This window comes from Haemophilus parainfluenzae (genome assembly GCF_003252725.1).
GTDB lineage: Bacteria > Pseudomonadota > Gammaproteobacteria > Enterobacterales > Pasteurellaceae > Haemophilus_D > Haemophilus_D parainfluenzae_L.
In genome coordinates this window covers 288,358-346,028 of record NZ_QEPO01000002.1, presented here as the reverse complement: position 1 = coordinate 346,028, position 57,671 = coordinate 288,358, and the positions used below count along the sequence as shown (strand labels likewise).

Sequence of the window (57,671 nt, the reverse complement as noted above, 5' to 3'; positions counted from 1 at the left end):
GGTTACCATGCCAATACGGGGATCTTTTACTTCCCGTTGCAAAATGATGGCGATTTCTTTTTGTAATTCTTGTGCAACACGATCGCTACGTTTAAATTCTCTTGCCATAATATTTCCCTTACTAAGTAAATATTACCTACATTGATTAGGTTACAAATTATTTCTCTGATTTGGTTTTATTTCGGCGAAGAAAAAAACCTATCCCCACGCCAATGAGTAGTGCGATAACATTCATTATGACATCCATCACTACAACAACTAGACTCCAGTCTGCACCATGTTCTTCATAGGATGACTGGGCATGATAAATGCTTGCAATCCAAAAACAAAGTTTTACAGCGATTGGGATAATTAAAAATTTCCATTTCTTCTGCCCAAACCCATAAGCAACCAAAATAGCATTGATAGCCGCCCAACCAAACATTGATTCCATTTTTAGCTCCAATGACAAAAGCGGTCAAAAATACGTTGAATTTTGACCGCTCTTTTTATCGATTAGATTGAACGTTTAATTTCAACAACTTCAAATACTTCGATTTGGTCGCCGACTTTTACATCATTGTAGTTTTTAACGCCGATACCACATTCCATACCATTACGGACTTCAGCTACGTCATCTTTAAAGCGACGGAGAGATTCCAATTCACCTTCAAAGATTACCACATTATCACGTAATACACGGATTGGATTGTTACGTTTTACTACACCTTCGGTCACCATACAACCTGCGATTGCACCAAATTTCGGATGTTTGAACACATCACGTACTTCAGCCAAGCCGATGATTTCTTGTTTGAATTCAGGTTGTAGCATACCGCTCATTGCAGCTTTCACATCATTTAATAGTTCATAAATGATAGAATAATAACGAAGGTCAATATTTTCTGCTTCGATAATACGGCGAGCAGAAGCGTCCGCACGTACGTTAAAGCCGACCATAATCGCATTAGAAGCCGCAGCTAAGGTTGCATCAGTTTCAGAAATACCACCTACACCAGAACCGACAACTTTCACTTTCACTTCATCAGTAGAAAGATCTTGTAACGATTGAATAATCGCTTCCACAGAACCCTGTACGTCTGCTTTCACGATGATGTTCAGTTCAGCCACATCACCTTCAGTCATATTACTAAACATATTTTCAAGTTTAGCTTTTTGCTGACGAGCAAGTTTCACTTCACGGAACTTACCTTGACGGTGTAATGCTACTTCACGTGCTTTTTTCTCATCACGCACTACGGTTGCTTCATCACCTGCTGCTGGTACGCCAGAAAGACCTAACACCTCAACAGGAATAGATGGACCAGCTTCATCGATTTCTTTACCGTTTTCATCGCGCATTGCACGAACACGGCCATATTCAAAACCACAAAGTACGATATCACCTTTACGTAATGTACCAGATTGAACAAGAATGGTTGCAACTGGACCACGACCTTTATCAAGGTAAGATTCAATCACAACACCGCTTGCCATACCGTCTTTTACAGCCGTTAATTCAAGTACTTCTGATTGAAGTAAGATAGCATCTAATAAATCATCGATACCCATACCTTTCTTCGCAGAAACCGGCACGAATTGTACATCACCACCGAATTTCTCAGAAATCACTTCGTGTTGAAGTAATTCTTGCTCTACGCGATCTGGGTTTGCTTCTGGCTTATCAATTTTGTTCACCGCAACTACTAAAGGCGCACCCGCTGCTTTCGCGTGTTGAATCGCTTCAATGGTTTGAGGCATCACACCATCATCTGCAGCAACGACAAGAACGACGATATCCGTTGCTTTCGCACCACGTGCACGCATTGAGGTAAATGCGGCGTGTCCCGGGGTATCTAAGAAGGTGATCATTTTGCCGTCATCCATTTCTACATGGTACGCACCGATGTGCTGAGTAATACCACCCGCCTCACCTGCTGCGACTTTCGCTTTACGAATGTAGTCAAGTAATGAGGTTTTACCATGGTCAACGTGACCCATAATCGTTACAACCGGTGCACGAGTCACTTTTTCTGCATTAACATCGCGATCGCCTAATACTTCTTCTTCGAGCTCATTTTCATTGCGAAGAATCACTTTGTGACCTAATTCTTCTGCCACTAATTGTGCCGTCTCTTGGTCAAGTACTTGGTTAATGGTTACCATTTCGCCCATTTTCATCATTGCTTTGATGATTTCAGTCGCTTTGGTTGCCATTTTATTTGCTAATTCTGCAACAGTAATGGTTTCGCCAATAACAACATCTTGTTTTACAACTTGAACAGGTTTTGTGAAGGCTTGTTGTAATGCGGCACCTTTTTTACCATTTTTACCTTTACCGAATTTACCGTCTTTTTGATTTTTACGATTCGATTCGCGCTCATTTTTATTGCCGCTCTTCACGTCATCACGTTCTTTTTTCGCTTTAGCGACTTTATTTTTGCCACGACCACGATTTTCGTTACGACGTTCTTCTTCGTCTTCTGCTTCTAAAGCATAACGAGAGCTTAAATTATAATCCGTGTAATCTTCTGATGAACTATCATTACTTGAAGAGTCAGACTCAGCATAACGTTTAGCTTCTTCAGCTGCTTTACGCGCTTGCTCTTCTGCTTTTTGGCGAGCAAGTTCTTCCGCTTTACGACGAAGTTCTGCTTCTTCTGCTTTACGTTTTTCTTTTTCAGGATCAACAGATTTAGGTTTATTTTCAACCGCACTTGGTGCTGGTTTCGCAACTTTTTCTGCTTCAGCCTTAGCTTTTTCGGCTTTCGCTTTTTCAGCAGCTAAACGTGCTTTTTCTTCTGCTGCTTTCTTTTCAGCTGCTTCAGCTTCTTGCTGGGCTTTTAATTTTGCTGCTTCTTCCGCTTTTTTAGCAGCATCTGTTGGTACAGTACGTTTTTTACGTACTTCAACTTGTACCGCTTTTGCTTTACCGCCAGCAGTAGCACTGCTTACAGTTGTTTTTGTTCTGCGTTGAATACTTAGTTTTTTCGGAGCATTTGCATCCGCATTTTTTACATCTTCAGTCATTATTAAACTCCTTACTCTTCGCTAAACCAGCAAATATTACGAGCAGCCATAATGAAATCAGCGGCTTGCTCTGCGGTTAATTCTTCGATATCAGCTAAATCATCTACACCTTGCTCCGCAAGTTCTTCAAGTGTAGTAATTTGTTTTTCAGCTAATTTAAAGGCAATGTGACGATTCATGCCTTCAAGATTTAATAAGCGATCTTCGATATTCGCTTTTTTCAAGGCTTCTTCTTCTGCCGCAGCGGCTGCAGTAATCGCATCTTTTGCACGGCCTTGTAACTCTTCGATAAGATCTTCATCTTCTAAACCATCAATTGCAGTCAGTTCACTCACAGGAACATAAGCCACTTCTTCTAATGAAGTAAAACCTTCATCCACTAAGATTTGAGCAAACTCTTCATCAAGACCTAATTTATCCATAAATAAATTCAATACCTTAATATCTTCCGCTTGATGTTTTTCATTTAATTGTTCAGTGGTCATTACGTTTAATGTCCAACCGGTTAATTGTGTCGCTAAACGTACATTTTGACCGTTACGACCAATTGCTTGTGCTAGGTTATCAGCATTAACTGCGATATCCATTGAGTGGTTATCTTCATCCACAATGATTGATGTCACATCAGCTGGCGCCATCGCATTGATTACATACTGTGCTGGATTATCATCCCAAAGTACGATATCCACACGTTCCCCACCTAATTCATTGGTAATCGCTTGAACGCGTGCACCACGCATACCCACACATGCACCAACTGGGTCAATACGTTTATCGTTAGATTTCACCGCAATTTTCGCGCGAGAACCAGGATCACGAGCTGCACCACGGATTTCAAGCATTTCTTCGCCGATTTCTGGTACTTCAATACGGAATAACTCGATTAACATTTCAGGTTTTGCACGAGTCACAAATAATTGTGCGGTTTTGCTTTCTGGATTCACTTTATAAAGCACACCACGTACACGATCGCCTGGACGGAAATTTTCACGTGGAAGCATATCTTCACGCATAATCACGGCTTCAGCTTTATTTCCTAAATCTAAAATAATGCTTTCACGATTTACTTTTTTCACTGTACCAGTAACAATCTTACCTTCTTCAGAACGGAATTGCTCAACCACTTTTGCACGCTCTGCTTCACGGATTTTAGTGCTGATTACTTGGCGAGCGGTTTGCATTGCAATGCGGTCAAATGCGATAGACTCAATTTGGTCTTCAACATAATCACCAAGTTGAATATTAGGATCTTCAAATTGTGCCGCTTCTAATGTCATTTCTTTTGTTGGCACTTTAACTTCATCCACAACCAACCAGCGACGGAATGTATCAAACTCCCCTGTTTTGGTGTTGATAGACACACGAATATCGGTTTCATAGTCATATTTTTTCTTCGTTGAAAGCGCAATTGCACTCTCTAACGCTTCAAAAATCTTTTCACGTGGTAATAACTTCTCGTTAGATACTGCTTCAGCAGCTAACAAAATCTCTTTACTCATTTTCCTTTTTCTCCTTTAAAATTTTGCGATTACATTGGCTTTTTGAATGTTGCCAAAAATAAGAACTTGTTCCTGACCATCAACAATAAGTGTCAACATGTCATTTTCAATTTTTTCCAATTTACCTTGCCATTTACGACGATCTAAAACGGGAATACGTAAATGTACGGCGATATCCTCGCCTACATAACGTTGGAATTGTTCAAGCGTAAATAATGGACGATCGAGACCTGGTGATGATACTTCTAGGTTATATTTATCCGCAATTGGATCTTCCACATCTAAAATCGCGCTCACTTGACGACTTACATCAGCACAATCATCAACGCCTACGCCACCGTCTTTATCAATGAATAAACGCACGGTCATAAAACGACCTGCACGTTGGCATTCAATCCCCCAAAGTTCGCAGCCTAAGTCTTCTACTGCACCTTGAAGCATCTCTTGCAATTTTTGTTCTAATGTTGCCAATTTTTGCTCCTAATCTTAAAATTCAGACATAAAAAAAGGGTTAGGTTCGTCAATGAACCTAAGCCCAGTTTCTAAATTTCTCGTACAAAAAAACCCCAAATTTGGGGTTCTTTTTACTGAACTTGTTATTGGTTGCGGGGGCCGGATTTGAACCGACGGCCTTCGGGTTATGAGCCCGACGAGCTACCAAGCTGCTCCACCCCGCGTCCGAAATATGGGGTGTATTATAGTGATCTAAATCAAAAGATCAAGCGATTTCTACTAATTTTCTTGAAAACCTAAGATTTTTGACCGCACTTTGCTTTATCTAAAGTGATAGTTAGAATCCAAAGCCAGTACCAAGGCCTACACCAACGCCTACACCATTACTGCCGCCACCGGCGCCAACACCAACAGAACAAGCGCTTACCAAAGCACTTAATACAGCCACTAAAAATAATTTTTTCATAGATTTTCCTTTGTTAAATGTTCAAATAACCGATAAACGGCCAATAAGTCCGTTCGTGCAATCGGTTTGAACGGAAGTAAAAGATAATAAAGCCAACGAAATCTTCTCACATATGACAACATATCAACCCAATAAGTTGTCGGACAGTGAGATTTATAATAATCAAATAATTCATTAAGCTTTTCATCATCTAAGCCTTTCACACGACATAAACTGTCTAAAAATGCTAGCATATCACGTGTAATCAACCAATGTTCATTATGGCTTTTTGAATGAGATTCAAAGTCCATAAAACTAATTTTACCATCTTTCCATGCGATATCTCGTATAGCTGGACGACCGTGAATAATGCCTTGTTGATGAAGATTAATCAATATTTCTATCGCTGAATGCAAAATATGTGATTTTTCTGCCCAAGACAATGTTTCATCATTCAGCCAGATGTTTAATGTTGGCCCTGCATCTTCCAATACTAAATAATCATCACCGAAACCGCATAATTTAGGTACTGGTGCACCAATATTATTTAAATGCTGTAGTATTTCACACTCTTCTTTAAAATGTTGTTTTGGATGTGGTTTTAATAATAACCATATCCCTTTTAATTGCTCAGGCTGTTTTAACCAATAATATTTTCCTAAATATTCAAAGCGGAAAACGCGTTCTCCACGATGTTCTTCAAGAAGCTTTTGCACATGGTCTTTAAGTGACAAAGTCATAATCTCTACTTAAATTTTTATTGTGTATTGAAAAGATAAGCGATACATTCTACAAAATTTTTATTCTTTTTCAATCAAGGAGAAAAATATGCATTTTTTGAAAAAAGTGCTTACCATACTGACCTTAGGTTTCTGTACGCTATCTGTACAAGCCTCTCCCTTCAGTATCAGCGAGCAACAAATTAACCAATATTTAAGTGAAAAAGGCACGATTAATGACAAACTCGGTATTCCAGGATTATTTTCTGTGGATTACGCACTGAAAGATTTAGTAACTCAAATCGGGCAAACTGAAAGTAATCGTGTTGAAATGAGTGGTTTGGCTGATACGCTTATTCGTTTATCCGGTAAAACCTATCCGGCTAAATTGCATTTAACCTTTGATGCCGTTCCAGAATATAACGCACAGGAAGGTGCACTCTATTTAAAAAATCTGCGAATTTTACGCTGGTCTGGCGAACCTAATAGTGTGATGGATCAACTCCAAGATGTTATGCCGCTATTAAGCGATGGTGTAGCAGCCTTATTAAGTCGTATGCCAGTTTACACCTTGGATGAAAGTGACATGAAACAAATGCTGATTAAGAAATTTGCCAAAGAAATTAAAGTTGAGAAAGGTCGATTAGAACTAATTGGTGGAGTGTTTTAAAAATAAGGGCGTATTAAACGCCCTTTTTTATAACTCAATGATAGCTCGTAAACCTTGAATTTGCCCGTTAGATTCAATGTTTTCTAATCGGAAACGATAGTGATGCAATTCCGCTATTCTTGCCACAATAGACAATCCAAGCCCACTTCCCTTTTCATTTTGTCCTGCAGGACGATAAAAACGCTGCCCTAATTTTGCTAATTCTTCTGGCGCAACACCACCGCCATTATCTTCAATAAGAATTTTACGAGACTGTAAAATTACTCGAACCTGAGTGCCTTGAGGACAATATTTAATCGCATTATCCAACAAGTTTCTCAACATTTGCGCAAGTAATAATGGCTGCCCTTGCTTAACTGTAGGATCTCCCTGATGCTCAAACTGCAATTCGATTTGGCGTTGCTGTGCAGTGAAATATAACTCACCGATAAGTGAAGTTATAATTTCTGACCAATGAATAGGCTCCTGATGATTTAATTCTTTAAGATTATCTAATCGAGAAAGCATAAGAAGCTGTTCAATTAATTGGGTTGCTCGGTCGATACCTTGGGTTAAATGCGCTAAGGCCATTTCACGAGTTTGTGCATCATCGCCTGCCAACTGTGCGACTTCCGTTTGAATGCGCAATGCGGCCAATGGGCTACGTAATTCATGTGCTGCATCAGAAACAAAACGGCGCTCCCGTTCCAACTGCTCACTGGTACGTGTGAAAAATTGATTTAAGTTTTGGACTAACGGTAGAATCTCTGTTGGCACATCATTGGTTTCTAATAATGATACATCACCTGGTCGTCGAGCTTGTACGTTTCGACTCAATCGATTAATTGGTTTTAATGCACGATAAATCACAATAAAAGCGACCAATAATAGTATTGGTAATCCAGCAAACCAAATCCCTGTTTGGCTGAAGACCATTTTATTGACCAACTCTTCGCGGTATTCCAATTCTTGTCCCACCGCAATGACAAGTTCACCGTTACCGACAGGTTGCCAATAAATCAGCCATTCGTCGTCATCATCTAAAATATGTTCTTTACTAAAACCCGTCTTATTTTGAAAAATAAATTTGTCGCCATTATCGCCATCGGTTAATAGCCTTTCGCCTTTGTTAGAAAATATAGCAAAGGCTAAAGCATCATTATCATAATGACGTTTCTGTGGTTTAAATCCACCACGTGGAAAGTTAGCATTTTCATCTAATAAGACATTTTTCAAATCAGACGTCGCTAAACGCTCAGCAAAAAGCACTTGTTGTGCATTAAACACATCTTTAGCTTCTTTTTTGACGACCGTCCATGCGACAACCGTGGCAATGCACCACACGCAAAGTGCGGTCACAATTAAACCGATTAAGAGACGAAAACTCAGTCGTTTATTTTTCATTAACTTGTCCTAAAGCATAGCCTACGCCATGTACAGTACGAATAAATTGTTTACCTAGTTTTTGACGTAAATTATAAATATGTACGTCCAATGCACCGCTACTTAATTCTTCATCCCAATTTGATAGTTTTTCTTCAATGGTCGCACGTGAAAGCACTCGTTCTTTATTCAGCATAAAAAGCTCGAGTAATTTATATTCACGTCCAGTTAATGTAATTTCATCCTCATTCAACCAAGCCTTACGCTGAGCAGGATCGAGTTTGACACTGCCATGCTCAATCTGAGGTTTAACTTGCCCATAACGACGACGAATTAATGCCTGCAATCGCACCACCACTTCAGCCAAGGCAAAGGGTTTGCAAAGATAATCATCGGCACCTTGTTGAATGCCTTTAATGCGTTCATCCAATGTATCACGCGCAGTTAAAATCAATACAGGCACATCTTGATTATTTGAACGCCATTGTTTTAATACATCCAAACCATCCAGTTTAGGCAGGGTTAAATCCAATACCACCGCATCATAAGGCGCGCCGATTAAGGCATTTAATCCACTTTGACCATCGGTAAACCAATCTACAATAAAGCCTGATTTCGTTAAACCAATTTGCAGACCATTGCCGATGAGAGCATCATCTTCTACTAATAAAACTCGCATAATATTGACCGCACTTTTCTCTTTTTCAAAACGAAAAAATGGCGGGCTTTTGCCCACCACTTCAAATTATATGAATTATTGCGCTTTTTCAACGCTAATGACTTCAAGCTCTGCTTTTTCAAAAGCTTCATTATCTAATTTACCGTAAACGCGGATTTTATCCTGAGGTCCCACATTTAAACCATTCCAAACGCGCTTTTTAATTTCCAATTTGATTTGGTCTGTGCCATCAGTGAAAACGTATTCATCACCGTCAATTTGTTGAGTGATGTTACCTACTAAGGTAATCATAGAATTATCTTTCGCAGATAATGCTTGTTTAACAGTAAGTTGTTGACCTTGATCACCACCTTGGAAGCCACCTTGTGCAGTGTTGCCATTAAAACCAGCAAATGCTGCTGAAGTAGATAAAGCTAAAAGGGTTGCTAAAGCAAATTTTTTCATCATGTTCTCCTAAATAGAATTAAGCATAAATTAATCATGTTTCAAAGCGAAGGATTATCCTCATTGCCGCCTTGTTGATGCTTATTAAACACAACAAATCTTAATGAAATCTTAAGCAACCTTAAGATTTTTAAAATTACCAACAAAATCGTTCATTAACTAAGTTATCTTGGCGTTCTTTTTCCCATTTCGCTTTATTTTCAGGATTAGCAAAATAACGGTCTTGCTCAACTAAACGTGCATCAAGTTTTGCTTCTGCTTCTTTTAACGCTTGTTTTCTATCTGGATGCTTGCTTGGTAATTGAGGTAAAAACACCGCCTGATACGGATGATTTTTAGCCCAGTCAATCGCATCTTGCGCCGCTTTGTGTTGCTTGTTCAAATCACAGAACGCATATGGATTAACATGCTGTCCCACTAATTGCCCAAATGCTGTGTTATTCGATACTGTTAATTTATCTAAATCCAACACATATAACGCGGTGATTAAACGGTTTTGTCCACGATAAAACCATTTTACCGCTTCATCACGCAAGCCAAAATCATAAGCACGAGCAGAAAGTGCAAACATTGTCATCGGAGAAACAAAATCCACTTTTTTCTCAATAATATTGACCGCACTTTCAAAATCTTTTTGTGTATTTTTCAGTAATAACGCATCAATATCTTTGTTCACATTAATCTGTTCAAGTCGCCCATCTCTGGCATCGTAATAAGGCTTTACATACATATCAATATGCTTAACCGGCTCTTTTGAAATGGTGCTACAAGCCGTTAATAAAAGTGCGGTTGAAATCCACGTTAATTTTAAAAAGGTTCGCATGCTCTTCTCTTATGATGAATATTAGCTCGCTATATTACAACAAAAGAGCCGTGAGTTTTACTTCTCTTTCTTCTATAATGAGCAAAATTTTGTTTTATTTTGTTTCATGAAAATCCATCTTATTCAGCGACAAATCACCTTAGATTTCGATAACCAAACTTCTCTGCTTAACTTTTTAGAACAACATCAAATTCACCATGAATATCAATGTCGTTCAGGTTATTGTGGTTCTTGTCGCGTGAAGATCAAAAAAGGCAAGGTATCTTACGCTGAAGCGCCTCTTGCCTTTATTCAACCCAATGAGATTCTGCTGTGTTGTTGTCGGGTGGAAAGTGATATTGAATTGGAACTGTAATTCATTAAAACTTAACGAACTCTGCCCGTATGCAATTTTACTATTTTTTAGGTGCCATTAAATAACTAAAAAATATAATTACAAAAAATATAAATACTGAAGGTTTAAAAGTGTCTTCAAAGATAAACCTGTAGTTTATATTAGGTGCATCTAAAACAATTCCAGTAACTATAATCGCTATAGATATACCCAAATAAATAGCTAAAAAAGCAATAAGTAAGGAGAAAATACTCTTCATCTTTTTCCTGTTTAAGTCAAAGATTCATCATGTAAAAACATAACGATCCACACATAACATGTACGGTTCGTTATTTAATCAGTGAATTAAAAATCCTATCTACTCTTTATAAATTATTCAAATCCAACACATCTGTCATATCAAACAATCCGTGAGATTGTTTTTCTAACCATTTACCTGCGCGCACTGCGCCATTGGCAAAAGTCATACGGCTTGATGCTTTATGAGCAATTTCAACGCGCTCACCGATATCGGCAAACCAGACACTATGTTCCCCCACTACATCAGAAGCACGAATGGTAGAGAAACCAATTTCATCGCGTTTGCGTTCGCCTGTAATGCCTTCACGACAAAATACGCCATGTGTTTTCAAATCACGCCCAAGGGTTTTCGCAATGTGTTCACCCATAGAAAGTGCGGTACCCGATGGTGCATCCACTTTGTGGCGATGGTGCGCTTCAATGATTTCGATATCGCAATAATCGCCCATCACTTTAGCGGCTTTTTCTAATAGTTTAAACACCAAATTCACCCCCACGCTAAAGTTTGAGGCAAATACAATGGCAATTTTTTCTGATGCAGCTTGAATTGTGGCTTTACCTGCATCATCAAAACCTGTAGTACCAATTACCATCTTTTTGTTATGAGCAACACAAAATGCGATATGCTCAAGCGTGCCTTCCGGACGCGTGAAATCAATCAGCAAATCAAAGTTGTCTTTTTCTGCATTTAAATCATCTGATACTTTGATACCTAATGTACCAATACCTGCAAGCTCACCGGCATCTGCCCCTACCAAAGAGGAGCCTTTACGCTCAAAAGCAGCGCCTAATTCTGTTCCTTCTGCATTATGTACGGCTTGAATTAATTGACGCCCCATTCTTCCGCCAGCACCGGCGATCGCAATTTTTAATGTCATGTTTTGTCCTTTTTTAATCAAATTAAAGCGTGTTGAACGCCACTATAAATTAAATATATTCCGAAGAAAATAAAAATCAGCCCAGCGGCATTATCAATATAGCGACTATATTGGCTATAAAACTGTCTTGCAACAGAACGTGAGAAAAGCACCGAAATGATGTAGAAATATAAAAAGGTTTCTACGGTAATCACAGCAAGTGCGGTCAAAATTTGTGATGTTTCGGTAATATTCACTAAAACCAATGACATCACACTGCTGAAGTAAATCACCACTTTAGCATTAGATAAATTGACTAATAAGCCTTTCATAATGCTTTTTAAAGTCGATTGATTTGATGTATTTGCATTCTGCTTTTCATCAAAGACCGCATTGGTTTTTACTTTTGCCATTTTAATGCCGAGATAAACTAAATACGATCCGCCAAGCATCATCACAATGCCTTGAATAATTGGCATCGTAGCAAAAATAATGGCAAGTCCTAAAACGGCAGCCGTAGCCCAGATTAATACACCAATGGTAATCCCAATCACGCCACCAATGGCTTCGCGGCGAGAGCTCATGGCAGAAATTCGGCTGACATAGAAAAAATCTGGGCCAGGCGAAAGTAAACCAACAAGATGAATAATCATCAAATTTAGCATGGTAAGCCTACAATGCGTAATATCACGATCACGATAACAGCATAGATTGCCGCTAAAACGTCATCCACCATAATCCCAAAACCGCTTTCCAGTTTTTGATCAAAATAACGGATAGGATAAGGTTTTAAGATATCGAAGAAACGGAAAAGTACAAAGGCAATGACAATCCAAGGCAAGGATAAAGTTGGAATTGCGGCTAACACGATAAATACCCCAACAAATTCATCCCAAACAATGGAGCCGTGATCATGAACGCCCATATCATCTGCAGTTTTTTGACATAGATAACAGCCAAGCGCAAAGCAAAGTGCGGTCAAAATTAAGAAGATTTTTAGTCCAAGACAAGCTAATAATGCCGAACCTAAAATCGTTCCAGCTAAACTTCCCCATGTACCCGGTGCTGGACGAATTAATCCGGAACCAAAACCTAATGCAAGTAAATGCACTGGATTTTTTAAGCTGACTCTATCAAGTGGTGAACTATTCATTATTTATCCTTAAAATGATCGAAACCAGACGGCGCTTGATAATTGATTACTTGCCCATCTTTTAAAAAAGTAATCTGATTGCTATTTTGCGGAACAATTTTTCCGATACAGGTACAAGGTACATTTAATAATTGGGACAACTTTTCAATCTCGGCCTTTTTATTTGCAGGAACCGTAAAGCAAAGCTCATAATCTTCCCCACCACTTAATGCAAATGCTTCTGCTTTTTCTAAGCTATATGTTTTTTTGAGTGAGGTAGATAAAGGCAAGGAAGATAATTCAATCTCTGCAGAACATTGGCTTCTCGTTAAAATATGCCCGAAATCGGCAACAAGACCATCTGAAATATCAATGCATGAATGCGCGACATCTACTAAGGCTTGGCCTAATTCAACGTGTGGCGTCGGATGAAAATGGCGTTTTACTAAAAATTCAGTATCAAAATCGACCGCACTTTTACCTTGTAAGATCCAATTTAAACCCGCCGCACTATCACCTAACGTGCCCGATACATAAATTAAATCACCAACCTTCGCATTATGTCGGAATAAAGCCTTTCCTTTTGGTACGAAACCTTGTGCCGTAATGGTTATAGAAAGTGGACCTTTCGTTGTATCGCCACCAATTAATGTTACATCATATTGATTTAATGTATCAAACAGACTTTGACTAAAGTGGCTCAGCCAGTTTTCATCAACTTCAGGTAATGTGAGTGCAAGAGAAATCCAAGCGGGTTTAGCGCCCATAGCAGCTAAATCACTTAGATTTGTCGCGATAGCCTTATACGCTAAATCTTGGGGAGAAATGGAAAATAAAAAATGCGTGCCCTCGACCATTGTATCAGTGGTAATAGCAAGCTGATAGCCTTCTGGAATATGGGTGATCGCACAATCATCCCCAATACTGAAATCAACAAAGTGTTGATTGCCTTTTTGTATTGATAAATATCGCTCTATAAGATCAAATTCACCCGTACTCATTTTATCTTTGCACTCAAAAACAAAGGGCAGACATTTGTCTACCCTACATTTGAATAATTATTTGCGACCTAATGCAGGAGCGACTTTATCCAATACACCGTTAATGTATTTATGGCTTTCATCTGCACCAAACACTTTCGCCACCTCAATTGCCTCGTTAATCGCCACTTTATACGGCACATCAGGCTCAAATTGAAGTTCATAAACCGCTAAGCGTAAAATAGCTCTTTCAATCGGATCTAATTCATCTAATGCGCGATCTAAATAATGGCTCATTGAGAAATCAACAGCTTCTACATTCGCAACGGTTTGACGGAAAAGGCGGCTAAAATAAGGTTTATCCACACCTTTTAAATCTTGATCCACCACAAAAGTGAGTTCTACTTGTTCTGGTGCGTTACCAGAGAGCGCCCAAGAATATAATGCTTGGACTGCACATTCTCTCGCTCTACGACGTGGCGATACTTTTTTTACAGGTTCTTTTTTCTCTGTCATTGGAATTATGCCGCATCAATTTGTTGTAAAAGGTTCACCATTTCAAGTGCAGTTAATGCAGCTTCTGCACCTTTATTACCTGCTTTAGTACCTGCACGCTCGATAGCTTGTTCAATGTTTTCAGTTGTTAAAACACCGAATGCTACTGGGATTTCAGCTTGCATTGCCACTTGACCTAAACCGCTGCTTGCTTCGCCAGCCACATATTCAAAGTGAGCGGTACCACCACGGATTACTGTACCCAATGCCACAATTGCATCAAATTTTTTGCTTTCAGCTAAACGACGTGCTACTAATGGAAGTTCATACGCACCTGGTGCACGAACGATTGTGATATTCTCATCTTTCACTTGGCCGATACGTTTTAATGCATCTACCGCACCTTCTAATAAACTTTCATTAATAAAACTGTTAAAACGAGCAATCACCACTGCGATTTTAGCATTTGGTGCAGCTACCGCACCTTCTAAAACTTTCATACTTTTTCCTAATCTGAATGAACAATAAATTTGACGGTGGATTTTAGCATAAAAAGAAACCCTGTGGAAATAATCCGACAGGGTTTTCTATGAGTGGACAAGAACTTACTTCTCGAGTTTTAACGGTTCAATTTTCCAGATATTTTTCGCATATTCAAGAATCGTACGGTCTGATGAGAAGAAGCCCATATTCACCATATTTTGAATGGTACTTGCTATCCATGCATCACGATCTTGATATTTTTTATCTACCGCTTTTTGCGCTTCCACATAACTGCGGAAATCAGCAAAGGATTGATAATAATCGTGGTATTGTAAACCTTGAATTAGAGAATGATAACGGTTCGGTTCTTCCGGTGAGAAATCACCACGAATGATTTGGTCAATGACTTCACGTAACTGCTCGTCATGTTGATAATAATCAAACGGACGATAACCTTCGCGACGTAATGCTTCCACTTGTTCAACCGTATTACCAAAGATAAAGATATGATCCTTACCAACGTTATCTAAAATCTCAACGTTCGCACCATCAAGTGTACCCAATGTTAACGCACCATTTAAGGCAAATTTCATGTTACTGGTACCTGATGCTTCTGTTCCTGCAAGAGAGATTTGCTCAGAAATATCTGCTGCTGGAATGATTAATTGTGCAAGACTTACGCTATAATTCGGGATAAATACAACTTTTAAACGACCTTTTAAGCGCTCATCGTTATTGATGACATTCGCGACATCGTTAATTAAACGAATCGTTTGTTTTGCTGCATAGTAAGCTGAAGCTGCTTTACCCGCTAAAATAAATACGCGAGGCTGCCAATCTTTTTCTGGGTGAGCCAACATTTCGTTATAACGAGCAATAATGTGTAACACATTAAGCATTTGACGTTTGTATTCGTGAATACGTTTTACTTGAACGTCAAATAATGCGTGTGGATCTAAATCGATGTTAAGTGTTTTCTTCACATATTCTGCTAATTTCACTTTGTTATCGTATTTGATATCTGCGACAGCACGCTTAAATTCACCTTTATCTGCAAACGCTTTAAGTTTTTCAATTTGGCTTAAATCGCAACGCCATTCAGAACCAATGTATTGATCAAATAAAGCCGCTAATTTCGGGTTCGCTACTGCAAGCCAACGACGTGGTGTAATACCATTTGTCACATTGGTGAAACGTTCTGGATAGATACGCGCAAAATCAGCAAAGGTTGAAGAAACCATGAGATCTGAGTGGATTGCTGCTACACCGTTTACTTTATGAGAACCGACAACAGATAACCAGCCCATGCGAACTTTACGTTGATGTCCTTCCTCGATAAGCGATACACGACGGATAAATTCCATATCGGTAGTGACATAAGTTTTCACATACTCAAGGAAATGATCATTGATTTCAAAAATCATTTGTAAGTGACGAGGTAAGATTTTCGCCATCATTTCTACTGGCCAGGTTTCTAATGCTTCTGACATTAAAGTATGGCAAGTGTAAGAGAAGATACGACGAGTCACATCCCAAGCGTTTTGCCATGAGTAACCGTGTAAATCGATTAAAATACGCATCAACTCAGGAATGGCTAATGCAGGGTGGGTATCATTTAAGTGAATCGCCACTTTATCTGCTAAATTATCTAACGTGCCATGTGTTCTTAAATGGCGACGAAGAATATCTTGTAAAGAAGCTGATACTAAGAAGTATTCTTGACGTAAACGTAATTCACGACCATTCCAGGTAGAATCATCCGGATAAAGGACACGAGAAAGGTTTTGGTTAGCTGAACGCGTTGCAACTGCTGCTAAGTGATCACCACGGTTAAACTCGGCTAAATCAAACACCTCACCACCATGAGCAGACCATAAACGCAACGTTGATGCTGAATCATTTTTATAGCCAGGAATCATTTGGTCGTATGCAAGTGCGGTCACTTTTTCAGCTGGATTCCAAATACATTTTTTGCCTTCAAAATAAATATGACCACCAAAATCAATACTGAAACGTTTTGATGGACGCATAAATTCCCAAGGTGCACCTTTTTCTAACCAATCATCAGGGCGCTCAACCTGTTGGCCATTTTCAATTTTTTGACGGAACATACCGTATTCATAACGAATACCGTAACCCATTGCTGGAATCGCTAACGTTGCAAGTGAGTCCATAAAACAAGCAGCAAGACGACCTAAACCACCATTACCTAAACCAGGATCCACTTCTTTTTCAATAATCTCTTCTAAATCAACATTTAATTCAGCCAAGGCTTTTTGTGCCACATCATAAATGCCTTCTGCAATCATCGCATTAGAAAGTGTACGGCCGATTAAGAATTCCATGGAAAGGTAATAAACACGGCGAGTTTCTTCTGCACGAGATTGACGAGCGGTGGTAATCCAGCCTTCAGTCACTAAATCACGCACTGCATGAAGCGTCGCATTTAGCCAGTCGCGTTGACTCGCCTCTTTTGGTGAACGACCAATTAAGAAAATTAATTTATAAACAATTGCTTTTTTCACGCCTTCAACATCAAGACTTGGTCGATTGTAGAGAAATGGCGAATCAAAATTGTCCATGATCATAGAAAATAAAACCTCAATAAAAAAATCGCGCAAATTTTAAGCTTTTTTACGAAAAAAACAACAAAAATCCCCCTTCAAAGGCGATTATTTTGAAGAGGGAGTCAATCCATTGAATTATTGGTTTAAAATGCTTAAATAAAGCTGCTCATATTGAGCGGCGGCATTTTTCCAACTAAAGTCCTGTGCCATGGCGTTATTACGAACCATTGCCCAAACACGTTGTTTTTGCCACAACGCAAAGGCGTGTTGGATAGCACTTCGTAAATCATCTGCTTCAGCTTTTTGGAATACAAAGCCTGTTGCAGTACGCTCTTTAATGGTTTCGCTTGTACTGTTTGTCACTGTATCCGCTAATCCCCCAGTCGCTCGAACAAGCGGCAATGTGCCATATTGCAAGCCATATAATTGGGTTAATCCACAAGGTTCAAAACGGCTTGGAACTAAAATGACATCACCGCCCGCAACCATTAAATGTGAAAGTGCTTCATCATAGCCAATTTTTACTGCAATATGTTCTGGGTAACGTTGTGCTAATTGGCAAATTCCCTCTTCTAAATGTTTAGCACCGGAACCAAGAATCGCTAATTGACCACCTTGTTTAACAATTTCATCCGCTGTCGCAATCAGTAAATCCACGCCTTTTTGTTCTGTTAAGCGAGTCACCATCACAAATAAGAGTGCATCTGGCTGTTGTGGTAAATTGAAATAAGCTTGTAAATCGGCTTTATTTTTTTTCTTACCTGCGATAGATTTCAATTTATAGTGGTGCTGAATATATGCATCACAGCTTGGATGCCAAATTTCTTGATCCACACCATTTAAAATCCCCACCAACTTACCGGCTTCACGTAAGCCTGTTAACAAGCCTTGCAAGCCATAAGCAAAGTCTGGTGTGGTAATTTCTTTTGCATAAGTAGGGCTCACTGCTGTGACCATATCAGAATAATAGAGCCCTGCTTTTAAATACGAAATTTGGCCAAATAATTCTAAACCATCAACATGGAACATGCCTTCTGGTAATCCAATTTCATGCAAATGGCGATGAGCAAATTGTCCTTGATAAGCCAAGTTATGAATCGTAAATACTGATTTTGCAGGGCGACCTTTATTGAAGAGATAAGCTGCCGCTAAACCTGCATGCCAATCATGAGCATGAACCACTTCTGCTCGCCACCAACTGTCTAAGCCTGTCGCAAGTTCTGCGCCCACCCAGCCTAATAAAGCAAAACGCTTATAGTTATCAGCATAATCATTGTAATCGGTATCATGATAAGGATTTCCTTCTCGCCAATAGAGATGTGGCGCATCAATCAAATAAATCCCCACGCCATTGTATTCGCCATAACGTAACACAACATGACCTGCAAAATTATCAAATTCTGTGACGACATGCGTGTTCTCAATGCCCGCAGAAATTTTTGGATAAGCCGGTAACAAAATACGTGTATCAATACCAATTTCTTTTTGTGCAAAAGGTAACGCCCCTAAAACATCGGCAAGTCCACCGGTTTTGAGTAAGGGATATAGCTCCGAGCAAACATGTAAAACTCTCATAATTTTCCTTTTATACTTAAAATTGTGCTGTCATTGATAACAGCACAATCTTTTTAGTTCATTAAAAATACTGTCAAAATTGACCGCACTTTAATCCAAATGTTCTTCATTAGTGACTTCTTCGCCTTGCAATTTTTTCAACATTGCTGATGTAACAAGTACAACCTTGCCGGTAGAACTTACACGGAAACGTTTACTATCTAGGGCTTTATCCACACCAATTTCCATACCATCTGGAATAATACAATGGCGATCAATAATACAATCTTTCAACGTACAATTTTTACCAATGTGTACTTGCGGTAACACGACGCAGTGATCAACAGAGGAGTCTTCATCAATTTTGATTTTATCAAACAACACAGAATTACTAATAGATGCATCGGTAATCACACAGCCACCACCGATAAGCGAGTTATCTACCGGTTTGACATTCGCTTTTTTATAGAAGAATTTAGACGGATAAGCCTGTACTGGATTACCACGAATTGGCCAGCTTTGATCGTAAATATCTAATTGTGGATTTTCTGAAACCAAATCGATATTAGATTGCCAGAAGCTATCAAGCGTACCCACATCACGCCAGTAAATCTCACCTTCAGTATTTCTGCCCATGCAAGAACGGCTGAATGGATGTGCATAAAGCACGCCTTCTTCCAAGCATTTTGGCAAGACATCTTTACCAAAGTCATGAGATGTGCAAGGTGTATTCACTTCTCTATCAAGCATTTTATAGAGATACTCTGCATCAAAGACATAAATCCCCATTGATGCTAATGAAATGTCTGGTTTACCAACCATCGCTGGTGGATCTTTTGGTTTCTCAACGAAGGCTTTAACTTTAAGATTTTCGTTTACTGCCATCACACCAAATTCACTCGCTTCAGAACGTGGTACTTCAATACAACCTACTGTACATTTTGCTCCACTTCTCACGTGATCCATCAACATGACACTGTAATCTTGTTTATAAATATGGTCACCTGCAAGAATCAAAATGTATTTGGGACGATAGTGATTACGGATAATCGCCATATTTTGATATACCGCATCCGCTGTACCACGGTACCATGTAGAATCATCAATTTGTTGACGAGCAGGTAGCATATCAACGAATTCACCACGCTCTTGTGGTAAGAATGACCAACCTGTTTGTAAATGGCGTAATAAAGAGTGAGCGGCATACTGGGTTACGACGCCAATACGATTCAAGCCTGAGTTTATACAGTTGGAAAGCGCAAAATCAATAATGCGACGATTACCGCCAAAATATAACGCAGGCTTAGCACGTTTATCTGTTAATTCATGTAAACGGGAACCACGACCACCAGCCAAAATAAGCACTAAAGTATCTTTAACTAATTCATATTTATTAAGATCACTTTTCATAACACACTCCATAGTTTTCATCATCCATATGTTCCAACACTTCAAATGCTATACCGCTCACATCACATTGTTGAATCATGCTATTTTCAGTTTCGGCAATCTTTTTCCATTTCCCCTTTGGCAAATAAAAAGATTGCGCTTCAGTTTTTGCATTAATTAAGAAAAGGTAGCGACCATCCAACATCACTTGTAAGGCTTTTCTTTCCCGATTATGCCAATCGTCTAGGGTCATCGGGCTTCCACCACAATTCAACCACGCGACATTTTCATCCGACCACCAAGCGTCCTGCTGCAAACTTTGAATTTTTTTTCGTAATGCAATGGTTTGCTTGGTGAAGTCAAATAAGGTTTGGTTAAAATCATCCCACTTTAACCACGTAATTTCGTTATCTTGGCAATAAGCATTGTTATTGCCATATTGGCTGTTGCCGAACTCATCTCCGGCAAGCAGCATAGGTACACCATTTGCCAGTAATAAAGAGCCTAATAAGCCTTTTTCTGATAAAACACGGTTATTTTCAACCGCACTTTGCCATTCATCTGCTAAATCCAGTTGAGAACCTTCAATTCCATGATTGTAGCTATAGTTTTCATTCCGTCCATCACGGTTCTCTTCACCGTTAGCTTCATTATGTTTATGGTTATAGCTCACTAAATCTCGCAACGTAAAACCATCATGGGCAGTAATAAAGTTCAAGCTACCATACGGTAAGCGTCCTTCTCGTTTAAAAATATCGCTAGAGCCAGCAAAACGCTCTGCAAAGGCGCCCACTTCACCACTTTGCCATAACCAAAAACGACACATATCATCACGGAAACGATCATTCCATTGAGAGAAATAAGCGGGGAAATATCCGACTTGGTAGCCGTAATGACCAATATCCCAAGGCTCTGCAATTAATTTAATTTGTTGTAGAACGTCATCCTGTTCCATTTCTGCAAACAATTGTGCATTTGGATTAAAATCAGGTGTTTCACGACCAAGCACTGTGGCTAAATCAAAACGGAAACCATCTACATGACATTCTGTCACCCAATAACGTAAGCAATCTAATATCCATTTTCGAGTGACATCATTGGCAAGATTGAGCATGTTGCCGCAGCCTGTCCAGTTAATATAATCACCATGCTCGTTTTGCCAGTAATAGGTTTTGTCATCAATACCACGCTGACAAAATGTTGGGAACGTTTTTTCAGATTCAGCCGTATGGTTAAATACGACATCTAAAATCACTTCAATGCCCGCTTGATGCAAGGCTTTCACCATGCTCTTAAACTCGTTCAAAGGCTGTTTTTGATCAGCTGCGTAGCTCGGTTCTAAAGCAAACATGGCTAATGGGTTGTAGCCCCAATAATTACGTAATCCTTTTTCTTGCAAATGTGGTTCATCAATGAAGAAATTCACTGGAAGCAATTCAAGGCTGGTAATACCCAATGATTTAAAATAAGCAATATTTTCAGAGTGTGCTAAAGCCGCATAAGTCCCCCGAATATTTTCTGGAATACGTGAGTTTAATTGGCTAAATCCTTTAACATTCAGTTCATACACAATGGTTTGAGCCCAAGGAATAGACGGCTTACAATCCCCTGACCAATCAAAACGCTCATCCACAACACGACCTTTAGGCGCAACTGATGCATTATCTCGTTCATCATTTAACAAGAAAATTGAGCGGGCTTCTGGTGAACTTAAATCTGGTTTATGAGTGACCGCTTTCGCATAAGGATCAAGCATTAACTTTTGCGAATTGGCTAAAGTGCGGTCATTTTTGCCTGTGATTCTAAAAGCATACTCATCATTCAGCTCAACGCCCTTAATTGCTACATGCCAAATATCATTGGTTCTGCTCATAGCAAAACGGCTTTCTTTGCCATCACGGAACAAGCAAAGTTCAATAGCATCCGCCGCACTAGAAAAAAGTGCAAAATTCGAAATTTTTAGTCCATTTTCCAGCGTTTGCGAATATCCCATTGGGGAAGGTTTGCCATTGTTATAAATACTAAACATCGTGTTCTTCGCTATTGTTATGCTTTATATTTTAAATAGATCGTTGCTAATGGCGGAATGGTCACGCTAATCGAATTGTCACGCCCGTGACTTGCAATCTCTTCGCTTTCTACTAAGCCAAAGTTACCTACGTTTGAACCTTGATAATACATTGAGTCAGTATTCAAAATTTCTTCGTATTCACCCGCTGCATTCACACCGATACGGTAACCTTCACGTGGCACAGGTGTGAAGTTACTGATCACGATAATACGTTCGCCATTACTGCTTTTACGTTCAAAAGCAAAGACTGAATTTTCAGCGTCATCTACGACTAACCAATCAAACCCTTCAGGTTCGCCGTCTAATTCAAAGAGCGGTGCATTGTTTTGATAAACGCCGTTCAAATCTTTAACTAATTGCAATACGCCTTTATGCCATGGACCACCATGATTTTCGTCAAGTAAGAACCAATCCAAACTTTCTTCATAATTCCATTCACGACCTTGAGCAAATTCATTTCCCATGAATAACAATTTCTTGCCTGGATAGCCCCACATATAACCGTAGTAAGCACGCAAGTTAGCGAATTTTTGCCATGCATCGCCCGGCATTTTGCCGAGTAACGAGCATTTGCCGTGTACCACTTCATCGTGAGAAAGTGGCAATACAAAGTTTTCACTGTATTGATAAATCATCCCGAAGGTCATTTTGTCATGATGATAACGACGATAAACTGGATCAAGTTGCATATAACTTAGGGTGTCGTTCATCCAGCCCATGTTCCATTTGAAATTAAATCCAAGCCCGCCATTTTCTGTCGGATGGGTTACGCCACCGAAAGAAGTGGATTCTTCCGCAATAGAAATAGCACCGGTCATTTCTGAATGGATTTTCCAGTTGGTATGTTTTAAGAACTCAATAGCTTCTAAGTTTTCACGACCGCCATATTGATTCGGGATCCATTCCCCTTCAGCACGGCTGTAATCGCGATAAATCATTGACGCTACCGCATCCACACGTATACCATCCACACCAAAGCGTTCTAACCAATACAATGCATTACTGGATAAGAAGTTTTTCACTTCATTACGGCCATAGTTATAAATCAAAGTATTCCAGTCTTGATGATAACCTTCTCGAGGATCTGCATGCTCATATAAGGCTGTACCATCAAATGCTACCAAACCATGAGTATCACTTGGGAAATGTCCTGGTACCCAGTCTAAAATCACATTAATCCCTGCTTTGTGTGCTTTTTCGACTAAGCGTTTAAAGCCTTCAGGTGTACCAAAACGGCTAGTTGGAGAATACAAACCGATCGGTTGATAGCCCCAAGAGCCATCAAATGGGAATTCAGAAATTGGTAAAAACTCAATATGAGTAAAGCCCATGTGTTTTACATAAGGAATAAGCTCATCGGCAATTTGATCGTAATCAAGCCAGAAATTATTTTCTAAATTACGGCGCCATGAGCCCAAATGTACTTCGTAGATAGAAATAGGTTGGTTACGTTGGTTCGCCTTACGACGCTCCTCTGTCATTTCTACCACATCTGGCAACATGCTGATTTCTGACGCAGTATCCGGACGTAATTCAGAGCTAAATGCATAAGGGTCGGCTTTTAAACGAAGGTTGCCATAGCAATCAATTAATTCAAATTTATAGCGTTGACCAAGGCTAGCTTTTGGTAAGAATAATTCCCACACACCACTTGCTGGATGGAAACGCATTGGATGACGGCGACCGTCCCAATAGTTAAAATCACCGACCAACGAAACGCGTTTAGCATTTGGCGCCCATACACGGAAATTTACACCCGGGACACTGTCACATTCAGTAAAATGTGCACCTAATATTTCATAAGGGCGCAATAACGAACCTTCCGCTAATAGCCATTTGTCCAAGTCATTAATCATCGGATGGAAACGGTACGGATCTTCAATAATTTGGGCTTCTGCGCCCCAGTACACTTTTAATTGGTAGGCAAAGAAATGATGAATATCCGGCACAATCGCAGTAAAAAATCCGCGGTCATCCACTTTTTCTAATTCGACAACGATAGATTGATTTTCTTTATCAATCACTTCGACTTTATCTGCATCGGGTAATAAAGCACGAATCTCAATACCATTGTGAGTTTCATGCATGCCTAATACTGCAAAAGGATCGGCATGTTTGCCATCAAAAAATGAATTAATTACTGATTGGGCGACTAATTTCGTCATTACATACTCCTTTATGCTTTCAAGCTTAATTAATTTACAAACGATAGTATTTTCTCGTTTGTTGAGCGACAAAATGCATTAAACGATAATAGATAAAAGACAAAGCAGGCAATAAAAGTGCGGTTGAATATGGAGTTGTTTTTTCAAACTGAATTTGGTTTTGCTCGTCAAGCAATTGATAACGCAAAGAAGCATCAGGAGGAGAAGAAAACGCGATTAAATCATCATGAATAGGTTCATTTTCAAAGGCACATATAACATTTTGGAACGGCTGATTTTGTCCAATATTCGGCGGAAATTGCAACTGCTCGATAAAATAATCAATACGGGTTGGCGATGCATCAACCAAATGCCCATCAATATCATAATGGGAAAACGAAATGCCAAGTTTTTTAGCAGATTGCTTAAGTGATAAGGACATTTGCATACAACGAATGATACATCTATATAATACTTATTAAGTATTATAAGTAAGCACAATTGAAATACAATTGCCAATCTTGCAAATTGTGACCTAAATCAAAAAACAAAGTTTGAAGAGAATAAAAAAACAACGAAATTTAAATTATTCAGTTTCAATGACAAATTCAAACCAATCAATGACATCTTCTTCATGCACGCCATCTGGAATTAAAATGCCTGCATTTTTCACTGAATTAGGATCGCCACTGATTAAGGGATGCCATTCTGGCAAAGGTTTTCCCTCATACAATAAGCGATAAGCACAGGTATTCGGCAACCATCCAAAATCAGGCAAATTATTTTTGGTTAATTTGGTGCAATCACTTTCGATTTTAAAACGCTCAGGATAATTACGACACTTCCCTGTTTCCACATCTAAGAGATTGCAAGCAATGCGTGTGTAATAAAGTTTTTCACGCTTGCCTCGCCCTTGAATGTATTTTCGATAACAGCATTTTCCGCAGCCATCACATAAAGCTTCCCATTCGGGTTCCGTCATTTCAAGGAGCGATTTTTTTTGCCAAAAATGAGATTCAAATTGCATAGTGAAACAAATAAAAAAGTGCGGTCAAAATTTACGTGATTTTTGACCGCACTTTGTTGTTTAGAATTAGAAGCCTTCTTTTAGGCTTACCGTTAAGTTAAACACTAAGTGCTCTGGACGGCTGTCTTTGTTATCCGCACAGAAATAACCTTCGCGTTCAAATTGGTAACCTTTTTCTGGTTCTGCATTTGCAAGGCTTTGTTCTACAAAACCGTGTTTCACCACTAAAGAGGTTGGATTTAACACGCTTTCGATTTCTTCTGCTGCACCTGGATTTGGTACAGTGAAAAGACGCTCGTATAAACGGAACTCCGCTGGGTGATTATGTACTGCAGATACCCAGTGAATTACCCCTTTCACTTTACGACCATCAGCCGGATTTTTACCTAAGGTTTCAGGATCGTAAGTACAGAAGATCGTGGTAATTTCACCATTTGCATCTTTTTCGACACGTTCAGCTTTAATCACGTAGGCGTTACGTAAACGCACTTCTTTACCTAATACTAAGCGTTTATATTGTTTGTTTGCTTCTTCACGGAAGTCTGCACGATCAATATAAAGCTCTTTCGTAAACGGTAATTGGCGTTCACCTAATTCAGGACGATTCGGGTGATTTGGTGCCGTTAAGGTTTCTTCACCTTCAAAGTTTTCAATCACTACGCGAACAGGATCAATCACCGCCATTGCGCGCGGTGCATTTTCATTTAAATCTTCACGAATACAGGCTTCAAGTGCAGAATACTCTACTACGTTATCTTGTTTCGTCACACCGATACGGCGACAGAACTCACGTAATGAAGCCGGTGTATAACCGCGACGACGTAAACCTGAAATCGTTGGCATACGCGGATCGTTCCAACCATCCACAATGCCATCATTCACTAATTTCAATAATTTACGTTTAGATGTTAATGTGCCTTCTAAATTTAAACGAGAGAATTCATATTGATGCGGCAATGGACGTTCAATACTAATATTTTCCAGCACCCAGTCATATAAACGACGGTTGTCTTGGAATTCTAATGTACATAGAGAGTGTGTAATACGCTCAATCGCATCAGAGATACAGTGAGTGAAGTCGTACATTGGGTAAATACACCATTTGTCACCGGTTTGGTGATGGCTCGCAAATTTAATACGATAAAGCACGGGATCACGCATGACCATAAATGGTGAAGCCATGTCGATTTTTGCACGAAGACTTAATGTACCTTCAGCAAATTCGCCATTTTTCATTCTTTCAAATAACGCTAAGTTTTCTTCGACACTACGATCACGATATGGACTGTTTTTACCAGGCTCAGTTAATGTACCGCGATACTCACGCATTTCATCTGGAGAAAGTTCATCCACATACGCTAAACCTTTTTCGATTAACTCAATGGCATAGCCATAAAGTTCATCGAAATAATCAGACGCATAACGCGGTTCGCCTTCCCATTTAAAGCCTAACCATTCTACATCGGCTTTAATGGAATCCACATATTCCACGTCTTCTTTCACCGGATTGGTATCGTCAAAACGTAGGTTACATAAACCGTTATATTCTTTTGCTAACCCAAAGTTTAAGCAAATCGATTTTGCGTGGCCAATATGCAAATAGCCATTTGGCTCAGGCGGGAAGCGAGTATGAACACTTTTGTGTTTACCCGAAGCTAAATCTTCATCAATAATTTGAGTAATGAAATTGTGTGTGCGGGTATTTTCCGCATTTTCTAGAGTGTGTTCTGTATTGCTCATAAATTTCTCAATAAATTGAAAATAATTTCTCCATTCTATACGAAAAGTCTGGCGTTGTGAATTTGATCCCAAAACTAACCGCACTTTCATTAAATTAATACTGAATTTTTGAGGATTTTTAGGTCTAACTTGAAGATTTTTCGTGCAAACTGAAAAGTTTGCCTTTAGAATACACCTTCACTGAACAAACGTTCATTTTTTTATTTGGGATGACAAAGTCTTTATGAAAAAACGCTTTTTTATTTTACTTGGATTACTCATTGCTGCTGGCGCAGCTTATTATTTTTTCTCAAGCAATAGCAAGCAAGAAACCACCTATCTGACTGAATCGGTTACACGTGGCAATGTGGAAAAAACAGTTGTTGCCTCTGGTTCGGTTGAAAGCGTAAATGAAGTTGATGTTGGTGCCCAAGCTTCGGGTAAAATTACCAAACTCTATGTCAAATTAGGACAAGAAATCAAAAAAGGCGAAATGATCGCAGATATTGATTCTACAACCCAAATTAATACCTTAAATACCAAAAAGGCGGCATTGGTTAGCTATCAAGCGCAATTAAAAGCGAAGAGAACCGCTTATGATGTAGCCCTTTCAAGCTATAACCGCTTATCAAAACTTTATACACAAAAAGCGACATCTTTAGATAGTCTGAATACAGCTAAAAGCACCCTTGATAATGCGAAAGCCGAAATGGAAGCTGTTGAAGCCAATATCAAACAAGCTGAAATTGAAGTGAATACCGCTGAAACCAATGTGAGCTATACCAAAATCACCGCTCCAATGGACGGTACCGTTATTTCTGTGCCTGTTTCAGAAGGTCAAACCGTTAATGCCAACCAAACGACGCCAACGATTGTAACTATTGCCGATTTAAGCAAAATGAAAATTAAACCTGAGATTTCGGAAGGTGATATTACCAAAGTCAAAGCAGGTCAAAAAGTCAGCTTTACTATTTTATCAGATAGCCAAACCGTATATCACTCCGTTATTGATTCTGTTGATCCAGCCAATACCACGACAAGTGATAGCTCTTCAACATCATCTTTAAGTAGCTCAAGCAGCTCAACGACCAGTGCGATCTACTATTACGCCAATGTTTTGATTGATAACCCTGATCGTATTTTACGCATCGGAATGACGACAGAAAACAATATCAAAATTGCCAACGCAAAAGATGTCTTATTAGTTTCCAATATGGCTATTCAAAAACGTGATGGCAAAAGCTTTGTGAATGTATTGAATGATAAAAATCAACCTGAACCGCGTGAAGTTGAAATCGGCGTTCAAAATGATTTCAAAACTGAAATCAAATCGGGTTTAAACGAAGGTGAAAAAGTCATTGTGTCGCAAGTCGCGAATGGTGAACAAGTTGGCTCTATGCCTCGTGGTCCAAGAATGTTCTAAAAGTGCGGTAGAAAATTAATGAATATTATTGAAATTAAGGATCTCAACCGTTACTTCGGTGAAGGCGAAAATCGTGTTCATATTTTAAAGAATGTCTCTTTAAATATTGAAAAAGGCGATTTCGTCGCGATTATTGGGCAATCCGGTTCGGGTAAATCAACCTTGATGAATATCATTGGATGCTTGGATACGGCAACCAGTGGCTCTTACAAAATCAATGGCAAAGAAACCATTGAATTAAGCAAAGATCAGCTGTCAGATTTACGTAGCCAAAAATTCGGCTTTATTTTCCAACGCTATAACTTATTGTCGAGCTTGACCGCAGCAGAAAACGTCGCCTTGCCTGCAATTTATGCGGGGATGTCGCAAGAAAAACGTCTTTCTCGTGCAAAACAACTTTTAGAAAAATTGGGCTTAGGTGATAAATGGCAAAATAAACCAAGCCAGCTTTCTGGAGGTCAGCAACAACGTGTGAGTATTGCCCGTGCGTTGATGAATGGCGGTGAAATTATTTTAGCCGATGAACCCACTGGCGCATTGGATTCGCAAAGCGGTCAAAATGTGATGGAAATTCTGCGTCAATTACACGCCGAAGGCCACACCATTATTATGGTAACCCATGACCGAGAAATTGCCGCCAGTGCAAATCGCGTGATTGAAATTAAAGACGGCGAAATTATTGGCGATACACAAAAAGAAGCGGTAAAAAGTGCGGTCGAAAATCCAACCAAATCTAAACCGCACTTTGGGTTCAGCAAAGATCAATTTGTTGAAGCCTTTCGTATGTCTGTGAGTGCGATTATTGCCCACAAAATGCGTTCTCTTTTAACCATGCTCGGGATTATTATCGGGATTACCTCTGTAGTTTCTGTCGTGGCATTGGGAAATGGTTCACAGCAAAAAATCTTAGAGAATATCAAAGGTATTGGTACAAGTACCATGACTATCTTTAATGGTACTGGCTTTGGTGATCGTCGTGCTGAACAGATGCAGAATCTCACAATTAATGATGCCACAGCCTTGAATCAACAAAGTTATGTACAAAGTGTCACGCCGAATAGCTCATCAAGTGGCACATTGATTTATGGTAACCAGACGTTCTCCTCGACCAGTTTAAAAGGTGTAGGCGAACAATATTTTGATGTCGATGGCTTAAAACTAAAATCCGGTAATTTATTTTCTGCTCAAGATGTTGCTGATAACAACCAAGTAGCCTTAATCGATGAAAGTGCGAAAAAGTCAATTTTCCCCGATGAAAATCCTATCGGCAAAATTGTGATGTTTAATAAACGTCCATTACGTATTATTGGCGTGGTATCCGATAAACAAATGGGCGGGGCAAGCAGTTCACTTAATCTCTATGCGCCTTACACCACCGTGATGAATCGTATTTCGGGCAGTAAAAAGATTGGTTCTATTACCGTTAAAGTGGATGATTCCGTGAATACGACTGTCGCTGAAAAAGGAATTACTGAATTGCTCACCATGCGCCATGGTAAAAAAGATTTCTTTATCATGAATAGCGATACCATTAAACAAACTATTGAAAGCACTACAGGCACGATGAAATTGCTCATTTCCTCTATCGCCTTTATTTCATTGATCGTTGGTGGGATTGGTGTAATGAATATTATGTTGGTTTCCGTGACAGAACGAACCAAAGAAATTGGTGTGCGAATGGCTATTGGAGCAAGACAATTTAATATTCTGCAACAATTTTTGATTGAAGCGGTGTTGATTTGTTTAATTGGTGGCGTGACGGGGATTCTGCTTTCGGGTTTAATCGGTCTGCTATTTAACGTATTTATGACTGACTTTACGATGGCATTCTCAACTGGCTCAATTGTTGCAGCAGTGGTCTTCTCTACCCTGATTGGTGTGATCTTCGGTTACATGCCGGCAAAACGCGCAGCACAATTAGATCCGATTACCGCCCTTGCACGAGAATAAAGAAATTTTGTAAAACACAAAAGAGCGGTTAAAATTCTCACTAATTTTTGACCGCACTTTAATTGAAAAAGAAAGGAAAAAATCCATGTTAAAAATGAAAAAATTAACCTTAGCAATCGCGATGGCTACTGCTCTAGCAGGTTGTGCTAACATCGGTGATTCTTATAAAGCGAGCCAGCAGGATTACCAAAATTATGCGGAAATCACCAAACAATTTAATGTAAAAGAAAACTGGTGGGCGCTTTACAATGATTCACAATTAAATCGTGTGGTAGAACAAGCATTAGTTAACAACAAAGATTTAGCCAAAGCGTCTGTTGCCGTAAACCGTGCTCTATATAATGCAAACCTTGCAGGTGCGAATTTAATTCCTGCATTTAGCGGTTCAACCCAATCTTCTGCAAGTAAAAACGTGAAGACAGGTGGCAGCTCAACAGTAAGCCATCAAGGTGCATTAAATGTGAGTTATACGTTAGATTTATGGCAACGTTTAGCGGATACTGCAGATGCCGCAGAATGGTCACATAAAGCTACTGCTGAAGATTTAGAAGCAACCAAACTTTCACTCATCAACTCAGTTGTGACAACGTATTATCAAATTGCTTATTTGAATGATGCTATCAGCACAACCGAGGAAACCATTAAATACTACAACGACATTAGCAGCATTATGCAACGTCGTTTATCGCAAGGTGTCGCGGACAGTGCAAGCGTAGATCAAGCACAACAAGCCGTATTAACCGCACGTAACAACTTGATCAACTATCAAACACAACGCAAAACAGCGGAACAAACTTTGCGTAACTTACTGAACTTAAAACCGGAAGAAGCATTAAATATCAACTTCCCACACATTCTTAATGTGAAAAACGTGGGTGTGAACTTAAATGTACCTGTTTCTGTAATTGCGAATCGTCCTGATGTGAAAGGCTATCAATATCGCTTAAGCAGCGCATTCAAAAATGCGAAAGCAACTGAAAAAGGCTGGTTCCCTGAAGTGACTTTAGGCGGCAGCTTGACATCAAGTGGTACTAAAGTCGGTAACGCATTGCACAATCCAGTGGGTACAGGTTTAATCGGTATTAGCCTACCATTCCTCAACTGGAATACGGTGAAATGGAACGTGAAAATCTCTGAAGCAGATTATGAAACTGCACGTTTAAACTACGAGCAAAGCATTACTAAAGCCTTGAACGATGTAGATACCAACTACTTCGCCTACACACAAGCACAAAGTGCCTTTGCTAACTTGCAAAAAACACACAGCTATAACCAACGTATCACCAAATACTATCGTGATCGTTACAATGCCGGCGTATCTGAATTACGTGAATGGCTTGCTGCGGCAAACACAGAGAAAAGCTCTCAGCTTTCTATCTTGAATGCGAAATACAACATCATTCAAGCAGAAAATGCCGTATATAGTTCAATGGCAGGTTATTACTCCCGTTAAAATCATGATTAAGGAAGTTTCGGCTTCCTTAATCTTTTTTATGGACATGAAAAATGAAAAAACAACTCACTTTTTATTTCATTCGCCACGGTAAAACTGTTTGGAATACGGAAGGTTTAATGCAAGGTCATGGCGATTCCCCTTTAACTGAAGAAGGCATTAATGGTGCGAAAAAAACAGGTATGGCACTTAATCATATTCCTTTTGTTGCCGCCTACTCCAGCGTATTAAAACGTACTATCGCAACAGCCTATCATATTATCGGTGAACGTGATATTCCCCTTTTCCATCACCAAGGTTTAAATGAACAATATTTTGGTACCTGGGAAGGTCAACTTGTCGATACTTTAAGAGAACATCCCGAATTCCAGCAACTCATTAAAGATCCTGCCAATTACAAAGCTCAAGTAAATGGCGGAGAAACCTTTGAGCAATTAGGCAAACGAGCCATGAAAGCATTGCACGATATTATTAAGATTCACAATCAAGGCAATATTCTCATTGTGTCGCATGGCCATACCTTGCGTTTATTGCTTGCCTTATTAAACGGTGCAACCTGGCAAAATCACCGCGATGAAGATAAATCGGTATCGCTCATTAACACCTCAATCAGTGTTGTACATTATGACGATGAGAACGGTTTTCGCGTTGAGAAAATAAATGATGCGGATCATTTAAAATAACTAAATTTAGCTAAAAAAATAACCGCACTTTGGATAACCTAAAGTGCGGTTAATTTTTATAGTGTTTTTGTGATTATTTCACTTCGCGGAATAAAATCTCGCCTGGAATCACAGAGCCTTGCCAGTAAAGCTCGGTTGATACTTTCTCTGCTAAATCTAAGAAAGATTTCGCAATTTCACTGTCTGGTGCTGCAACCACAGTTGGTTTACCCGCATCCAAATCTTGACGAACTTGGATATTCAATGGTAACTGACCTAATACTTTCACATTGTATTTTTGTGCCATTTTTTCTGCACCACCGGTACCGAAAATCGCTTCGTGATGGCCACAGTTGCTACAAATATGCATAGACATATTTTCCACAATTCCCAATACTGGTACAGATACACGCTCAAACATAGATACGCCTTTCACCGCATCTAATAAAGCGATGTCTTGTGGTGTTGTTACCACTACCGCACCCGTTACAGGGATTTGTTGTGAAAGGGTCAATTGGATATCACCTGTACCCGGTGGCATATCAATCACTAAGTAATCTAAGCTATCCCATAATGTTTCATTTAAAAGCTGACTTAATGCACTACTCGCCATTGGACCACGCCAAATGGTTGCATTATCTTCATCCATTAAGAAACCGATTGAGTTTGCAGATAAACCATATGCTTTAATTGGGGTGATATGTTGATTATCTGGTGAAGTTGGGCGTTGATGCGGTGCACCTAACATATGCGGAATAGATGGACCGTAAATATCTGCATCTAAGATCCCTACGCGAGCACCTTGAGCTTGTAAAGCTAGCGCAAGATTCACCGAAACGGATGATTTACCTACCCCACCTTTACCTGAAGTCACCGCAATGATGTTCTTCACGCCTTTAACAGCGGGTTGATTATTTGCACGTTTTAACGTTGCAATTTGATAATTCACCACCCATTTGATTTCTTTGCTATCGGTCGCTTTTAATAATGCATCTGAAAGCTGTTGTTTCACTTGCTCCACGCCAGTGTTCCATGCAAAAGGCAATTGTAATTCAATACGTAATACGTCACCGCCTTTTTCAACTTTCTTCAAAGTCTTTAATTCGATTAAGTCTTTTTGTAAGGTTGGGTGTTGAAATTGTTGGAAAAGTTGCAGAACCTGAGACTGTTGTTCTGCTGTTAAATTTTCAGAAAAAGCAGTTGCCATAATATTCCTTTAATAGTAGTAGGTAGTAGAGTAAATTTGTCAGGGATATTCTACTCCTTTTACACCTCAAATGTTAAGTTAAAAGTATAACTAAACTAGAAAAAATCACACTAATCGGGTAACATACTCGCAATTTTTGCAAAAAGAATAAGAGAAAAATAATGACAACTCAACCTCGTAAAATTTTAGTCACTTGTGCATTACCTTATGCAAATGGCGCCATTCATTTAGGCCATATGTTAGAACACATTCAAGCGGATATTTGGGTGCGTTTCCAACGTATGCGTGGCAATAAAATTCATTTTGTCTGTGCAGATGACGCGCACGGCACACCAATTATGCTTAATGCCGATAAATTAGGTATCACACCTGAAGAATTAATCGCAAAAGCAAAAGCTGATCACGTCCGTGATTTTGCAGGTTTTAATATCAGTTTTGATAACTATCACTCTACTCACAGTGAAGAAAATAAACAACTCACTGCTGAGATTTACAATAAATTGAAAGCCAAAGGCTTCATTAAAACAAAAGTGATTTCTCAGTTATTCGACCCTGAAAAGAACATGTTCTTACCAGATCGTTTCGTCAAAGGGACTTGCCCAAAATGTAAAGCTGAAGATCAATATGGTGATAACTGCGAAGTTTGTGCATCCACTTATAGCCCGATGGATTTAATTAATCCACGTTCTGCTGTATCAGGTGCAACACCAATCATTAAAGAATCTGAACACTTCTTCTTTGACTTACCTGCTTTTGAAGGGATGTTAAAAGAATGGACTCGCTCTGGCTCACTTCAACCGGAAATTGCAAACAAAATGCAAGAATGGTTTGAAAGTGGTTTGCAACAATGGGATATCTCTCGTGATGCCCCTTATTTTGGTTTTGAAATTCCAGGTGCAAAAGATAAATTCTTCTATGTTTGGTTAGATGCGCCAATCGGCTACATGGCTTCTTTCAAAAATCTCTGCGATCGTGAAGGCATTGATTTTAATGAATTCTGGGGAGAAAACAGCGATGCAGAACTTTATCACTTTATCGGTAAAGATATCGTGTATTTCCACAGCCTATTCTGGCCGGCGATGTTAGAAGGGAGCGAATACCGCAAACCAACCAATGTGTTTGCTCACGGTTATGTCACCGTAGATGGCGCCAAAATGTCTAAATCACGTGGTACATTTATCCAAGCCAGCACCTATTTAAATCACATTGATCCAGAATGTTTGCGTTACTACTACGCAGCAAAATTAAACGATCGTATCGAAGATCTCGATTTCAATTTGGAAGATTTCGTTCAACGTGTCAATACAGATATCGTTAATAAATTAGTCAATTTGGCTTCTCGTAATGCTGGATTTATCGCTAAACGTTTTGAAGGCAAATTAGCCGATAAACTAGAAGATGAAGCACTTTTTGCTGAATTTACTACAAAAGCTGAACAAATTGCTGCTTATTATGAAAGCCGTGAATACAACAAAGCCATTCGTGAAATTATGGCATTAACCGATAAAGCCAATAAATATATTGATGAAAAAGCACCTTGGGTAATTGCGAAAGAAGAAGGCAAAGAGGCTGAATTACAAGCAGTTTGCTCAATGGGTATCGAGCTTTTCCGTGTATTGATGTCTTACTTAAAACCGGTTCTTCCAAAACTGGCGGAACATGCAGAAGCGTTCTTACAAACAGAACTAACGTGGGATAATATTGCACAACCACTATTAGGTCATCAACTTACTCCATTTAAAGCGCTTTTCTCGCGTTTAGAGAAAAAACAAATTGATGCAGTTGTAGAAGAAACTAAAGCACTTTTCGCTGAAGCAAACAAATCGACAGAAAAAACAGCGGCAAAAGCGACCGCACTTTCAAATGTCGAACCAATTGCTGACACTATTACCATTGACGATTTTGCTAAAATCGATATGCGTGTGGCAAAAGTACTGAAATGCGAAGCCGTACCTGAATCAAACAAACTCTTACGTTTTAAATTAGATTTAGGTGACCATACTCGCCAAGTGTTCTCTGGCATTAAAGCTGCTTACAACAAACCTGAAGAATTAGAAGGTCGTTTTGTTATTGTGGTTGCAAACCTGGCACCACGTAAAATGAAATTCGGTGTATCAGAAGGGATGATTCTTTCTGCTGGTACTGGCGGAAGTGATTTATTCTTACTTTCAGCTGATAGTGGTGTCACTGCAGGTATGCAAGTAAAATAATTTAATATTTAGGCGACTTCGGTCGCCTTTTTTATTGCCAAATAGAATCAGATACCCTACCATATCAATCAGCTATTTATCATGCAAATTAAAAGGAATTCATTATGACAAACAAACTTATCTGCTATAAACAAATGCCGGTTTGGACAAAAGATAAATTACCTAAAATGTTCCAAGAAAAACACAATACAAAAGTGGGAACTTGGGGCAAGCTTACGGTATTAAAAGGTAAACTTAAGTTTTATGAGCTAACTGAAAATGGCGATGTCATTGCTGAACATATTTTCACCCCAGAAAGTGATATTCCATTTGTTGAACCACAAGCCTGGCACCGAGTTGAAGCCCTTTCTGATGATTTAGAATGTACGCTTGGTTTCTATTGCACAAAAGAAGATTACTTCAGCAAAAAATATAATATGACTGCAACGCATGGTGATGTGGTTGATGCAGCTAAAATTATCAAACCTTGTAAAGTGCTAGATTTAGGCTGCGGACAAGGTCGTAATTCGCTTTATTTAAGTTTAAAAGGCTATGATGTAACCTCTTGGGACCACAACGAAAACAGCATCGCCTTCTTAAATGAAACCAAAGATAAAGAAAACTTGAATATTAAGACTGCTGTTTATGATATTAACACCGCCAATATTCAAGAAAACTACGACTTCATTTTATCAACCGTGGTATTTATGTTCTTAAACCGTGAGCGAATTCCAGCCATTATTAAGAATATGCAAGAACACACCAACCCAGGTGGTTATAACTTAATTGTTGCAGCCATGTCCACGCCTGAAGTGCCTTGTCCACTTCCGTTCTCATTTACATTCTCTGAAGGTGAATTAAAAGAATATTACAAAGATTGGGAATTCTTAGAATATAACGAAAATATGGGTGAATTACATAAAACCGACGAAAACGGCAATCGCATTAAATTAAAATTTGCGACGATGTTAGCAAGAAAAAAATAATTCGCTAATTTAGAAAATAAAATGACCGCACTTTATCTATCAATTGCGGTCATTTTTTATAGTTTTCACAATCTCTAGATGGATAACGATAAACGAGGTTTATTTTAGTAGTTATAAAGAGAGCTATTTCTTCTGCTCCCTTACAATATCTATCATTTTGAAAAATAAATCCAGTCTTTGCCAAGGTATCCTTAATTAGAGATATTTTCGTATTTTCTTTAAAATTAATTATGATATAGGAAGAAATTTTAGTGTTATTGTCTATAGAATCTATGGATTGAGCAGCTTCTTTATTAAATACCGATAAAATATGATTTTGGTGCTTAAGAGCATCCCATCTTTTTTCTAATTGGCTTTTCATTCCCCAAATAGAAAAAAATATAAAAACAACGAAAATAAACTTTTTAATCATTATTATCTATAATAAATAAAACCGCACTAAGTTATTTCAAAGTGCGGTTTGTTTTCTATAAGATCTTAATTACTCTTCAATAGAGCGTAATAATTCGTTGATACCTACTTTACCTAAAGTTTTTGCATCAACTTTTTTCACGATCACTGCGCAGTATAAGCTGTATTTGCCACATTTTGATGGAAGGCTACCAGAAACCACTACAGAACCAGCAGGAACACGACCATAGAACACTTCACCAGTTTCACGATCATAGATTTTAGTTGATTGACCGATAAATACGCCCATAGAAATCACACAACCATCTTCCACAATCACGCCTTCAACGACTTCAGAACGTGCACCGATAAAACAGTTATCGCCGATAATGGTTGGGTTTGCTTGTAATGGCTCTAATACACCACCGATACCTACACCGCCAGATAAGTGTACATTTTTACCAATTTGCGCACATGAACCAACCGTTGCCCATGTATCAACCATAGTACCTTCACCAACATATGCACCGATATTTACATAAGATGGCATCAATACACAGTTTTTAGAAATGTATGCACCTTTACGTACCGTTGCAGAAGGTACGACACGGAAGCCTTCTTGAGCAAAACGCTCTTCCGTATAGTCAGCAAATTTCAATGCCACTTTGTCATAGTATTTGGTTTCTGCGCCATCAATGATTTGGTTATCGTTGATACGGAAAGATAATAATACTGCTTTTTTCAACCATTGGTGAGTAACCCATTCACCATCAATTTTTTCTGCAACACGGTATTTACCGCTATCTAATCCTTCGATCACTTCTTCGATTGCTGCACGAGTTTGTGCATCAACTGTTTTAGGGGTAATTTCCGCACGTTTTTCAAATGCAGCTTCAATAACTTGTTGTAAATTTGACATTTTACTTCCTATTGTTGATGTGAAATAACGGTTGATAGTTTTATCATATTTTTGACTTTCAAGCAAAAAACAACCGCACTTTCTTTTGATTTAAAACATAAAAAAAGCGAACCTAATTATGGCTCGCTTTTTTCTATTTCTTGTTTAAGTTAGTTGATAACAGAAACATTTAATGATGAACCACCAACGATTCTTACACGGCGACCCGCTTTGAAGCTAGGATCCGCTTTTTGAACCACGACGATCTCTTCTCTATTATCTTTTCTGATAACAAGCTCTGCACCATTAACTTGGCTCATTTTCTCTTCAATTTTGCTACCTGCAATGGCACCACCAATTGCACCAATAACACCTGCAATGGCTTGTCCTGTACCGCCACCTATTGCACTACCAGCGATACCACCTAAAGCACCACCACCAACTGAACCAATTACACCATTGTTATCAGCTTGGATTTTAACAGGGCGAACAGATACGATTGTACCATAACTAATTGAACGCGCTTCTTTTGCTTGATCTGCAGAGTATACATCACCACTAAAAACATCGGTGTTTGCACAACCCGTTAAACCAACAGACATCATAAGTGCTAATGCTACTGTTACTTTTTTCATAAAACTAACCTTCTAAAAATGAATTAGATTGGGTTTCTTGGAGACCAAGTAGAAACGTTTTTCACGCCTTGACCGTTGTCAGATACTTTCACACAAGCACCAGTTACTAAAGTTGAATCGTATTTGTGAACGATAACTTCGGTTTCACCTTCTTGTTTGTATGAGCAGTCGTTTTTACGAACGGTTAATTTTACATCATCACCTTGTAATTCGGTGAAGATAACTTGACCTTTATAAGCGCTTTCATCTTTTTGTGATTGAGATGAACAAGCTGATAAACCTAAACTTAATAAGACAGTTAATGCTAAGGTAATTTTTTTCATTACACTAAACCTCGAGTATTTTCTTTATTGTATAAGGATGAACCTTTATGCAAACATGATTTTCTGTTTTATCAACAAAACTCACTGCAATTGATGGATTGGGCAATTGCTCCCCTTCCACCTTAGGTTCGCTCACCTTCATGGTTAATTGAGTTAGTTCCTTCCATAAAAATCTATTGCAAATCCGATTAACCCAATCCTCAACAGATTCATGAGATAAAAACGGCATTACAATTTCAATATGTTCCCAAGTTTCTTGGGGATATTGTTTATTTTTAGGAAACGGTAATTCAATAACATCGACAGGCTGACCAATGAAATCAACTGGCTCATCTAATTCAATCAAATAGATAGGACGCCCATTGACGATATTATCGCTTAAAATTCTACCGCACTTTAATAACTCTGTCAGCCAATTTTTTGCTTTTTCTTCACTATTTGCTCTTAAAGCTAAATGATCAATTTGGAAATCATTCAAATTCACTTTCATAACGGTGGCTAATTGCTGAATTTTTTCCTGAAATAAAGGCAATTCTTGATAAAGTGCGGTCGATTTTTCCATTAAATTTGACATTTTCTCCTGCTCTTACTTTGAGAAATCTATAAACAACGGTATCATAGCCGATTATTTTCATTATTCAATTTCAAGATTAGGAAAAACCGTGAATATTCAATCTATTTTATCCGATAAAATTAAACAAGCGATGATTGCAGCTGGTGCAGATGAACAATGTGATGCGCTTATTCGTCAATCTGGTAAACCACAATTTGGTGACTACCAAGCAAACGGCATCATGGCTGCAGCTAAAAAACTAGGATTAAATCCACGTGAATTTGCACAAAAAGTTTTAGATCGTGCTGATCTTTCTGATATTGCGGAAAAAACTGAAATTGCAGGTCCGGGTTTTATCAACATTTTCTTAAATCCTACTTGGTTGGCGAATAATGTTTCTGCTGCATTAAAAGATCAAAATCTTGGTGTAAGTGCAAATGAAAAACAAACTATCGTGATTGATTATTCTTCACCAAACGTTGCGAAAGAAATGCACGTAGGTCACTTACGTTCTACCATTATCGGTGATGCCGTTGTTCGTACCCTTGAATTTTTAGGTCACAACGTTATTCGTGCGAACCACGTGGGTGACTGGGGAACGCAATTTGGTATGCTCATTGCTTATCTTGAAAAAATGGAAAATGAACATGCAAGCGAAATGGAACTTCAAGATCTTGAAGCATTCTACCGCGAAGCGAAAAAACACTATGATGAAGATGAAGCGTTTGCTGAAAAAGCGCGTAACTATGTGGTGAAATTACAAGGTGGAGATGAATATTGCCGCACGATGTGGAAAAAATTAGTTGATATCACTATGCAACAAAACCAACGCAACTATGATCGCTTAAATGTTACATTAACCGAAAAAGATGTGATGGGGGAAAGCCTTTATAACCCGATGTTACCTGCTATCGTTGAAGATCTGAAAAAACAAGGTTTAGCGGTTGAAGATGAAGGGGCATTAGTGGTTTATCTTGATGAATTCAAGAATAAAGAAGGCGAATCAATGGGCGTTATCGTTCAGAAGAAAGATGGCGGTTTCCTTTATACTACTACTGACATTGCTGCTGCTAAATATCGTTATGAAACCTTAAAAGCAGATCGAGCATTAGTGTTCTCTGATACTCGTCAAAGCCAACACATGCAACAAGCTTGGTTAATTACGCGTAAAGCCGGTTATGTACCAGATAGCTTCTCACTTGAACATAAAAACTTCGGTATGATGTTAGGGAAAGATGGTAAACCATTTAAAACTCGTACTGGCGGCACCGTAAAATTAGCAGATTTATTAGATGAAGCGATTGAGCGTGCAACTGTATTAATCAACGAGAAAAATACCAATTTATCTGACGATGAAAAAACAGCGGTTATTGAAGCGGTAGGTATTGGCTCGGTGAAATATGCGGATCTTTCTAAAAACCGCACGACTGACTATGTATTCGATTGGGACAATATGCTTAGCTTTGAAGGTAATACTGCGCCTTATATGCAATATGCTTACACGCGTATTCGTTCTATCTTCAATAAAGCAGATGTAAATCCAACCGCACTTGCCGAAGCTAAAATTCAGCTTTCTGATGAAAAAGAACGTGCATTAGCGATCAAATTGCTTCAATTTGAAGAAGCGGTTCAAACGGTGGGCAAAGAAGGCACACCGCATGTCCTCTGTGCTTATTTATATGAATTAGCAGGTGTGTTCTCCTCATTCTATGAACACTGCCCAATCTTAAATGCAGAAGATGAAAACGTAAAATTAAGTCGTTTAAAACTTGCTTCTCTTACAGAGAAAACTTTAAAACAAGGTTTAGAGTTATTAGGCATTAAGACAATCGAAAAAATGTAAAAAAGTGCGGTCAATTTCGACCGCACTTTTTCTTTATACATCCACTAAAATAAGTATCGCCGCTTCTCCGCCCCATTCTTTGGGAGCTTGGTGTAACGCTCGGACTTTAGGGTGCTGAACTAACCAACGTGGAATTTGTTTTTTCAACGTAAAGGTTCCATAGCCCGTCATGATGCTTGCACAATAAACATGCTCATCTTCACAAGCTAACAGCAGTGCTGCCAATTCCATTTTGGCTTGTTCTCGGGTTAAACCATGTAAATCCAAAAATAATTCGGGTGAAAAATCACCACGACGAAGTTGCTTCAATAAATGGCTATCTTCCCCTTCGCGTAAATATTTGATGACACCATCATGTTCATTTAGCAATGGTTCATATTCATCGGAAAAATAGAAAAGCGTATCTTCTTTTTCTCGAATATCACGTAAATGGGATTTTTTTTGACCGCTCTTTTGACGCGGCGCCACAAAGGTATCTTGCTTTATGGGCTTGATCCCTTTTGTTTCCGCCCGAAAAAGATCGAAATCATCTTGTTCTGTCATTATTTTTCTCAATTTGTTATTTTGCTTAATGATAGCACATCTATTCTATGGTATAACTAGCCAAAATTTTTATTGAGGCATAAAATGGAAACCTTACACAATCAAGAACTTGTTGCAACAATTTTAGAAGATAATGTGGCAAGTGAATTAACAACCATTCAAGATTTTTTACGCTGGACATACAGCACATTTAACCGTTCTGATATTTATTACGGACAAGGCCATGACAATGCGTGGGATGAAAGTCTTCAATTAGTCCTAGCGGGGCTTCAATTACCGCTCGATTTACCGCAAGATTTATTCAGCAGCAAACTTACTCACTCTGAAAAAGAGACTTTAGTACAATTAGTCTTAAGCCGAATTGAGCAACGTATCCCTGTCGCTTATTTAACGAATAGTGCGTGGTTCTGTGGATTAGAATTCTATGTGGATGAGCGTACGATTATTCCTCGCTCACCAATCAGTGCATTAATCCAAGATAAATTTGCTCCGCTTTTAAAATCTGAACCCAAACGTATTTTAGATCTTTGTACCGGCAGTGGCTGTATCGCGATTGCTACTGCTGAAGCCTTTCCTGAGGCTGAAGTGGATGCGGTCGATCTTTCCGTGGATGCGTTAAATGTGGCAGAAATCAATATTGCGCGTCACCAATTAGAACACCGTGTTTTCCCGATTCAATCAGATTTATTCCAAAATCTATTCGGTCAACAATATGATTTAATCGTGACCAACCCACCTTATGTGGATGAAGAAGATTTGGCAGATATGCCGGAAGAATTCCATTATGAACCTGAATTAGCCTTAGGTTCCGGTGTTGATGGTTTAGAAATTACAAAGCAAATTTTAAAACAAGCGCCAGATTATTTGACACCAAATGGCGTGCTCGTTTGTGAAGTGGGCAACAGCATGGTAAGTCTCATTGAACAATATCCAGATGTGCCATTTAAATGGGTTGAACTAAAAAATGGCGGTCTAGGTGTATTTGCCATTAGCCGCGAAGATTTAGTGAAATATCACGATTCTTTTTAATCTCAAGTGCGGTTAAAAATCGTCGTGAATTTTGACCGTACTTCACAAATTACTGGCGCGCGTTATTAACGCGTGCTTTTCTTTTTTAAATAACATAATGAATTTACAAAAACTTTTACTGACTCGTCGTTTCTTTTCTACCCTTGCATTCTTTTCCATGCAAACGGTATTTTTCATCTATTTACAAGGAAAAGGCTTAAGTAACAGTGAAATTGCCTTTTCGCTCTCGTTGCTTTTCTTCTGCAACCAAGCATTAGCGATTTTAGCTGGTATTTGGGGCGATCGTTTTGGACTGGCCAAAATGATGTTACTTGGATGCTTTTTAGATGTGATCGCCTATATTTTCTTTCTCTCTGCAGACAATTACATTCTGCTTTTAATTGCCACCACCTGTTTTGGCTTAGGTAGTTGTTTGTTTGGTACCAATGCAAAAGCCTGCCTATTGGTGCTCGCGGGTGAAGAATACAAAGAGAAAACTCGATTACAGGGAAAATATTTAAAAGTCTCTTCTATGTCGTCTATGTTTGCGCCTTTGTTGGTGATTCCATTTATCAAATACAATCACATTGAATGGTTGATTTGGGTCTGCTTTGCGATGGAAGCGATTCTCTTTGCCTTAATGGTTAAACCGTTTTATCAAATCCAAACCTTGCAAACCTTAGTGAAATTTCGCTTTGCCCAAATTAAAGAAATCATCACCAAAGAATTTTTATTGGTGCATTTGATGTTGTTTATTCCCCTTTCCATTGCAACCTCATTCTTTGTGATCTTCCCTTTCCTGTTTGATAACAAATTAGGCATGCCAGAACACTCCCCCATTGCACTTTTTGTAAATGGTTTGTTGACTGTATCGCTACAAAGTTATTTCTCTCGAAAAATTAATTTAACGATTAAACAAACCTTATGAGTTGCTCCAATCCTGGCAGTTGGCATTATCCTGCCTTGGTTTATTACGTTAAAATATATTTCTTTGGTTTCTGCTTATATTTACTTAGTCATCTTCACGGTGATTGAAGTCTATGCCTTAACGGCAATGGCAAATTTATTAGTAAAATTTGATAATGGTACCAACCGAGGTTTTATCTTTGGCTCATCACGATTATTGCTTTCCATTGCGACAGTTATCGTCATGAACTTAGTACCACATTTATTTTTATTGTAAAAAAGAGCGGTCAGAATTCGCATAAAATTCTGACCGCCCTTTTATTTTTGCTATTTTACTTCACATCTAATTCGACATTATCAAACAATTTCTTCACGGCACTGTTATCACGCAATCTCTCGGCTTTTTCAACCATCGGACGCGTTAAGTGCGGTGAGAAAAATTCGATAAAGTCATACATATAGTTGCGTAAGAATGTGCTGTGTTTAAACGCAATTTGCGTCATACTCGCACGGAACAAATGCCCTGCATCAATCGCCACTAAATCCTTATCTGCTGGTGTATGCGCCATAGATGCCATAATGCCCACACCTAATCCTAAACGCACGTAGGTTTTTATCACGTCAGCATCGGTTGCAGTAAACACAATATTCGGCAAAATACCCGCGCGATTAAACGCATAATCCAAATCAGATACACCAGTAAAGCCGAAGGTATAAGTGACTAACGGATATTTACCTAATTCTTCAACGGTAAGCTCTTTCACTTTTGCTAAAGGATGGTCCGGTTTAACAATCACCGAACGATTCCATAAATAGCAAGGCAGTTGGATTAAATCATCGAAAAGATATGGCGCTTCTGTCGTAATCGCTAAATCTACTTCGCCAGAAATCAACGCATCATGAATTTGAGTGGGTGAACCTTGATGAATATGCAAGCTCACATCCGGATATTGTTTAGAGAAACGTTCTACCACGGCTGGCAGCATATAACGCGCTTGTGTATTGGTTGTCGCAATGCGTAACACGCCATGATTCGGACAGGTATATTCATTCGCAACCGATTTAATGCTTTGTGCTTTCACCAAAAGCTCACGGGCAATAGCTACAATCTTTTTACCCGCTGGTGTAATAGATTTAATGTGTTTACCATTACGCTCAAAAATCTCTAAACCGAGTTCATCTTCTAGCAAACGAACTTGTTTACTGATACCTGGCTGAGAGGTATAAAGTGCGTTAGCCGCTTCTGTCACGTTTAAATTTTGGTTTACAATCTCAACAATGTAGCGGAGTTGCTGCATTTTCATCGCGAATACCACCTATTTTTTATAGCGTTTACTTAACTCAGTATAACGTTTTACTGCTTTACGAATTTGACCTGATTTTGGTCGACGACGAGGTTTCGTCACGTCTAATTTAGTTTCGGTTTCTGGTGGTAAGCCCACTAACTCACGTAGATAGTTGACGTTTTCCAGATCCATTTCTTCCCAACCACCACGTGGTAAACCTTTCATCAGCTTAATATTGCCGTAACGAATACGAATTAAGCGACTCACTTGAATACCTTGAGATTCCCATAATCGACGTACTTCACGGTTACGACCTTCCATTAAAGTCACATCGTACCATTGGTTAATTCCAACGCCACCCGCAAATTTGATTTCTTTGAAATTAGCAGGCCCATCTTCTAACTGCACGCCTTTACGCAAACGCGCTAACATAGCATCGTCCACTTGACCAAATACACGCACGGAATATTCACGTTCAACTTCACGGCTTGGGTGCATTAAACGGTTCGCTAATTCACCATCTGTCGTGAAAAGTAATAAGCCAGAAGTATTAATATCCAAACGACCGACTGCAATCCATCTTGCGCCATTTAAGCGTGGTAAACGATCAAATACAGTTGCACGACCTTCAGGATCGCTGCGGGTACAAAGTTCGCCTTCTGGTTTGTAATACATTAATACACGGCATACTTCTTTTTGTGCTTGTTGAAGATTAATAATGCGACCATCAATACGCACTTTCACTCCAGAATGTACATCGATACGATCGCCAAGGGTCGCCATTTTGCCATCAACACTAACACGATTTTCAGCAATCATCGCTTCAATTTCACGACGAGAGCCTTGTCCTGCTCGCGCAAGCACTTTCTGTAATTTTTCACCTTCTACAGTAGATTGACGAGAGGGCTTAGCTACCTTAGCTTTAGGGCTTGATTTGATGTCAGAATTGACCACACTTTTACGATCTTTACGCTCAAAGTGCGGTTGTTTTCCCGGTTGTTTTTCACGTTCTTGTCTGACTGGTTTTTGAATAGATTTCATCTGTTTTCCTTTGTCGCTTTCCCAAGCGTCTAAAATAAGTTAAATGAAAGGATCGGTACTACCACTTCCTTCACGTAAAATGACTGGCGATTCTTCAGTTAAATCTACCACCGTTGTTGGCTCTTGACCTAAATAGCCACCATGAATAATTAAATCCACTTGACGTTCTAAACATTCACGAATCTCTTCTGGATCGGAATAAGTCATATGTTCATTATCAGGCAACATCAGTGAGCAAGATAGAATCGGCTCACCTAATGCATTCAATAAATCCAAAGCGATTTGGTTATCCGGCACACGCAATCCAATGGTCTTGCGTTTTGAGGTCATTAATCGGCGTGGAAGCTCTTTCGTTGCCGTCAAAATAAAGGTATAACGCCCCGGTGTATTGTTTTTAATTAAGCGATAAGCCACATTACTGACCGTTGCATAGGTTGAAAGCTCGGATAAATCGCTACATACCAACGTAAAATTATGCCCTTCTGGCAATTTACGAATTGCAACAATACGATCCATCGCATGTTTATCACCGATCATACAGCCTAAGGCATAGCCCGAATCTGTCGGGTACACAATGACACCACCTTGACGCAAGATTTCTACCGCTTGATTAATCAAACGCGCTTGCGGGTTTTCAGGGTGGATATAGAAAAATTGGCTCATAATTTTGTCCTTAAAAAACTGACGAGATTATACACCGATTTAGATGTAGTTATAAGAATTTGTTATAAAAAACGACCGCACTTTGAAAACTAATCCAAAGTGCGGTCAATTTTTTAAGTAGTTTATTTCAACAATTCACGGAGAGCTGAACCGATTTCAGCAAGACTTCTCACTGTTTTCACGCCAGCCGCTTCAAGTGCAGCAATTTTATCTTCTGCCGTTCCTTTTCCACCGCTGATAATCGCTCCTGCATGTCCCATACGCTTACCTTTTGGCGCCGTCACGCCTGCGATATAAGCCACCACAGGTTTTGTCACATGAGATTTAATAAACGCTGCCGCTTCTTCTTCTGCTGAGCCACCGATTTCACCAATCATCACGATAGCTTCAGTTTCAGAATCTTCTTGGAAACGTTTTAGAATATCAATGAAGTTGGATCCTGGAATAGGATCGCCACCGATCCCTACGCAAGTAGATTGACCAAAACCTTCATCTGTTGTCTGTTGTACCGCCTCATAGGTTAAAGTACCTGAACGAGAAACAATCCCTACTCTGCCTTTTTTATGGATATTGCCCGGCATAATCCCAATCTTGCATTCATCTGGTGTAATCACGCCTGGGCAATTCGGCCCGATCATCACGACACCTGTTTCATTTAATTTTTGTTTTACCAACAACATGTCTAATGTTGGGATGCCTTCTGTAATACAGACTACCAACTGAATACCTGCATCAATGGCTTCAAAAATCGCATCTTTACAAAATGGCGCAGGCACATAAATCATGGTTGCTGTAGCGCCAGTGGCTTGCACCGCTTCGCGTACCGTATCAAATACCGGCAAACCTAAGTGCGTTGTTCCGCCTTTATTCGGTGAAATCCCACCGACTAACTTTGTGCCATAAGCCAATGCTTGCTCGCAGTGAAATGTCCCTTGCGCACCGGTGAAACCTTGGCAAATTACTTTTGTCTCTTTATTAATTAAAATCGCCATGATTATTCTCCTTTTGCTGCTTTCACTGCCGCTTGTGCAGCTTCCTGTAAAGTATGCGCTGCAATTAAATTTACACCACTTTCTGCTAAAATTGCTCTGCCTTGCGGAGCATTGGTTCCTTCTAACCGAACCACAACAGGCACTTTTACACCGATTTCTTGAATCGCCGCAACGACCCCTTCAGCAATAAGATCGCAGCGTACGATTCCACCAAAAATATTCACTAAGACAGATTTCACATTTTTATCAGTGAGAATAATTTTAAAGGCTTCAGCTACACGCTCTTTCGTTGCACCACCACCAACATCAAGGAAGTTTGCTGGATTACCGCCATATAATTTCACGATATCCATGGTTCCCATGGCTAGTCCTGCGCCATTAACCATACAGCCGATATCACCTTCTAAGGCAACATAGTTGAGCTGATATTTTTCAGCTTCTGCTTCACGAGAATCACTTTGGCTTAAATCGCGTAAGGCTAGCAAATCAGGATGACGATAAAGTGAGTTATCATCAATGCCTACTTTCGCATCGAGACAAATTAAGTGACCTTCTTTCGTCACCACGAGTGGATTCACTTCAACTAAAGAAAAATCTTTTTCGATAAAAAGCTGCGATAATTTCACAAAAATAGCAGCAAATTGCTTATTTTGCTCGCCACTTAAACCTAGTTTAAAGGCTAATTCACGACCTTGATATGGCATACCACCAACCAAAGGATCAATGGCGACTTTATGGATTAGCTCAGGCGTTTCTCTTGCCACATCTTCAATATTCATGCCACCAGCTGAAGACGCCATAAAAACGACTTTCTGTGAAGCACGATCAATCACTGCGCCTAAGTAGAGTTCTTTATCAATCTGGCAGGTTTCTTCAATATAAATGCTATTAACGGGTTGGCCTTTTTTATCGGTTTGGAAGGTCACTAAATGCTGTCCAAGCCATTTATCCGCAAAAGCACGCGCTTCTTCGGTATTATGTACAAGTTTCACACCACCAGCTTTTCCACGTCCACCTGCGTGAACTTGACATTTCGCTATCCAAACATCGCCATTCAGCTGAAAGAGCGCCATTTCAGCTTCGTCTGCTGTTTGACATACGACACCTTCACTCACAGGCAGATCATATTGCTTAAAAAGCTGCTTGGCTTGGTACTCATGTAAATTCATATTTCCTTCCTATTTTGATGTTGTTTAGCGAAACAAACAAAAATTTGACCGCACTTTGTTTTATTTTAAATTCTGGGCTTGCTCTTTACATATTGAGTTATATACTGAGCCAGAATAACCACAATCCATGTTAAGGATAACAACATGCAAACAAAAAAATCAAGCAATCTTGCGATTGCGCTCATTTGGTTTACTGCTGCTATTTCAATGGCAGAAATTCTCACTGGTACTTGGTTTGCTCCTCTAGGGTGGCAACAAGGTTTAATTGCCATCGTCGTTGGGCACTTTATTGGTGGTTCGATGTTTTTCTGTGCAGGTTACATCGGTGCAAAAACCCAAAAAAGTGCCATGCAAACGGTACAAATATCATTTGGTGAAAAAGGTTCTGCCCTTTTCTCTTTACTCAATGCCATGCAACTGATGGGATGGACTGCTATCATGATTTATATGGGGGCTGAAGTCATTTCTATCTTAAATCAAACAGCTGATGCTTCCATCTTTCCATTCCTTACACTTGGCTTAGGCATACTCATCATACTTTGGCTACTACTCGGCTTCACTAAATTAGGTATCTTCAAAAGCCTCTCACTTGTCACCATGTTTTTACTGATGCTGTGGCTAAGTATTCAAGTAGCCAATAAGCCATTTATTGCCATGGACGCTGCACAAAATATTAAATTTGGTACTGCTGTAGAAATTGCTGCCGTCATGCCACTTTCTTGGTTACCAGTAGTATCTGACCACACGAAGAACAGCGAAACACCATTTAAAACGACCGCACTTTCAACGCTAACTTATACCGCGACCAGCTGCTGGATGTATGCTCTCGGCTTAGGTGCAGCATTAGTGACCGGTAAATCTGAAATCTCACAAATTCTTTCTCTTGCTGGTGTAAGTGTTATTGGTGTATTAATTGTTATCGCCTCTACCATGATTAACACTGCACTTCCCGCCTATTCCACCGGCATGAGTTTAAACAATATTTTCCCTCAATTAAAAGTCACGCCAATCTCCGTACTTACCGTGATTGTGGGCATTATATTAGCCTCAACCTTACCAGTGACAGAATACGAACATTTCTTGTTCTTTATTGGTTCAGTATTCGCGCCAATGATCGCTGTGCTTATCGCTGATTTCTTTGTGCTCAAACAGCATGATGTTAAAAAATCAGTTGATAGTGTTGGACTCGGCGTTTGGTTTGTCGGCTTCGTACTCTATCGTTTCCTTATGGCAAAAGGTTGGGAAACCGATTTAGGTCTGACTTTCCCTGTTATCATCATTACCTTTATCTTAGCAATCTTAGTACGCAAAATAGCTAAATAAAGATCGGATTTTAACTATAGAAAGGCGGGCATTGTTCCCGCCCTTTTATTTACATCAATGTAAAAAAGGCTTTTCCCCTCAAAAGAGAAAAGCCTGTGTGCTTAAATTTCTAATAATAAACGAGTTGGATCTTCTAATAAGTCTTTAATCGCCACTAAGAAACCAACTGATTCACGACCATCAATTAAGCGGTGGTCGTAAGATAATGCCAAATACATCATCGGACGAATCACCACTTGACCATCTACCGCAACCGGACGCTCTTTGATGGCGTGCATGCCTAAAATCGCACTTTGCGGAGGATTGATAATTGGTGTGGACATTAAAGAACCAAATACACCGCCATTAGTAATGGTGAAGTTACCGCCTGTTAAATCTTCAACGGTTAATTTACCATCACGGCCTTTTTCTGCTAGTGCCTTAATTTGTTTCTCAATATCCGCCATGCTGAGTTTATCGCAGTTGCGTAATACAGGTGTTACCAAACCACGCGGGGTTGAAACGGCAATGCTAATATCAAAATAGTTGTGATACACAATATCATCACCGTCAATTGAGGCATTCACTTCTGGATAACGTTTTAACGCTTCAACTACAGCCTTGATGTAGAAAGACATAAAGCCTAAACGTACACCATGCTGTTTCTCAAATTTCTCGCCGTATGTTTTACGTAATTTCATAATCGGCTGCATATCCACTTCATTGAATGTAGTGAGCATTGCGGTGGTATTTTTCGCTTCCAATAAACGTTCCGCAATACGTTTACGTAAACGGGTCATTGGTACGCGTTTTTCTGAACGAGAGCTATATGCCACGGTGCTAATGGTATTCTGCTCTGTCGCTACATCTTGTTTTGCTTTTTGAGCATCACGTTTTGCTACTTCACGCGCAATATCTTCACGGGTAATACGACCACCCACACCAGAACCTTGAATTTTCTCAGCATCTAAATCATGTTCAGCTAATAAACGACGAATAGCTGGACCTTGATCTGATGAATTATTATGGCTATTTTCAATGGCTGCTCTTTGACGATCGGCTGGTGTTGGCTCATTGTCTTTCACTGTTTCAGTTGAAATATCGCCCGCTTGTTGAGTTGAAAGCTTACCTAAGAGCTGTTTACTTACTACGGTTGCACCTTCTTCTTGAAGAATTTCAACCACCACACCATCGCTTAATGCCGGCACTTCAAGTACCACTTTATCTGTTTCAATTTCTACTAATACTTCGTCACGTTTTACTGTCTCACCAACTTTTTTATGCCATGTTGCAACAGTTGCATCCGCAACGGATTCCGGTAAATCTGGAACAAGAATTTCGATTGTCATTTTATTTTCCTTTAAATTATTCTTTCTTTAAAAATTACTGAAATTTCGACCGCACTTTTACAGTGTCAGCGCGTCTTCTACCAATTGTTTTTGCTGTTTGGTGTGTAAAGACATATAACCTACCGCTGGTGAAGCAGATGCTGGACGGCCTGCATATTTTAACTTCACATGCTCTGGAAGCGAGCTGTCAAAGTTATGCTTACTACAATACCAAGCGCCTTGGTTTAATGGCTCTTCTTGACACCATACATAATCCGTCACATGCGCATAAGGCTCTAACGCTTTCTTCACATCTTCATGTGGATACGGATAAAGCTGTTCAATACGAATAATCGCCACATCTGTTTGGTTATTCGCACGACGTTGTTCCAAGAGATCGTAATACACTTTACCTGAACATAGGACGACTCGTTTAACTTGTTTCGGATCGATGTTATCAATTTCACCAATGACTGTTTGGAATGTGCCATTTACTAATTCATCTAAACTTGACACGGCAAGTGGATGACGTAATAAAGATTTTGGTGAAATACCAATTAATGGACGACGCATTTTACGGATCGATTGACGACGTAACATGTGGTAAACCTGTGCTGGTGTAGATGGGATACACACTTGCATATTCTGTTCTGCACAAAGTTGTAAATAACGTTCTAAACGAGCGGATGAGTGCTCTGGACCTTGGCCTTCATAACCGTGTGGTAATAACATCACCAAGCCACACATTCTGCCCCATTTTTGTTCGCCAGAACTAATAAATTGGTCAATCACGATTTGTGCGCCGTTTGCGAAGTCACCAAACTGTGCTTCCCAAATGGTTAATGTTTTTGGATCAGTCGTCGCATAACCATATTCAAAAGCCAATACGGCTTCTTCGGATAATACAGAATCCCACACCTCAAAACGTCCTTGGTTGGCGTGTAAATGTGTTAATGGCACATAGCCTGTACCGTCATTTTGGTTATGCACAACTGCATGGCGATGGAAGAACGTACCACGTCCCGCATCTTCACCCGATAAACGAACATTAGCGCCTTCATCTAATAAGGTTGCGTATGCCATAGTCTCTGCCATACCCCAATCTAGCAATTTCTCGCCTTTTGCCATTTCACGGCGATCTGCATAGATTTTTTCTACACGAGGATGTGCACGCAAGGTTTCTGGATATTCACTGACACGCTCCGCTAAAGTTTGGAAACGTTCTTGTGGGAATTTACTTTCGTAAGGGGATGTCCAGTCATAGTTGAGATATTGCAACCAGTCCATTTGGGCGATATCCATTTCTCGCCATTCTTTTACTACGCGATCACCGTTATCTAAGGCATCACGATAAAGATTCATCATCTCGATGGCTTCTTCTTCGGTGATTACCCCTTCAGCAATTAAACGATCAGCATAGACTTTACGTGGAGTTGGATGTTTTTTAATGATGCTATACATCATTGGTTGAGTGGCTAATGGTTCATCAGCCTCATTATGACCGTGACGACGATAAGAAATCAGATCAATGAAAATATCGCGTTTGAATAAATTACGATATTCCACCGCCATTCTCGCCGCAAAAGCAACCGCTTCAGGATCATCACCATTCACATGAATAATCGGTGCCTGAATCATTTTCGCGATATCAGTACAATATTCTGTTGAACGGGTGTCATTTGGGTTAGAGGTGGTAAAACCAATTTGGTTATTAATCACAATACGGATTGTTCCACCAACGGTATAACCACGTGCATTAGACATATTCAAGGTTTCTTGTACCACACCTTGTCCCGCTACCGCTGAATCCCCATGAACAGTAACCGCTAATACTTGATTACGTTCTGTATCATTCTTTTTGGTTTGACGAGAACGTACCGCACCAATCACTACTGGGCTGACAATTTCTAAGTGCGACGGGTTAAATGCAAGGGTTAAATGCACGCGACGATCATCGACTGCAAAGTCAGAAGAGAAACCTTGGTGGTATTTCACATCACCTGTACGCTCGCCTGAATGTTTACCCGCAAACTCATCGAAAAGATCTTCGGGTTTCTTACCGAGCACATTCACTAACATATTTAAACGGCCACGGTGTGCCATACCAAACATGACATCTTGTACACCTTGTTTGCTTGCATGACGAATAATTTCTTTCATCAATGGAATAAAGGCATCACTTCCCTCTAAAGAGAAACGTTTTGCCCCTGGGAATTTTGCACCGAGATAACGCTCTAAGCCATCTGCAGCGGTCAACTCACTTAATAAGTTAATTTTTTCTTCTTTGGTAAAGAGCGGTTTATTTAATTGGCTTTCTAATTTACTTTGTAGCCAACTTTTTTGCTCCATATCCTGAACATGCATAAACTCAAGACCAATTGAGCCACAATAGGTCTCTTTCAGCATTTCAGCTAAATCACCTAATTTGATGTTATCGCGATGATAGACGTAATGATTAATATTGAAGGTTTCATTGAGATCTTGTTCGGTAAAACCGTGATAACGGTAATCCAATTCAGGTACGGTGGATACTTTCCAGCGATAATAATTGATTGGGTCAAGTTTCGCTTCTAAATGACCGCGGAAGCGATACGCATTGATAAATTGGAGGACTTTAACTAATTTGGCACTGGCTTCTGGATCGATAACCGTCACAGCTTCTGTTGTATTTTCTCTCGCTAAGCGACGGAAATAATCACGGACTGGTGAATGTGGTTGCTCTACTGCGGTTGTTTTCGGCAATGCATCAAATGTGGCACGCCAGCTTTCATCGACTGAAGATGGGTCTTCTAAATAACGTTCGTATAATTCCTCAATATACGATTGATTAGAACCACCTAAAGCGGTTGAAGCCAACCATTCATCAAAGGCATTGTAATGCTGCATATCTACCCCTTGTATTACATGATGTTGTCTGCCCATTATACATAGGATAAAAAAAGAAATAATCCTCAAATCACACTTTGTTACAATTTTGTGATCTACTTCAATAAAAAAACCGCACATAAAGTGCGGTCTGTTTTATCTGAGTTTTCTTAGAAACTTAAGAATGGGGTGATTTTTTCAATTGTAGCTTCACCGATACCATCAATATTTGAAAGCTCGGCAGCACTTTTGATTTTGCCCACTTTGTTACGGTAATCAATAATCGCTTGTGCTTTTTTCTCACCGATGCCAGAAAGTTTTTGTAATGTTTCTGCATCTGCTTTATTGATATTTACTTTAGCAGAAGAAGCCACTTTCTCTTTAGCTGGCTCTTTTGTTGAAGTCGCTTTTTCTTTTAAAGCAGATGCCTTCTCTTTTACTGCATCTTTTGCAGAAGTTGCTTTATCTTTCATTGCATCTTTCGCAGATGTTGCTTTATCTTTCATTGCATCTTTCGCAGATGTTGCTTTATCTTTCATTGCATCTTTCGCAGATGTTGCTTTTTCTTTAGCTTCAGTTACTTTATCTAATGCATTTGATTTTGTTGAACTCGCACTATCAGTCATTGATTTAAGCTTATCATTTGCCGCATTTTTCACGTCAGCTTTTGTACTTTCAACCATTGATTTTGAATTAGTTACGACTGATTCTTTTGTTGGTAATACAGATGTATTCGTTGCCAATACAGAACCAGATACGGCTAATGCAAGTGATGTTAATGTTAAAAGTGATTTTAAAGATTTCATAAAAACTCCTGTTTTGTTATTAATAGGCTCGACAAGCGAACCTGTATGCTAAGACTTATCTTAAGAAAATTAGTTCAAAACAAAAAACGCTCCAAATAAGGAGCGTCTTTAAATTTAACACTGACTAGTCATCGCTTGAGAAGATAGAAAGTAATCTTAATAAGCTAATGAATAAGTTGTAAATTGATACATAAATACTCACTGTTGCACGAATATAGTTTGTTTCGCCACCGTGAATAATATTGCTAGTTTCATAAAGGATTGTCATTGTTGAGAACACCACAAACAATGCGCTGATCCCTACCGCTAATGCTGGAATTTGGAAGAAGAAACTTGCCACGATTCCTAACAATAACACGATAAATAATGAGAAAATCGCGGTAGAAAGGAAAGACATATCTTTCTTCGTTGTAAGCACATAAGCTGAACAAGCAAAAAAGACGATTGCTGTACCTGCGAAAGCAAGCATAATCAAATCTTCCATTCCTCTCGCCACATACATGTTTAAAATTGGCCCAATGGTATAGCCCATAAATCCAGTGAACGCAAATGCAGCTAAGATTCCCCACGCACTATTTGCTAAACGGTTTGTGACAAAAAGTAAACCGTAAAAACCTACAAGTAACACGATAAGATTTGGATAAGGCAAGTTTAAGCTCATAGAGATATAAGCAACAACTGCCGAAAATGCCATCGTTAATCCCAATAAGAAATAGGTGTTACGTAGCACTTTATGTGTGCTAAGTAGTGATTCTTCCTGTGAATTAACAACAATGCGAGATTGCATAAAAGCTCCTTATTTTACAAAGAATAAAGTTGATGAAACATCAATCCGTAAAGTAAGGGCTATAGGTCAAAAAGTCAATGGTAAATCAAGAATTTGTTTTAATTTTTAAATTTAGGAAGGTAAAAGTGCGGTCAACTTTTAAAGTTATTTTTTATATGCGTTATAGTGAATAAATTAACTTACTCAACAAGCTGAATTACATTATAATGAGCATTCTATTTACTCCACATCATGGACATTATATGAACAGCAAAAAATCTTATCTCGCTATTTTTGGCATCATTCTCGCAGTTGGATTGATGGCATCAGCGTTTATCTTAGGTAATCAATTTAAAAATTTACGCCAGACCGGCTCTATTTCAGTTAAGGGCTTGGCAGAAAGCCATTACACCTCAACACAAGGAACATGGGTTATTCGTGTAAGCGGTTGGGGTCCAACATATAATGATGCAATGGCAGCGAATCAAAAAAACTTGAATGAAGCCGTTCGTTTCCTTAAAGCACAAGGTTTCGCTGATGAAAATCGAGAAATCACAGAATTAGATGTTTCTACTCATACTGACTATTATGAAAATGAAAAAGGTGAAACCAAAAGTAGAGACAATGGCTTTGATGCATCAAGAGCAATCAGAATTTCAACCAAAGAACTGACTAAGTTACAAAAAGCACTCACCAATATTCACCAATTAGTTGCCAACAACCAAGACATTAGTTTTGGTGATCCAAACTATTACTTAGAAAATCTTGAACAAATTAAACGTGAATTAATTTCAAAAGCCACACAAGATGCACATGTTCGTGCTGAAGAGTTTGCGAAAACCAGTAATGTAAAAGTTGGCGTATTAAAATCCGCTTCACAAGGGCCATTCTACATTCAAGCGCCAAATCCTGATGCCGATGACTCTAGCGATTACACTGGTAGCTACGACACTAGCACTATTGAGAAAAAAGCGCGCTTAGTCGTGACCATTGAATATGCAATTGAATAATCATTTACTATTAACTAAACATTCATAAAGACAAAGTGCGGTCAATTTCATCATTAAATTTGACCGCACTTTCTTTTAACAAGGAATAAGCTATGCAACTCCCTACTCTAAAATCCGCAAAATTAATTCGCCGCTATAAGCGTTTTTTGACTGATATTGAATTACCAAACGGTGAAGTGATCACGATTCATTGTGCAAATACTGGTGCAATGACTGGCTGTGGTGAAAAAGGTGATACCGTTTGGTACTCTCATTCTGATAGCCAAACTCGCAAATATCCACACAGTTGGGAATTGACTCAATTAGCAAATGGCCAACT

At 39.2% G+C, this 57,671-nt stretch carries 54 protein-coding genes, 1 tRNA gene and 1 pseudogene (2 of these 56 only partly in view); 14 read left to right on the top strand and 42 right to left on the bottom strand.

Annotated elements, in window-relative coordinates:
• The 8 genes from rbfA to DPV85_RS04260 form a co-directional block, all read right to left on the bottom strand.
• Positions 1-108: the beginning of a 30S ribosome-binding factor RbfA gene (gene rbfA / locus DPV85_RS04290; RefSeq protein ID WP_005696020.1), read on the bottom strand. Its footprint begins 279 nt before the window's first position; 108 of the gene's 387 nt are visible here — the first part of the coding sequence; the start codon lies at positions 106-108; its stop codon lies off the left edge, out of view.
• 49 nt (positions 109-157) lie between these two features.
• Positions 158-433: a hypothetical protein gene (locus DPV85_RS04285; protein WP_111327180.1), complete on the bottom strand. Its 276-nt coding sequence runs from the start codon at positions 431-433 to the stop codon at positions 158-160.
• A 62-nt stretch (positions 434-495) separates the two neighbouring features.
• Positions 496-3,009 carry a translation initiation factor IF-2 gene (gene infB, locus DPV85_RS04280; RefSeq protein WP_111327179.1) on the bottom strand — a complete coding sequence of 838 codons (2,514 nt, stop codon included), beginning with the start codon at positions 3,007-3,009 and terminating at the stop codon, positions 496-498.
• Positions 3,010-3,020: 11 nt separating this feature from the next.
• The gene (gene nusA, locus DPV85_RS04275) at positions 3,021-4,508 is read right to left on the bottom strand and encodes a transcription termination factor NusA (protein ID WP_049368807.1); all 1,488 of its coding nucleotides are present in this window, start codon (positions 4,506-4,508) and stop codon (positions 3,021-3,023) included.
• 15 nt (positions 4,509-4,523) lie between these two features.
• The gene (gene rimP / locus DPV85_RS04270; RefSeq protein ID WP_049364144.1) at positions 4,524-4,979 is read right to left on the bottom strand and encodes a ribosome maturation factor RimP; all 456 of its coding nucleotides are present in this window, start codon (positions 4,977-4,979) and stop codon (positions 4,524-4,526) included.
• Between the two features lie 129 nt (positions 4,980-5,108).
• Positions 5,109-5,185 (bottom strand) — tRNA-Met (locus DPV85_RS04265).
• A 113-nt stretch (positions 5,186-5,298) separates the two neighbouring features.
• Positions 5,299-5,427, bottom strand: a complete 129-nt coding sequence (locus tag DPV85_RS10025; RefSeq protein ID WP_005696016.1) for a hypothetical protein — start codon at positions 5,425-5,427, stop codon at positions 5,299-5,301.
• Entirely contained in the window at positions 5,424-6,146 is a 723-nt protein-coding gene (locus DPV85_RS04260; protein ID WP_111327178.1) for a BUD32 family EKC/KEOPS complex subunit, read from the bottom strand. The genes DPV85_RS10025 and DPV85_RS04260 overlap by 4 nt, the downstream gene beginning before the upstream one ends.
• Positions 6,147-6,234: 88 nt before the next feature.
• On the opposite strand from DPV85_RS04260, the gene DPV85_RS04255 reads away from it, so the two are divergent.
• On the top strand, positions 6,235-6,795 hold the full coding sequence (locus DPV85_RS04255; protein WP_111327177.1) for a YceB family lipoprotein: 561 nt from the start codon (positions 6,235-6,237) through the stop codon (positions 6,793-6,795).
• A 27-nt stretch (positions 6,796-6,822) separates the two neighbouring features.
• On the opposite strand, the gene qseC is transcribed toward DPV85_RS04255, so the two are convergent.
• The 4 genes from qseC to DPV85_RS04235 form a co-directional block, all read right to left on the bottom strand.
• Positions 6,823-8,178: a quorum sensing histidine kinase QseC gene (gene qseC, locus DPV85_RS04250; RefSeq protein WP_111327176.1), complete on the bottom strand. Its 1,356-nt coding sequence runs from the start codon at positions 8,176-8,178 to the stop codon at positions 6,823-6,825.
• Entirely contained in the window at positions 8,168-8,836 is a 669-nt protein-coding gene (locus DPV85_RS04245) for a response regulator (protein ID WP_111327263.1), read from the bottom strand. The genes qseC and DPV85_RS04245 overlap by 11 nt, the downstream gene beginning before the upstream one ends.
• Positions 8,837-8,911: 75 nt before the next feature.
• The gene (locus DPV85_RS04240) at positions 8,912-9,280 is read right to left on the bottom strand and encodes a YgiW/YdeI family stress tolerance OB fold protein (RefSeq protein ID WP_165816480.1); all 369 of its coding nucleotides are present in this window, start codon (positions 9,278-9,280) and stop codon (positions 8,912-8,914) included.
• A 136-nt stretch (positions 9,281-9,416) separates the two neighbouring features.
• The gene (locus DPV85_RS04235) at positions 9,417-10,103 is read right to left on the bottom strand and encodes a hypothetical protein (protein ID WP_049355676.1); all 687 of its coding nucleotides are present in this window, start codon (positions 10,101-10,103) and stop codon (positions 9,417-9,419) included.
• A gap of 106 nt (positions 10,104-10,209) precedes the next feature.
• On the opposite strand from DPV85_RS04235, the gene yfaE reads away from it, so the two are divergent.
• Complete coding sequence (gene yfaE, locus DPV85_RS04230; protein ID WP_111327174.1) at positions 10,210-10,458, top strand: class I ribonucleotide reductase maintenance protein YfaE; 249 nt, start codon at positions 10,210-10,212, stop codon at positions 10,456-10,458.
• A 344-nt stretch (positions 10,459-10,802) separates the two neighbouring features.
• Here yfaE and dapB read toward each other — a convergent pair whose 3' ends face one another.
• From dapB to glnS, 14 genes are all read right to left on the bottom strand, one after another.
• Complete coding sequence (dapB, locus tag DPV85_RS04220; RefSeq protein ID WP_111327172.1) at positions 10,803-11,615, bottom strand: 4-hydroxy-tetrahydrodipicolinate reductase; 813 nt, start codon at positions 11,613-11,615, stop codon at positions 10,803-10,805.
• Positions 11,616-11,632: 17 nt separating this feature from the next.
• Positions 11,633-12,259, bottom strand: coding sequence for a LysE family transporter (locus tag DPV85_RS04215; protein ID WP_111327171.1), 627 nt, complete (start codon positions 12,257-12,259; stop codon positions 11,633-11,635).
• Positions 12,253-12,747, bottom strand: a complete 495-nt coding sequence (locus tag DPV85_RS04210) for a phosphatidylglycerophosphatase A family protein (protein ID WP_165816474.1) — start codon at positions 12,745-12,747, stop codon at positions 12,253-12,255. The genes DPV85_RS04215 and DPV85_RS04210 overlap by 7 nt, the downstream gene beginning before the upstream one ends.
• Positions 12,747-13,727, bottom strand: coding sequence for a thiamine-phosphate kinase (gene thiL / locus DPV85_RS04205; protein ID WP_111327169.1), 981 nt, complete (start codon positions 13,725-13,727; stop codon positions 12,747-12,749). Before thiL ends, DPV85_RS04210 begins: the two co-directional genes overlap by 1 nt.
• 57 nt (positions 13,728-13,784) lie before the next feature.
• Complete coding sequence (gene nusB, locus DPV85_RS04200) at positions 13,785-14,222, bottom strand: transcription antitermination factor NusB (RefSeq protein ID WP_070775395.1); 438 nt, start codon at positions 14,220-14,222, stop codon at positions 13,785-13,787.
• A gap of 5 nt (positions 14,223-14,227) precedes the next feature.
• Positions 14,228-14,701 (bottom strand): 6,7-dimethyl-8-ribityllumazine synthase, encoded by a 474-nt coding sequence (gene ribH, locus DPV85_RS04195; protein ID WP_005695997.1) that lies wholly within the window; start codon positions 14,699-14,701, stop codon positions 14,228-14,230.
• Positions 14,702-14,806: 105 nt separating this feature from the next.
• On the bottom strand, positions 14,807-17,272 hold the full coding sequence (locus DPV85_RS04190; RefSeq protein WP_111327168.1) for a glycogen/starch/alpha-glucan phosphorylase: 2,466 nt from the start codon (positions 17,270-17,272) through the stop codon (positions 14,807-14,809).
• A gap of 114 nt (positions 17,273-17,386) precedes the next feature.
• Positions 17,387-18,826 carry a glycogen synthase GlgA gene (glgA, locus tag DPV85_RS04185; RefSeq protein WP_111327167.1) on the bottom strand — a complete coding sequence of 480 codons (1,440 nt, stop codon included), beginning with the start codon at positions 18,824-18,826 and terminating at the stop codon, positions 17,387-17,389.
• A gap of 90 nt (positions 18,827-18,916) precedes the next feature.
• Positions 18,917-20,215, bottom strand: coding sequence for a glucose-1-phosphate adenylyltransferase (gene glgC, locus DPV85_RS04180; protein WP_111315297.1), 1,299 nt, complete (start codon positions 20,213-20,215; stop codon positions 18,917-18,919).
• On the bottom strand, positions 20,205-22,223 hold the full coding sequence (gene glgX / locus DPV85_RS04175; protein WP_111327166.1) for a glycogen debranching protein GlgX: 2,019 nt from the start codon (positions 22,221-22,223) through the stop codon (positions 20,205-20,207). The genes glgC and glgX overlap by 11 nt, the downstream gene beginning before the upstream one ends.
• Before the next feature lie 17 nt (positions 22,224-22,240).
• Positions 22,241-24,430, bottom strand: coding sequence for a 1,4-alpha-glucan branching protein GlgB (gene glgB, locus DPV85_RS04170; protein WP_111327165.1), 2,190 nt, complete (start codon positions 24,428-24,430; stop codon positions 22,241-22,243).
• Positions 24,431-24,464: 34 nt separating this feature from the next.
• Complete coding sequence (locus tag DPV85_RS04165; RefSeq protein WP_243584644.1) at positions 24,465-24,851, bottom strand: 4-alpha-glucanotransferase; 387 nt, start codon at positions 24,849-24,851, stop codon at positions 24,465-24,467.
• Positions 24,852-24,995: 144 nt separating this feature from the next.
• Positions 24,996-25,436: a YcgN family cysteine cluster protein gene (locus DPV85_RS04160; protein ID WP_165816473.1), complete on the bottom strand. Its 441-nt coding sequence runs from the start codon at positions 25,434-25,436 to the stop codon at positions 24,996-24,998.
• A gap of 66 nt (positions 25,437-25,502) precedes the next feature.
• The gene (gene glnS / locus DPV85_RS04155) at positions 25,503-27,176 is read right to left on the bottom strand and encodes a glutamine--tRNA ligase (protein ID WP_111327162.1); all 1,674 of its coding nucleotides are present in this window, start codon (positions 27,174-27,176) and stop codon (positions 25,503-25,505) included.
• 223 nt (positions 27,177-27,399) lie between these two features.
• On the opposite strand from glnS, the gene DPV85_RS04150 reads away from it, so the two are divergent.
• The 4 genes from DPV85_RS04150 to DPV85_RS04135 all read left to right on the top strand — a co-directional run bounded on the left by DPV85_RS04150 (position 27,400) and on the right by DPV85_RS04135 (position 32,664).
• Positions 27,400-28,578 carry an efflux RND transporter periplasmic adaptor subunit gene (locus tag DPV85_RS04150; protein ID WP_111327161.1) on the top strand — a complete coding sequence of 393 codons (1,179 nt, stop codon included), beginning with the start codon at positions 27,400-27,402 and terminating at the stop codon, positions 28,576-28,578.
• Between the two features lie 18 nt (positions 28,579-28,596).
• Complete coding sequence (locus DPV85_RS04145) at positions 28,597-30,528, top strand: MacB family efflux pump subunit (RefSeq protein ID WP_111327160.1); 1,932 nt, start codon at positions 28,597-28,599, stop codon at positions 30,526-30,528.
• Positions 30,529-30,613: 85 nt separating this feature from the next.
• On the top strand, positions 30,614-31,981 hold the full coding sequence (gene tdeA, locus DPV85_RS04140; RefSeq protein WP_111327159.1) for a toxin/drug exporter TdeA: 1,368 nt from the start codon (positions 30,614-30,616) through the stop codon (positions 31,979-31,981).
• Positions 31,982-32,034: 53 nt separating this feature from the next.
• Positions 32,035-32,664 carry a histidine phosphatase family protein gene (locus DPV85_RS04135; protein WP_111327158.1) on the top strand — a complete coding sequence of 210 codons (630 nt, stop codon included), beginning with the start codon at positions 32,035-32,037 and terminating at the stop codon, positions 32,662-32,664.
• A gap of 73 nt (positions 32,665-32,737) precedes the next feature.
• Here the strand turns inward: DPV85_RS04135 and apbC are convergent, their stop codons facing one another.
• Positions 32,738-33,850 carry an iron-sulfur cluster carrier protein ApbC gene (gene apbC / locus DPV85_RS04130; protein ID WP_070867926.1) on the bottom strand — a complete coding sequence of 371 codons (1,113 nt, stop codon included), beginning with the start codon at positions 33,848-33,850 and terminating at the stop codon, positions 32,738-32,740.
• Positions 33,851-34,011: 161 nt separating this feature from the next.
• Here apbC and metG point away from each other — a divergent pair, with 161 nt between their 5' ends.
• The gene (gene metG / locus DPV85_RS04125) at positions 34,012-36,060 is read left to right on the top strand and encodes a methionine--tRNA ligase (RefSeq protein WP_111327157.1); all 2,049 of its coding nucleotides are present in this window, start codon (positions 34,012-34,014) and stop codon (positions 36,058-36,060) included.
• Positions 36,061-36,164: 104 nt separating this feature from the next.
• Positions 36,165-37,025 carry an SAM-dependent methyltransferase TehB gene (gene tehB / locus DPV85_RS04120; RefSeq protein WP_111327156.1) on the top strand — a complete coding sequence of 287 codons (861 nt, stop codon included), beginning with the start codon at positions 36,165-36,167 and terminating at the stop codon, positions 37,023-37,025.
• A 49-nt stretch (positions 37,026-37,074) separates the two neighbouring features.
• On the opposite strand, the gene DPV85_RS04115 is transcribed toward tehB, so the two are convergent.
• The 5 genes from DPV85_RS04115 to DPV85_RS04095 form a co-directional block, all read right to left on the bottom strand.
• Positions 37,075-37,386, bottom strand: coding sequence for a hypothetical protein (locus tag DPV85_RS04115; protein WP_165816472.1), 312 nt, complete (start codon positions 37,384-37,386; stop codon positions 37,075-37,077).
• A gap of 120 nt (positions 37,387-37,506) precedes the next feature.
• Positions 37,507-38,334, bottom strand: a complete 828-nt coding sequence (gene dapD, locus DPV85_RS04110; RefSeq protein WP_005695977.1) for a 2,3,4,5-tetrahydropyridine-2,6-dicarboxylate N-succinyltransferase — start codon at positions 38,332-38,334, stop codon at positions 37,507-37,509.
• A gap of 149 nt (positions 38,335-38,483) precedes the next feature.
• Positions 38,484-38,948, bottom strand: a complete 465-nt coding sequence (locus DPV85_RS04105) for an outer membrane lipoprotein (RefSeq protein WP_070582358.1) — start codon at positions 38,946-38,948, stop codon at positions 38,484-38,486.
• Between the two features lie 23 nt (positions 38,949-38,971).
• Entirely contained in the window at positions 38,972-39,271 is a 300-nt protein-coding gene (locus DPV85_RS04100) for a hypothetical protein (protein WP_049365853.1), read from the bottom strand.
• A 4-nt stretch (positions 39,272-39,275) separates the two neighbouring features.
• Entirely contained in the window at positions 39,276-39,845 is a 570-nt protein-coding gene (locus DPV85_RS04095) for a VOC family protein (RefSeq protein WP_111327154.1), read from the bottom strand.
• 88 nt (positions 39,846-39,933) lie between these two features.
• Here DPV85_RS04095 and argS point away from each other — a divergent pair, with 88 nt between their 5' ends.
• A complete protein-coding gene (gene argS / locus DPV85_RS04090) occupies positions 39,934-41,667 on the top strand; it encodes an arginine--tRNA ligase (protein WP_111327153.1) in 1,734 nt (577 codons plus the stop codon).
• A 33-nt stretch (positions 41,668-41,700) separates the two neighbouring features.
• On the opposite strand, the gene smrB is transcribed toward argS, so the two are convergent.
• Entirely contained in the window at positions 41,701-42,210 is a 510-nt protein-coding gene (gene smrB / locus DPV85_RS04085; protein ID WP_065244786.1) for an endonuclease SmrB, read from the bottom strand.
• Between the two features lie 84 nt (positions 42,211-42,294).
• Here smrB and prmB point away from each other — a divergent pair, with 84 nt between their 5' ends.
• The gene (prmB, locus tag DPV85_RS04080) at positions 42,295-43,239 is read left to right on the top strand and encodes a 50S ribosomal protein L3 N(5)-glutamine methyltransferase (RefSeq protein ID WP_111327152.1); all 945 of its coding nucleotides are present in this window, start codon (positions 42,295-42,297) and stop codon (positions 43,237-43,239) included.
• A gap of 97 nt (positions 43,240-43,336) precedes the next feature.
• A pseudogene (locus DPV85_RS04075) lies at positions 43,337-44,401 on the top strand (MFS transporter).
• 55 nt (positions 44,402-44,456) lie between these two features.
• On the opposite strand, the gene cysB reads toward DPV85_RS04075, so the two are convergent.
• From cysB to sucC, 5 genes are all read right to left on the bottom strand, one after another.
• Positions 44,457-45,428 carry an HTH-type transcriptional regulator CysB gene (gene cysB / locus DPV85_RS04070; protein ID WP_111327151.1) on the bottom strand — a complete coding sequence of 324 codons (972 nt, stop codon included), beginning with the start codon at positions 45,426-45,428 and terminating at the stop codon, positions 44,457-44,459.
• 12 nt (positions 45,429-45,440) lie between these two features.
• Complete coding sequence (gene rluB, locus DPV85_RS04065) at positions 45,441-46,451, bottom strand: 23S rRNA pseudouridine(2605) synthase RluB (RefSeq protein WP_111327150.1); 1,011 nt, start codon at positions 46,449-46,451, stop codon at positions 45,441-45,443.
• A 39-nt stretch (positions 46,452-46,490) separates the two neighbouring features.
• On the bottom strand, positions 46,491-47,114 hold the full coding sequence (locus DPV85_RS04060; RefSeq protein ID WP_111327149.1) for an L-threonylcarbamoyladenylate synthase: 624 nt from the start codon (positions 47,112-47,114) through the stop codon (positions 46,491-46,493).
• 122 nt (positions 47,115-47,236) lie between these two features.
• The gene (gene sucD, locus DPV85_RS04055; RefSeq protein WP_111327148.1) at positions 47,237-48,106 is read right to left on the bottom strand and encodes a succinate--CoA ligase subunit alpha; all 870 of its coding nucleotides are present in this window, start codon (positions 48,104-48,106) and stop codon (positions 47,237-47,239) included.
• Between the two features lie 2 nt (positions 48,107-48,108).
• Positions 48,109-49,275, bottom strand: a complete 1,167-nt coding sequence (gene sucC / locus DPV85_RS04050) for an ADP-forming succinate--CoA ligase subunit beta (protein WP_111316014.1) — start codon at positions 49,273-49,275, stop codon at positions 48,109-48,111.
• Between the two features lie 144 nt (positions 49,276-49,419).
• On the opposite strand from sucC, the gene cytX reads away from it, so the two are divergent.
• Positions 49,420-50,598 carry a putative hydroxymethylpyrimidine transporter CytX gene (gene cytX / locus DPV85_RS04045; protein ID WP_111327147.1) on the top strand — a complete coding sequence of 393 codons (1,179 nt, stop codon included), beginning with the start codon at positions 49,420-49,422 and terminating at the stop codon, positions 50,596-50,598.
• A gap of 101 nt (positions 50,599-50,699) precedes the next feature.
• On the opposite strand, the gene odhB is transcribed toward cytX, so the two are convergent.
• The 4 genes from odhB to DPV85_RS04025 all read right to left on the bottom strand — a co-directional run bounded on the left by odhB (position 50,700) and on the right by DPV85_RS04025 (position 56,363).
• Complete coding sequence (gene odhB, locus DPV85_RS04040; protein WP_111327146.1) at positions 50,700-51,926, bottom strand: 2-oxoglutarate dehydrogenase complex dihydrolipoyllysine-residue succinyltransferase; 1,227 nt, start codon at positions 51,924-51,926, stop codon at positions 50,700-50,702.
• A gap of 57 nt (positions 51,927-51,983) precedes the next feature.
• The gene (sucA, locus tag DPV85_RS04035; protein WP_111327145.1) at positions 51,984-54,791 is read right to left on the bottom strand and encodes a 2-oxoglutarate dehydrogenase E1 component; all 2,808 of its coding nucleotides are present in this window, start codon (positions 54,789-54,791) and stop codon (positions 51,984-51,986) included.
• Positions 54,792-54,940: 149 nt separating this feature from the next.
• On the bottom strand, positions 54,941-55,576 hold the full coding sequence (locus DPV85_RS04030) for a helix-hairpin-helix domain-containing protein (RefSeq protein ID WP_111327144.1): 636 nt from the start codon (positions 55,574-55,576) through the stop codon (positions 54,941-54,943).
• A 124-nt stretch (positions 55,577-55,700) separates the two neighbouring features.
• Complete coding sequence (locus tag DPV85_RS04025; RefSeq protein ID WP_005699490.1) at positions 55,701-56,363, bottom strand: Bax inhibitor-1/YccA family protein; 663 nt, start codon at positions 56,361-56,363, stop codon at positions 55,701-55,703.
• Positions 56,364-56,605: 242 nt separating this feature from the next.
• On the opposite strand from DPV85_RS04025, the gene DPV85_RS04020 reads away from it, so the two are divergent.
• Positions 56,606-57,352 carry an SIMPL domain-containing protein gene (locus tag DPV85_RS04020; protein WP_049366926.1) on the top strand — a complete coding sequence of 249 codons (747 nt, stop codon included), beginning with the start codon at positions 56,606-56,608 and terminating at the stop codon, positions 57,350-57,352.
• A gap of 92 nt (positions 57,353-57,444) precedes the next feature.
• A protein-coding gene (gene sfsA, locus DPV85_RS04015; protein ID WP_111327143.1) for a DNA/RNA nuclease SfsA crosses the window boundary here: on the top strand, positions 57,445-57,671 show its beginning. The gene runs 490 nt beyond the window's last position; the window shows 227 of its 717 coding nt (coding positions 1-227); it begins with the start codon at positions 57,445-57,447; its stop codon lies beyond the right edge, outside the window.

Excerpts from the sequence above, each read along its gene's own strand:
- cysB (WP_111327151.1), bottom strand. The coding sequence starts at position 45,428 with ATGAAAATGCAGCAACTCCGCTACATTGTTGAGATTGTAAACCAAAAT.
- DPV85_RS04165 (WP_243584644.1), bottom strand. The coding sequence starts at position 24,851 with ATGTCCTTATCACTTAAGCAATCTGCTAAAAAACTTGGCATTTCGTTT.
- ribH (WP_005695997.1), bottom strand. The coding sequence starts at position 14,701 with ATGAAAGTTTTAGAAGGTGCGGTAGCTGCACCAAATGCTAAAATCGCA.
- sucD (WP_111327148.1), bottom strand. The coding sequence starts at position 48,106 with ATGGCGATTTTAATTAATAAAGAGACAAAAGTAATTTGCCAAGGTTTC.
- yfaE (WP_111327174.1), top strand. The coding sequence starts at position 10,210 with ATGAAAATCCATCTTATTCAGCGACAAATCACCTTAGATTTCGATAAC.
- apbC (WP_070867926.1), bottom strand. The coding sequence starts at position 33,850 with ATGGCAACTGCTTTTTCTGAAAATTTAACAGCAGAACAACAGTCTCAG.
- dapD (WP_005695977.1), bottom strand. The coding sequence starts at position 38,334 with ATGTCAAATTTACAACAAGTTATTGAAGCTGCATTTGAAAAACGTGCG.
- DPV85_RS04060 (WP_111327149.1), bottom strand. The coding sequence starts at position 47,114 with ATGAGCCAATTTTTCTATATCCACCCTGAAAACCCGCAAGCGCGTTTG.
- smrB (WP_065244786.1), bottom strand. The coding sequence starts at position 42,210 with ATGACAGAACAAGATGATTTCGATCTTTTTCGGGCGGAAACAAAAGGG.
- DPV85_RS04100 (WP_049365853.1), bottom strand. The coding sequence starts at position 39,271 with ATGAAAAAAATTACCTTAGCATTAACTGTCTTATTAAGTTTAGGTTTA.
- glnS (WP_111327162.1), bottom strand. The coding sequence starts at position 27,176 with ATGAGCAATACAGAACACACTCTAGAAAATGCGGAAAATACCCGCACA.
- nusB (WP_070775395.1), bottom strand. The coding sequence starts at position 14,222 with ATGACAGAGAAAAAAGAACCTGTAAAAAAAGTATCGCCACGTCGTAGA.
- DPV85_RS10025 (WP_005696016.1), bottom strand. The coding sequence starts at position 5,427 with ATGAAAAAATTATTTTTAGTGGCTGTATTAAGTGCTTTGGTAAGCGCT.
- DPV85_RS04285 (WP_111327180.1), bottom strand. The coding sequence starts at position 433 with ATGGAATCAATGTTTGGTTGGGCGGCTATCAATGCTATTTTGGTTGCT.
- cytX (WP_111327147.1), top strand. The coding sequence starts at position 49,420 with ATGCAAACAAAAAAATCAAGCAATCTTGCGATTGCGCTCATTTGGTTT.
- glgA (WP_111327167.1), bottom strand. The coding sequence starts at position 18,826 with ATGAGAGTTTTACATGTTTGCTCGGAGCTATATCCCTTACTCAAAACC.
- DPV85_RS04245 (WP_111327263.1), bottom strand. The coding sequence starts at position 8,836 with ATGCGAGTTTTATTAGTAGAAGATGATGCTCTCATCGGCAATGGTCTG.
- DPV85_RS04160 (WP_165816473.1), bottom strand. The coding sequence starts at position 25,436 with ATGCAATTTGAATCTCATTTTTGGCAAAAAAAATCGCTCCTTGAAATG.
- glgB (WP_111327165.1), bottom strand. The coding sequence starts at position 24,430 with ATGACGAAATTAGTCGCCCAATCAGTAATTAATTCATTTTTTGATGGC.
- DPV85_RS04150 (WP_111327161.1), top strand. The coding sequence starts at position 27,400 with ATGAAAAAACGCTTTTTTATTTTACTTGGATTACTCATTGCTGCTGGC.
- DPV85_RS04145 (WP_111327160.1), top strand. The coding sequence starts at position 28,597 with ATGAATATTATTGAAATTAAGGATCTCAACCGTTACTTCGGTGAAGGC.
- DPV85_RS04020 (WP_049366926.1), top strand. The coding sequence starts at position 56,606 with ATGAACAGCAAAAAATCTTATCTCGCTATTTTTGGCATCATTCTCGCA.
- odhB (WP_111327146.1), bottom strand. The coding sequence starts at position 51,926 with ATGACAATCGAAATTCTTGTTCCAGATTTACCGGAATCCGTTGCGGAT.
- DPV85_RS04095 (WP_111327154.1), bottom strand. The coding sequence starts at position 39,845 with ATGTCAAATTTAATGGAAAAATCGACCGCACTTTATCAAGAATTGCCT.
- tdeA (WP_111327159.1), top strand. The coding sequence starts at position 30,614 with ATGTTAAAAATGAAAAAATTAACCTTAGCAATCGCGATGGCTACTGCT.
- DPV85_RS04030 (WP_111327144.1), bottom strand. The coding sequence starts at position 55,576 with ATGAAATCTTTAAAATCACTTTTAACATTAACATCACTTGCATTAGCC.
- dapB (WP_111327172.1), bottom strand. The coding sequence starts at position 11,615 with ATGACATTAAAAATTGCGATCGCCGGTGCTGGCGGAAGAATGGGGCGT.
- infB (WP_111327179.1), bottom strand. The coding sequence starts at position 3,009 with ATGACTGAAGATGTAAAAAATGCGGATGCAAATGCTCCGAAAAAACTA.
- rluB (WP_111327150.1), bottom strand. The coding sequence starts at position 46,451 with ATGAAATCTATTCAAAAACCAGTCAGACAAGAACGTGAAAAACAACCG.
- prmB (WP_111327152.1), top strand. The coding sequence starts at position 42,295 with ATGGAAACCTTACACAATCAAGAACTTGTTGCAACAATTTTAGAAGAT.
- sucA (WP_111327145.1), bottom strand. The coding sequence starts at position 54,791 with ATGCAGCATTACAATGCCTTTGATGAATGGTTGGCTTCAACCGCTTTA.
- DPV85_RS04025 (WP_005699490.1), bottom strand. The coding sequence starts at position 56,363 with ATGCAATCTCGCATTGTTGTTAATTCACAGGAAGAATCACTACTTAGC.
- DPV85_RS04215 (WP_111327171.1), bottom strand. The coding sequence starts at position 12,259 with ATGCTAAATTTGATGATTATTCATCTTGTTGGTTTACTTTCGCCTGGC.
- DPV85_RS04105 (WP_070582358.1), bottom strand. The coding sequence starts at position 38,948 with ATGAAAAAAGTAACAGTAGCATTAGCACTTATGATGTCTGTTGGTTTA.
- sucC (WP_111316014.1), bottom strand. The coding sequence starts at position 49,275 with ATGAATTTACATGAGTACCAAGCCAAGCAGCTTTTTAAGCAATATGAT.
- DPV85_RS04240 (WP_165816480.1), bottom strand. The coding sequence starts at position 9,280 with ATGAAAAAATTTGCTTTAGCAACCCTTTTAGCTTTATCTACTTCAGCA.
- thiL (WP_111327169.1), bottom strand. The coding sequence starts at position 13,727 with ATGAGTACGGGTGAATTTGATCTTATAGAGCGATATTTATCAATACAA.
- DPV85_RS04260 (WP_111327178.1), bottom strand. The coding sequence starts at position 6,146 with ATGACTTTGTCACTTAAAGACCATGTGCAAAAGCTTCTTGAAGAACAT.
- metG (WP_111327157.1), top strand. The coding sequence starts at position 34,012 with ATGACAACTCAACCTCGTAAAATTTTAGTCACTTGTGCATTACCTTAT.
- DPV85_RS04115 (WP_165816472.1), bottom strand. The coding sequence starts at position 37,386 with ATGAAAAGCCAATTAGAAAAAAGATGGGATGCTCTTAAGCACCAAAAT.
- glgX (WP_111327166.1), bottom strand. The coding sequence starts at position 22,223 with ATGTTTAGTATTTATAACAATGGCAAACCTTCCCCAATGGGATATTCG.
- glgC (WP_111315297.1), bottom strand. The coding sequence starts at position 20,215 with ATGAAAAGTGATCTTAATAAATATGAATTAGTTAAAGATACTTTAGTG.
- DPV85_RS04255 (WP_111327177.1), top strand. The coding sequence starts at position 6,235 with ATGCATTTTTTGAAAAAAGTGCTTACCATACTGACCTTAGGTTTCTGT.
- DPV85_RS04210 (WP_165816474.1), bottom strand. The coding sequence starts at position 12,747 with ATGAATAGTTCACCACTTGATAGAGTCAGCTTAAAAAATCCAGTGCAT.
- DPV85_RS04235 (WP_049355676.1), bottom strand. The coding sequence starts at position 10,103 with ATGCGAACCTTTTTAAAATTAACGTGGATTTCAACCGCACTTTTATTA.
- tehB (WP_111327156.1), top strand. The coding sequence starts at position 36,165 with ATGACAAACAAACTTATCTGCTATAAACAAATGCCGGTTTGGACAAAA.
- qseC (WP_111327176.1), bottom strand. The coding sequence starts at position 8,178 with ATGAAAAATAAACGACTGAGTTTTCGTCTCTTAATCGGTTTAATTGTG.
- DPV85_RS04190 (WP_111327168.1), bottom strand. The coding sequence starts at position 17,272 with ATGATCATGGACAATTTTGATTCGCCATTTCTCTACAATCGACCAAGT.
- nusA (WP_049368807.1), bottom strand. The coding sequence starts at position 4,508 with ATGAGTAAAGAGATTTTGTTAGCTGCTGAAGCAGTATCTAACGAGAAG.
- DPV85_RS04135 (WP_111327158.1), top strand. The coding sequence starts at position 32,035 with ATGAAAAAACAACTCACTTTTTATTTCATTCGCCACGGTAAAACTGTT.